Here is a 56,307-nt window from a genome sequence, read left to right on the forward strand (position 1 = left end):
GCGGAGCGCATCACGCTGCCGCAGCCCTTGGAGCCGGGGTTGAGCGGGCCCGGGGTGCCGTCCAGCGGGCCGTTCGGGTCCGGGACGTGGCCTTCGCGCAGGCCGGAGAGGCAGGCCAGCCCGGGAGCGCGGCGGTCGTAGAGCCAGAGCTCCTCGCGCAGGGTGCCGGTGCGGTGCGCGACGCCGTGGGCGGGTGGCGGGTCCTCGTGCTGCTGGGTGTCCAGCCAGCGCAGGTAGGCCTCCTGGACGTGGGCCGTCCCGCCGCCGACCGGGACGCCGCGACTGCGCGCGTCGGCGATGGCGCGCTGCCAGCCCTCGGCGGTGAACAGGGTCATCTGGGTGTCGTCGCTGATCCGGCCGACCTGGCCGACCTGGTCCCGCACCAGCTCCGTGATGCCGCTCGGTCCGTACCGGGCCCGGATGTCGGCCAGCGACAGCGCCTCGACCGGATAGCCGAGCGCGTCACCGATCGCCCCGCCGAGCAGGCAGCCGCGCACCCGCGCCCGGAAGACGGCCGACTCCGCCCACCCTGCGTCCCCCACCGCACATCCCCCTGAGCTGACGATCGGTCACCCGCCCGTTCGCGCGCCCGACCTTACCGTCCCCGGCGACGGGGGTGGCCGCCGACCGGCTCACACGGGTCGGCACCAACGGCTGACCGGGCGAGGTGACCGCATCACCGCATCACCGCAGCGGCACGGCGGCCTCCGTGGGCGAACCGGACAGTCCCGGCCACCCGCTCGTCCCCCGGTGACCGCCCCGCCTTCCGGGCCCGGTCGTCGGCCGGGGCCGCCGCCCACGGGCGAGCGCCGGACCGGAACTGACGGAGCGTAACAGCCCCCCTCGGCTGCACAGGTGAATCCCGACTCGGACGGGTCGTGGCGCGAGTGGAGTGATCCGTTACCCGGTTCCACTCGTACCATGCGCACTAGACATCGCACCGGGCGTACAGCCGCGGTGCTGGCCCTGCTGACGGGGTCACTCCTGGGGACCAGCATTCTGGCGCCCCCGGCCCAGGCTGCCATGTCCTTCTCGAAGAGTGTGGACAAGGCGACCGTCGCCCCCGGAGAGACCGTCACCTATACGCTGCGGTACACGTGTTCGGTCACCGAGTGCAACGGTGGCAAGATCACCGACACCCTGCCGTCCAACATGGAGTTCGTCGGCTGGACTCCCGACCCGTCCACCGTGGACGAGGCGAACTCCACCGTCCCCGCCGCCGGCTCCAAGGGCGGCACGATGGACATCGCCCTCAAGAGCCTGGCCCCGGGGACCACCGCCACCATCACGGTGTCGATGAAGTACCCGAACTTCTCCACCCCCAACGGGACCGCCTCGACCAACTCGGCCACCATGTCGGCCACCGGCGAGCCGTCCCGGACCGGCACCGCCGACACGACGGCGCAGGTCACCCCGGAGTACACCGTCACCAAGGGGGTGCAGACCTCCAGCAAGGACGGACGCACCGTCACCTTCCAGTTCAGCACCTGTGCCGAGGACCAGGTGCCGAACGTCGACCTGTCCACCAGCCGGCTGCTGGACACCCTGCCGGCCGGTGCGGTGGTCGACACCGGCCGCTCGCCGGGCTGGTCCCAGGTGGCCCCCGGCCCTAACACCTGGGGCTACGACATCGGCGAGTTCACCTCGGGTAACGGGCGGGGCGGCTGCCGCACGCCCGGCGTCCTGGTGGTGAACTTCCCGGAGTCCTCCTTCCCCGACGGCTCCACCGCGAACAACACGGTGGACCTGCTCGGTGCCCCGCTCGGCGAGAGCGAGCGCAAGCTCGACGACGCCGACGCCACCACCGGCCAGTTCCAGCCGCCGGTCACCGGTGTCGACGTCACCGCCAGCAAGGTCTGGCGCGACGAGGTCACCGCCGGCGACATCAACTCCTTCAGCCTCTCCGCCACCAACACCTCCGGTCCGGCGACCAGCCTGACCATCACCGACCCGGGGGCCGGCACCACCGAGGGGCTGTACAACTGGATCTTCCCGCAGTCGATCCAGCTCGAGGCGTGGAACCCCAACAGCGTCCAGCTCACCCTCAAGTACCGCTTGAACGGTGACCCGACCTGGCTGACCTTCACGCCCGGCAGCCCGTTCAACGGCGCCGCCAACCGCCGGATCACCTTCGCCGAGGGCGTGGGCGACCCGGCCAACGACATCCTCGGCATCCCGGCCGGGCGCTGGCTGGACGGCCTCCAGCTCACCTGGGACGGTCCGATCCCCACCGGCTGGAGCCCGGGCAACGCGGTCCAACTGGTCACCCAGGTCTCGGACATCGGCCACGACGGCCGGATGGCGACCAACCCGCTGACCAACTGCGTGGACACCACCGCGACCGACGGCACCACCAACGCCAGCGCGAACGCCTGCGCCTCCACCACGATCAAGGCCGGCACCAACCTCGGTGCCGCCAAGACCACGGTGGCCGGCGCGGTGACCTCGCCCGGCGGCAAGGTGACCTTCCAGGTGATCCCGTACAACCGCAGCGCCCACCCGCTGGACCGCCCGCTCGTCCTCTACGACGTGCTCCCGGCCGGTCTGGTCTACGTGGAGGGCTCGGCCCGGCCGGACCCGAACTACGCGGACGCCAAGGCTCCGAGCTCGGTCACCGTCACCCCCGGCCCGGACGGCCGCCAGGTCGTCCGGATGGAGTGGCCGGCCGGCGTGCCCGACATGATGTACCTGAAGGACGCGCTGGCCTACCGGATGCTGTTCGACGCCACCGTGGCGGGCAGCGTGCGGGGCGGCACCCTCACCAACGACCTGTACGTCGGGGTGGACGGGCCGACCCGGCCGGTGACCTGCATGTTCAGCGGTTCGGACAGCTCCACCCCCGACACGCTGGACCTGAACGGCAACGGTGACACCACCGAGAGGCTGTGCCGCGACCGCTCCGAGGTCCAGGTGCAGGTGCCGGCGGTGCTGCGCTCCTACAAGGAGGTCAAGGGCGACCTCGACCCGGACTACGCGGCGATCGGCTCCACCACCCCCGGCGGGCACAGCTCCTGGCGGATGACGGTGCGCAACGACTCGCCGGACCCGGTCACCGAGTTCATCGCCTACGACAAGCTGCCCACCCCGGGCGACAACTACGTGCTGACCCAGGGCGCCAAGCGCGACAGCGCCTGGACCCCGTCGCTCTCCGAGGCGATCAAGGCCAGCGACCCGACGGTGCTGATCGAGTACACCACCGACGCCAACCCCTGCATCGAGAGCAAGCTCGGCGACCGGGACGGCTGCAACGCCTCGGCCGCCTGGACCACCGACTTCCCCGGTCCGGGCGTCGCGACCTGGTTCCGGATCCACCGGCCCGGTGCGATGGCCCCGGGTGACTCGTTCACCCTGACCTGGCCGATGGTCGCCCCGTTCAACGCTCCTGACGGGGAGTACGCCTGGAACAGCTTCGCGTACACCGCCACCGACTCCAGCAGCCGTCAGCTGCTGCCGGCCGAGCCGGCCAAGGTCGGCGTGGCGCTCAAGCGGACCACCGAGCCGAACAACTCGATCGGCGACTTCGTCTGGGTCGACGCGGACGACAGCGGCATCCAGAAGGACGGCGTCACACCCGTGGCAGGTGTGAGGGTGAACCTCCTGGACGAGCAGGGCCAGCCGGTCCGCGACCTGAACGGCAAGCCCGTCACCGCCGTCACGGACGCGAACGGCAAGTACCTGTTCGACAAGCTCCCCGACGGCACCTACCAGGTGCAGTTCGACCTCTCCACCCTCCCGGCCGGGTCCACCGTCTCCAAGCAGAGCCAGGGCTCGGACGTCTCGAAGCAGTCCTCGGCCGACCCGGCCACCGGCCTCACCCGGAAGGTCACCGTCACCGGTGGCCAGAGCAACCTCGACCTGGACATGGGCATCGTCCAGGCCCCGAAGAACGACAACGCCATCGGTGACTTCGTCTGGATCGACGCGGACGACTCGGGCGTGCAGAAGGGTGGTGACACGCCGGTCCAGGGCGTGAAGGTGAACCTGCTGGACGGCAACGGTCAGCCGGTGCTGGACGCGGGTGGCCAGCCGGTCACCACCACGACGGGTGCGGACGGGAAGTACCTGTTCGACAACCTGCCGAACGGTACCTACCAGGTGGAGTTCGATCTGACGACGCTTCCGCCGGGGGCCAAGGTCTCCAAGCGGGCGCAGGGCTCGGACGTCACCAAGCAGTCGTCGGCGGACCCGGCCACGGGCCGGACCCAGAGCGTCACCCTGTCGGGCGGGCAGCGGGTGCTGGACCTGGACATGGGCATCGTCGAGGCCCCGAAGAACAACAACGCCATCGGTGACTTCGTCTGGCTCGACAAGGACAAGTCGGGCGTGCAGAAGGGTGGTGACACGCCGGTCCAGGGCGTGAAGGTGAACCTGCTGGACGGCAACGGCCGGCCGGTGCTGGACGCCGGCGGCCAGCCGGTCAGCGCCGTCACGGACGCCGACGGCAAGTACCTGTTCGACAACCTGCCCGACGGCAGCTACCAGGTGGAGTTCGACTTGACGACCCTTCCGGCGGGCACCGAGGTGACCACCCAGGGGCAGGGCTCGGACGTCGCCAAGCAGTCGTCGGCCGACCCGGCCACCGGTCGGACCCGGACCGTGACGGTTACGGGCGGGCAGCGCAACCTCGACCTGGACATGGGCCTGGTCGAGAAGCCGGAGCCCTCGCCGTCGCCGTCGCCGGAGCCCTCTCCGTCTCCCTCTCCCTCCGAGCCCCCTGGTCCGTCCTCCACCCCGTCGCCGTCGGAGTCTCCTGCCCCCTCGCCGTCGGAGAGCCCGACGCAGTCTCCCTCGGAGTCCCCGGTGGTCTCCCCGTCGCCCACCCCCTCGCACTCGCCGAGCACGGGCCAGTCGATGACCACGGAGCCCCTCCCGCCGCAGTCGCCGCCGGCCGGCAACGGGCACCTGCCCGACACCGGTAGCCCGGTGCCCGGCGTGCTCCTCGGCCTGCTGTCCGCCATCGCCGTCCTCGGCGGCCTGGTGATCTGCACGGTGGCCTACCGCCGTTCCGGGAGGCACAGCTGATCCTCTGACTGACGGACCGTAGGACCCGGTGGCGCCGCATCCGTACGGCGCCACCGGTGCGTTCGGGCCCACCCGGTCGGCCCAGGTCAGGGCAGGTGGAGTTGCACCAGGCCGCGCCGGTGCGAAGCATGGACAGGACCGGGCCGCGCGGCCCGGCAGTCGCACGTAGGAGGTGTCCGATGGCGGACTGGGACGATCAGGACCTCCCGGCCGAGGACGACGGCGTGCTCGAACCGGCGGACAGCCTGCTCACCGACCGCCTGGACGACGACCCGCTGGACACCGGCGTGATCCCCGCCGACGGCTACCGGGGCGCCACCGCCCACGGCACCACCGCCGCCGAGGCGAGCACCGGCGAGTCCCTCGACCAGCACCTCGCCGAGGAGGAGCCGGACCTCGTCCCGGACGTGGTGGACGACCGCTGGGCCGACGGTCCGTCACCCCGTGCGGGCCGCCTGCTCCGTGGTGAGGACGACGTCACCGGCTTCGACGTCGGGGCGGACGGCGGCGCGGCCGGCGCGGAGGAGGCGGCCGTCCACCTGGTCGACGCCGACCAGGACCGGGACGCCGAGTACGGCGACGCCAGCCGGGACGAGTCGCTCGACGAGGCGATCGCCTTCACCCTCGCGGACGACCTGGCCCAGGCCCGGGACGAGTACCGCTGAACCGGCCGGTGTCCGCAGCCCCGGAGGGGGAGAGCCGCCGGTGGAAGGCGCTCGGGGTCTGCCTGCTGGTCGGCTTCATGAGCCTGCTCGACGTCTCGATCGTGAACGTCGCGCTGCCCTCGATCGAGCAGGGTCTGGCGGCGGGCCCGGCCGAGCTCTCCTGGGTGCTCTCCGGCTACGCGCTCACCTTCGGCCTGACCCTGATCCCGGCGGGGGTGGTCGGTGACATGTGGGGGCGCCGGACCGCCTTCCTGGTCGGGCTGGCCTCGTTCACCCTCGCCTCGGCCGGCTGCGGGCTGGCCCCGACCGCGCTCGCCCTGGTGCTGTTCCGGCTGGTCCAGGGGGTGGCCTCGGGACTGATCGGCCCGCAGATCTCCGGCCTGATCCAGGAGATGTTCACCGGCCCCGAACGCGGCCGGGCCTTCGGCTGGTTCGGCACCACGGTCGGTCTGGCCACCGCAGTCGGCCCACTGGCGGGCGGTCTGCTGATCCACGCGGCGGGCCCGGCCGAGGGGTGGCGCTGGGTGTTCTTCGTCAACGTGCCGATCGGCGTGCTGGCCTTCCTGCTCGCCCTGCGCCTGATCCCCGGCCGGGCCGGCTGCGGCTCCACCCGGGGCGGGCTGGGGCGCCGGATCGACGGCGTCGGCGTGCTGCTGCTCGGCACCGGGCTGCTCGCGGTCCTGCTGCCGCTGATCCAGGAGCAGCAGTGGCCGGGCGCCGCCAAGTGGTGGCTGATCCCGCTCGGCCTGGCCCTGCTGACGGCCTTCGCCCGCTGGGAGCTGCGCACCGCGCGCAGCGGCGGCGTACCGCTGGTCGATCCGGAGCTGTTCCGGTCCGGCACCTACGTCCGGGGCGCGCTGTTGGGCCTGCTCTACTTCGCCGGGTTCTCCACCGTCTTCTTCATCTTCACGCTCTACCTGCAGAGCGGCCTCGGCTACAGCGCGCTGACGGCCGGACTGGCCGTCACCCCGTTCGCCGTGGGATCGGCGGTCTCGGCGGCGGTGGGCGGCCGGCTGGTGACCGGGCGCGGACGGGCCCTGATCGTGTTCGGCCTGCTGCTGGTGATCGGCGGCACGGCGCTGGCCGCCTTCGCCGTCCACCTGGTGCCGGGCCCCGACGCCGGCTGGGCCACGGCCGGCCCGCTGCTGCTGGCCGGCCTCGGCTCGGGCCTGGTGATCGCGCCGAACCAGGTGCTCGCGCTGGCGGAGGTGCCGCTGGCCCGGGCCGGTACGGCGGGCGGGGTGCTGCAGACCGCCCAGCGCCTCGGCACCGCGGTCGGGGTGGCCTGCGTGGGTGCGGCCTTCTTCGCCCACCTGGCGTCCACCCGCTCCTGGGCGGGCGCCTTCCAGGTCGGCACCCTGGTCGCCGTCGCCTTCGAGGTGGCGGCCCTGGCCGTCGCCCTGGCCGACCTGCGCCGCCGCCGGGCCGCCGGGGCGGCCTGACGACCGGTCAGGACCCGTCGCTGCTCCCGCGCCGCCGAACCGTCGACACGGCGAGGTCCGGGGAGCCGGGCGTGCGCTCCCCGGACCTCGCCGTGTCGGCCGAGGCGGGGTCAGACCAGCGGGACGACCGCCTCGGGGGAGTACAGGCTGAAGGTCAGCGCCTGCTGGAGGTAGAGCTCGACGGTGTCGGCGTCGTGCCGCAGGTACCCGATCGAGAGGTCCTGGCCGAGGTGCAGCTCGAAGTCGCCGCCCCGGGTGGAGAGCAGCACCCCGCCGCTGAGGGCCGGGGCCCAGATCAGCGGACAGTCCAGCGCACGCGCGATGTGCTGACGGATCGGGTAGCCGTGGTCGGAGGTCTCGTTGACGGCGGTGTAGGCGTCCGCGCCCAGCAGCAGCGCGTACGGCCCGCCCACCCCGGCCAGCCGCAGGGTGGTGAGCGCGTGGCTGACGGTGTCGGGGTAGGCGGTCACGTCCTCCGGCAGCGCGACCGGAGGGTTGTCCGCGCCCGCCCGCAGGCCGGTGATCCCGGCCTCCGGCCAGCCGTCGAAGACCGCCCGGTCCTCGGCCATCGCCATCGTCCGGGCGGCGTCCTTGACGGGCTGCCAGTCGCTGTCCTTCGAGCCCCGCTCCACGTCGTCCACCGCGTCCCGGCTCAGCGTGAAGCGGGTCCGCAACTCGACCACCGGCCGCACCTGGTGGGCCCGGGCCCGGAGCCCCTCGGCCGGCGGCGGCAGCGCGGTCAGGTGACCGGTGCCGACGGCCGCCAGGTCGGGGCCGCCGGGGCCGGAGAGGTCCACCACCCGGCGGCCGGCCAGGTGCAGGACGAAGGTACGGCGGGCCTCCTCCTCGATCTCGGCCCACGCGGCCCCGCTGATCGGGGCCAGTTCACGGTGCAGGTTGTCCACGGGCTCACGGTGCTTTCACTGGAGGGCGGTCATTCGGGTTCGACCGGTGCGGTCCGGAGGCTGCCGATCCCCAACGAGCCGTCGCGCCCGGGGAGTCGGAGCGAGGCGTCGACCGCCGCCGGGCCGGGCCCGTCTTCCAGGAAGTCGGCGGTCGGGATGTGGAAGAGGCTGCCGGTGACGGCGGTGGAGAAGTCCAGGATCCGGTCGTGGGTGGCCTCGCCGGTGCCGAGGAACATGTTCCGCAGCATCTGCTCGGTGACGTCCGGGGTGCGGCAGTACCCGGCGAAGTAGGTCCCGTACTCGCCCCGGCCGAGCGAGCCGAACGGCATGTTCGCCCGGTAGATCTGCTGCTCCTCGCCGTCCTCGTCCACCACCTGGTTGACCGCCACGTGGGAGTCCGGTGCCTGGACGCCGTCCGGGAGTTCGAGGTCGGACAGCTTGGTCCGGCCGATCACCCGCTCCTGCTCGTCCGAGCCGATCCGGTCCCAACTATCCAGGTCGTGCAGGTACTTCTGCACGATCAGGTAGCTGCCGCCGGCGAACTCCGGGTCCTCCTCGCCGATGTGCACCGCGTCCAGCGCGGGATTCCCCTCCGGGTTCTCGGTGCCGTCCACGAAACCCAGCAGGTCACGCTGGTCGAAGTAGGTGAAGCCCTGGCACTCGTCCACCACCGCGGCGGCGCCGGCCAGCCGGCGGGTGACCAGCGAGCCGAGCTCGAAGCAGAGGTCGGCCTGCTGCGCCCGGATGTGGAAGACCAGATCGCCCGGGGTGGACGGGGCGGTGTGCCGCGCCCCGCGCAGCTCCCGGAACGGATGCAGCCCGGCCGGCCTCGGCCCCTCGTACAGCCGGCCCCACACCTGGGCCCCGACCCCCGCCACGCAGGTCAGCCGGTCCTCCGGCCGCCGGAACCCCACCGACCGCACCAGACCCGCCAGATCGCCCAGCAACTCCCGCACCACCGGCTCCCCGCCGGCCCGCACCGTCAGCACCAGGAACAGCGCCGCCCGGCTCGGCATCGCCACCACCGGCTGCACGTTCACCCTCGTCCCGCCCACGCCCGTCTCCCCATCCTCGACCACCCCGACGGGCAGCGCGTCCAGCTTGCCCGCCCCCGCCCCGGTTCCCCGGGAGCCGGGCGCACAAGGTACCCCGAACGGCCCACCCGCCCGGACCCCCTGACGGGCCGTCGGCCGGTGCCGCAGGCCGCCGATCCGGCGGCGTCCGGGCAGTCGGCCGCCGGAGTACGTCAACTCCCGGTGCGGCTGTCGACCCGCCCGTCTCTGCGGCGACCCCGGTGCCGCTGGTGGCCCCGGCGTGTCCGGGCGGGGCGGCGGATCGCCGCGTGATGGAGTGGGCGCTCCCGGGCCGGCCGACGGCCCGCCAGTGAGGAGCACGTGATGACCACCGACGCCGCCGGGACCTCCTACGCCGACCTGCGGGCCGTGGTGCTCAACTGCACGCTCAAGCGCTCCCCGGAGCGCAGCCACACCCAGGGGCTGATCGACGTCAGCACCGGCATCCTGGAGCGCCAAGGCGTGGCCGTCGACGTACTGCGCCCGGTCGACCTGGACATCGCCACCGGCGTCTGGCCCGACATGACCGAGCACGGCTGGGAGACCGACGAGTGGCCGGTGGTCTACAGCCAGGTGATGTCCGCCGACATCCTGATCCTGGCCGGGCCGATCTGGCTGGGAGACAACTCCTCGGTGATGAAGAAGGTCATCGAGCGGCTGTACTCCTGCTCGTCGGTCCTCAACTCGCAGGGCCAGTACGCCTACTACGGCCGGGTCGGCGGCTGCCTGATCACCGGTAACGAGGACGGCGCCAAGCACTGTGCGATGAACGTCCTCTACAGTCTCCAGCACCTCGGCTACACCATCCCGCCGCAGGCCGACGCGGGCTGGGTCGGCCCGGCCGGCCCCGGCCCCTCCTACCTGGACGAGGGCTCCGGCGGCCCGGAGAACGACTTCACCAACCGCAACACCACCTTCATGACCTGGAACCTCCTCCACCTCGCCCGCCTGCTCAAGGACGCCGGCGGCATCCCGGCCCACGGCAACCAGCGCGCGGGCTGGGACGCCGGCTGCCGCTACGACTTCGAGAACCCCGAGCACCGGTAGGGATCTCTGCTGGATCCGGTGGTCTCGGCCGGTGTCGTACGGTCCGCGTCTCGAACGCCCCTGTGCTCCACGGTCCGGTTCGGTGCGGTGGCTGTTCGACTTCGGGGCGAGGCACCGTTCCTCGGATCGATGGCTGACGGGTTCGACCTCGCCGTCCACCACCTCCCACCACGCCTCGGTGTCCCGTCCGCCGACCTTGGGGAGGTGGTCGGAGACGTCCCGCAGCTGCGGCGTGTTCACAGTGGTGGGAAGGCTGAGCGTCCGACGGATGGCCGGGCCCGAGCAGCCGAGCGGGCAACTGCCCTCCGAGGGAGCCGATTCCGAAAGGGGATGCTCGAAGTGCGCCACGGGGCGGCCCAGTTCGGGTGCCCCGGGTGGGTGCGCCCGAAGGGTTCAGCGCAGGAGGCCGAAGACCAGGGCTGCGACACCGCCGAGGGCGGTGCCGGCCAGGATCTGCGCGAGGGTGTGGGCCTTGAGGACCGTGCGGGACCAGCCGATGGCTGTGGCGCCGAGTGCGGTCAGCAGTAGCCAGGGGCCGAAGGCGAGCGCGAGGATCATGACGGTGCCGCCGGCGACGCTGTTGTGCAGGGAGATCTGCCAGCCGATGGTGACGAGGAGGCTGGAGAGCAGCCCCACGAGCAGCGCGACGACCAGCGCGGACACCTCGGACGGGGCGCCGAGGGTGTACAGCAGGACGATGCCGATGGCGACCGACACCAGGCTCAGCACCATCGGCACGAGTCGCTGACGGCGGACGCGTATGTGCTTGTCGGTCAGGCCGCCGCGCTTCACACCGAGCGTGATGATGCCGATCGGGATGACGCCGCAGAAGAGCGCTGCCAGCAGCCCCCAGCCGAGGCCCGACCAGGAGCGGGTGCTGTGCCAGCCGATCAGCAGCAGGAGCACTATCACCAGGTTGGCAGGGGCAAGGACGTCCGTGACGACCCGCGCGGCCTTCTCGCGGGATGTGCTGTCGGCGAAGGCAGGCGGCGCGGGTGCTTCGAACGTCACGGGGCTGCTCCAGCAGGGCGGTCGGGTCGTGCGCGAGGGCGTACACGTGTGCTCTCCGGCCGCACATCGGTACGGCGTTCACGCACAGTATCCCAACGGTGAGCGGAGGATCGTGGGCAGGGGAACGCCAAGATCCGTCGTGACCGGTCCGGTGGCTGAACAGGGTGAATGAGTGCCCGGGGTCGGCCACGCGCGGGCGTACGGCTGCGGGCTCGCCCTGGTCGGGTAGCCGGCCGGCGCCGGAGGGCGGTGGGCGGTCCGTACCCTGACGGTGGATCAGGGGTCGGGGTTCGGGTGCGGTCAGGGTCGGACCCGGATGGCGGTGGGCGGGTGGGCGGCCAGACTGGGTCGGGTCAAGATCGACCGACCGGCAGTCTGGAGTACCGAAGAGTGAACAGCCTTGTGCGTCGCGGCCGTTGGACCCGTCTCGCGGTGGTGGGAGCGATGCTCGCCGCCGTGGCGGTGGGGACCGGAGGGCCGGCGGTGGCCGCGTCCGGAAGCGGCTCGGGCGGCGCCGCCGCGCTGCCGCCGCTCGACCGGGCGGCGGTCCGCCAGGCCATCGCCGGATTCCCGACGGCGGACGTGAACGGCGTGCTGGTGCGCATCACCGGGAGCGCCGGGCGGTTCGAGACCTCGGCGGGCATCGGCGACCGGAGCACCGGGGCGGCGCCCGACCCGCAGGGACGGTTCCGGATCGGGTCGATCTCCAAGGTCTTCACCGCCGCCGTGGTGCTCCAACTCGCCGCCGAGCACCGGCTGGAGCTCGACGGCACCGTCCAGCGGTACCTGCCGGGGGTGCTGCCGCCGGAGCTGCCGCCGGTGACGGTCGGTCAGCTGCTCGACCACACCTCCGGCCTGCCGCACGGCTCCGGCGACGCCTGGGGCGACGGGACGGCGGGCTGGTTCGTCGGGCACCGCTTCGAGAGCTGGACCCCGGAGCAGGTGGTCGCCACCCTGGCGGGTCAGCCGATGGTCTTCGCGCCCGGCACCGGCCAGCAGTACAACGGCCTCAACACCTTCGTGGCCGGGTTGCTGGTCGAGAAGGTCACCGGTCACTCCTACGCACGCGAGGTCCAGCGCCGGATCATCGAGCCGCTGCACCTGCGCGACACCGCCGTCCCGGACCGCCGCGACCCCCGGCTCGCCCGTCCGGCGGCGCACGCCTACCTGACCGTGCCGGGCCCGGACGGCGCCGACCGCCAGGTCGACGTCACCGAGCAGAGCCCCTGGCCGTGGGCGGAGGGCGGGCTGATCTCCAGTGCCCCGGACCTGGACCGGTTCCTCACCGCGCTGTTCCAGGGCCGCCTGCTGCCCCCGGCCCAGCAGGACCAACTGTTCGCGGTGCCCGCCGTGCCCAACGTCGACAACTCCCAGTGCTTCCCGGGCCAGCGGCAGGCCTGCATGAGCAAGGGCCTGGTGCGCACCGAGCTCAACGGGGTGACCCTCTGGGGCAAGACCGGCTCCCGCCCCGGCTGGACCAGCGGTGTGTTCGCCACCCGTGACCTCCAGCGCAAGCTGGTCTACTCGTTCAACCCGACCACCACCCGGGGCGCCGACATGAGCTACGTGCTCAGGCTCGCCGACGCGGTGGTCCCGGCAGCCGGGTAGGCCGCCACTCGGCCCGACGGGCTGGGTGCTGTCTCCCCGGTGGAGTCGGGCGGTCGCCGCCGAGGCACGCACCCTCCTTCTCCGCCGACGGCCAGGCGGAGCCCTTCGACGACGCCCGCCCACGCGGCGGAGCCGCACGGTGTCACGGCCGACCCCACCCAGGAGACCGCCGCTACGCGGAGGCCCGGCGGACCAGGGTCGGCTCGAACAGGACCGAGGTGGCGCGGGCGGTCGGCTCGGTGAGCTGGGCGAGCAGGATGCGGGTCATCTCGGCGGCCATCTCCTCGACCGGCTGGCGGATCGTGGTGAGCGCCGGGCGCCCGGCGGTGGCGGCGCTGCTGTCGTCGAAGCCGATCACCGCGACGTCCTCCGGGACGCGGCGGCCGTGGTCGGCCAGCACCGACAGGGCGCCCCGGGCCATCAGGTCGTTGGCGGCGAACACGCCGTCCAGATCCGGGTGTTCGGCCAGCAGACGGGTCATCGCGCGCTCCCCGCCGGTCTGGGTGAAGTCGCCCTCGGCGGACGGGACGTACGGGTGGCCCCGGCGGGCCATCTCCTCCCGGAAGCCGGCCAGTCGGTCCCGGCCGGCCGGGACCTCGGCGGGGCCGGCGATGGTGACGGGCCGTCGGCCGCCCCGGGTGGCGAGGTGCTCGGCGGCGAGCCGGCCGCCGTCCCGGTTGGCCACGTCCACGCAGCTGAGCGGGAGCGGCTCGTCCGGGCGGCCGAACAGCACGGCGGGCAGGCCGGCGGCCAGCAGCTGGGCGGGCAGCGGGTCCTCGGCGTGGGTGGAGACCACCAGGGCGCCGTCGGCGTTGCCCTGCCGGAGGTAGCCGAGCACCTGCTCGCGCGCGGCCGGGTCGTCGGCGAGCATCAGCACGGGGTGCACGCCGAGCGGGCGCAGCGCGCTGAAGACCCCGCTCACCACCCGGCCGAAGAAGGGGTCGGTGAAGACCTGGCTGCGGGTGGACTCCTCGTCGTCCACGGCGGCGCCCGTGCCGGAGACCACCAGGGCGACGGCGCCGGCGCGGCGGGTGACCAGTGAGCGGGCGGCGCCGTTCGGCACGTACCCGGTGCTGATGATGGCGTCGCGGACGGTCTGCTGGATCGCGGGGTCGACGTTGCGGACGCCGTTCACCACCCGGGAGACGGTGGCGCGGGAGACGCCGGCCACCCGGGCGACGTCCTCCAGGGTGGCCGTCCGGCGACCGGCCGAGGAGGGCTGGACTCTGCTCATGTGCTCGTTTATAGCACGCTGAGAGAGCGCTCTCCCATGATGACCGGTACTCAAGTGCGCACTCCGGTGGTCGGGTTCGGGCCCGGACGGGCGGGGGGGGGCCCCGGGGGGCCGGGGGGGGGGGCGGCCCCCCCCGGCACCGGTGGACGGGTCAGGGGTCAGAGGTCAGGGGTCAGGGTCGAGGGGGCAGGAGTCAGCGGTCAGGAGTAGACGGCGAACTCGTGGAGCGAGTTGCCGTACGCCGTCCCGCGCTGGGTGATGGTCACCCGCACGTAGCGCCCGGAGCCGTTGACGTCGAAGTCGTCCACCCCGCCGGTGCCGTCGGAGACGGACCGGAGCGTGGTCCAGGTGGAGCCGTCGTTCGAGCTCTGCACCTGGTAGACCTTGCCGTAGGCGGCCTCCCACCCCAACTGCACGTGCCGCAGCGGGGTCACCTTGCCCAGGTCGACCTGGAGCCACTGCCCGTCGGCCCACTCGCTGGCCCAGCGGGTGCCCCAGTTGCCGTCGGTGGCGTAGGACGGCAGGTAGGGGGCGCCGTTGCCGACCGCCTGGTAGGTGGAGGCGGTGGTGGGCTTGCCGAGCGCCACGTTGGTGCCGTTGACCGGCGGGGCGACCACTCGGAAGGACTTGGTCTCGATGCCGACGTTGCCGTGGCCGTCGTAGGCGTAGACGTAGACCTTCCAGACGCCCAGCTGCTTGGGCGCGGTGACGGTGAAGCGCCCCTCGCCGGTCTGGGTGAAGCCCACCTGCTGGAAGCCGGTGCCGCCGCCCAGGTACTTGGCGCAGTACAGGAGTTGGTAGCGGATCAGGTCGCCGTCCGGATCGGTGGCGTTGGCCGCGATGGTGAAGGTGCCGCCGGCCGGCACGGTCGCCGTGTCGCTCAGCGCCATGTCCGAGATCACCGGCGGCCGATTGGTGCCGGGGTTGCCGCCGTAGCTGCTGGCCACCGAGTAGTAGCTGAGCCGCTTCCAGCCGCTCGGCACGGTGTTGTACCAGACCCCGCCGAAGTCGTTCTCGGTGCCGTAGTGGAAGACCGTGGCGCCGAGCGAGACCCCGGTGTGGCCGCTGATGCAGGCCCAGTTGGCCAGGTAGGCGTCCCGCTTGGTGAGGTCGCTGGGCTCGGTGGGCACGCCGTTGGCGTCGTTCGGCACCTCCCACTCGCCGGCCTCGCCGGACTCGGTGATGATGTAGGGCTTGGTGTAACCCCCGGCGATCCAGTCGGACTTGACGTTGCAGACCGAGCCGTAGGAGTTCACCGCGAGCAGGTCCAGGCTGGGGGTGTGGTCCTTGTAGTACTTCCAGGCGCCCGTCCAGGCGTCGGTGGAGGTGACCGGGTGGTCGGCGTCGATCGCGTGGATCGCCTTGGTGATCTCCTCGACGTACTGGGCGTAGGCGACGCGCTGCTGCTCGACGGTGGTGCCGTTGTAGGTGTGGTCCTGGGTGGTCAGCAGCACCTCGTTGCCGACGTCCCACATCAGCACGCCCGGGTGGCCCTTGTAGGTGGTCACCCACTGCTTGATCTGGTCCAGGGTGGTGGCCTTGTAGGCGGCGTCGTTGACGTAGTCGGCGCCCTGGTTGAGCCAGAAGCCGTTCACCACCTTGAGGCCGTGCGCGGCGGCGGTGTCCAGCAGCGGCTTGCTGCCCGCGTCGGTGCCCCAGGTGCGCAGGGTGTTGACGCCCATCGACTTCAGGTCGCGGACGTAGGCGTCGGCCGCGGCGTTGGCCGGGCCCCAGGTGATGCCCTTGACCTGGTACGGCGCGCCGTTCACGGTCAGCTGCCAGTTCCCCTGACTTCCCGTCACCTTGACCTTGGAGGCCCCGGTGGGCACCGGCGGGTCGGTCATCGGGGCGGGGGCGGTGCCGGTGGTGCGCGAGACGGTGACCTTGTCGATGCTCAGCGCGCCGCCCGGGGTGGTGTCGGCGGTCGGCGAGGTGCAGCCGCAGACCGCGTTCGGGAAGCCGCCGCCGATGCCGAGGTTGAAGACCAGGTAGAAGCCGTGCTGGACGGCCTTCTGCCAGGTGGCGACGCCGACTTGGGACTCCCTGACCCGCCAGACCTGCCGGCCGTCGAGGTACCAGCGGATCTCCTCGTCGGTGACGCTGCGGTCGATGATCGCCGAGTAGGTGTGGTAGCCGCTCTGGCAGCCGGTGCAGCTCGCCAGGCCGCTGGTCATGCCGTTGTACTCGTTGCAGTTGCCGCCGGGGGCGGTGCCGCAGTGCAGGGTGGCGGAGAGCTGGCTGCGCCCGTTGACACCCTCCAGCACGTCGATCTCGCCCGCGCCGGGCCATGCGGTGAAGTCGTCCCGGTTGGCGGCGCCCATCAGGCGGAAGGAGGGCCAGTAGCCGAGGCCGTTGGCCACGTCGGGCTGCTTGACGGTGGCGGAGACCTGGAGCTGCCCGCCGGCCGGGGCGGTGAAGTCGGAGCGGCGGCTCTCGATCCGGCCGGAGGTCCAGGCGGTGCCGTTGCGCTGGGCGGTGAGGTTGAGCCGGCCGGTGCCGTCGAGGGCGACGTTGGCGGGGGAGTCGGTGTCGGTCTGCACCTCACCGGTGCCCCAGTTCGCCGGGCCGCCGGGGTAGTTGGTGCCGGTGCGGACCGTCCAGTCGGCGGCGGACGGACCGCTGCCGGTCGCGCCGTTGAAGTCCTCGTTCCACAGCGTGGTCCAGTCGCCGGGCGGCGGGCTGGTCGGCGGCTGCGAGGTGGGCGGCTGGCTGGTCGGGGGAGTGGTCGGGCCGGTGCCGGTACGGACCGCGAACTCCCAGAGGGAGTAGCCGTATCCGGTGGCGCGGGCGGTGCCGTTCATCCGGACGTAGCGGGCGGTGCCGGTGACGGCGAGGGTCTCGGTGCCGCCGGAGCCGGTGGTGGTGGAGTAGGCGGTGGTCCAGCTGGTGCCGTCGGTGGAGAGCTGGATCTGGTACGCCTTGCCGTAGGCCGACTCCCACTGCAGCACGACCTGGCAGACCGGCTGGGCCGAGCCCAGGTCGATCCGGATCCACTGCGGGTCGGTGTTCGCGCTCGACCAGCGGGTGGCGGCGTTGCCGTCCACCGCGTTCGCGGCGGTGGTGCCGTAGTTCTCCTCCGAGGAGGCCGTGACGGCCTTGCCCTGGGCAGCGTTCGCGGTCCCGCAGCTGCTGCCGCTGCCGCCCCCGGCGGTGCCGAAGACCTGGAACTCCCAGAGGGAGTAGCCGTATCCGGTGGCGCGGGCGGTGCCGTTCATCCGGACGTAGCGGGCGGTGCCGGTGACGGCGAGGGTCTCGGTGCCGCCCGTGCCGGTGGTGGTGGAGTAGGCGGCGGTCCAGGTGGTGCCGTCGGTGGAGAGCTGGATCTGGTAGGCCTTGCCGTAGGCCGACTCCCACTGCAGCACGACCTGGCTGACGGTGGCGGTGGCGCCCAGGTCGACCTGGATCCACTGCGGGTCGGTGTTCGCGCTCGACCAGCGGGTGCCGGCGTTGCCGTCCACCGCGTTCGCGGCGGTGGTGCCGTAGTTCTCCTCCGAGGAGGCCGTGACGGCCTTGCCCTGGGAGAGCAGGGTGGGGGCGGCCTGCGCGGCCGTGGTCGGGAGCAGCATCAGCGCGGCGGCGATCAGCGCGAGCACCAGTGGCACGGCCGCGGAGCGCCACCGCAGGGGCGGTGAAGTCGCTTGCCTCGATCGGGAGTCGGTCATGTCGGGACACTCCAAGGTGAGCAGTGCGGAAGGGGGGCACCCGGACCGCTCGCCCGCCGTCGGCCCGAGGGGTGGGTGGGCGACGGCGGGGGCGGGGTGGGCGTCCGCTCTGGGAGAGCGCTCTCCTGGCGTTGAGATGGTTGCGCGGGTGTTTCCGACCTGTCAAGCGCCGTGTCACACCCGGTGCCTGACGCCGAGTCCGGTCGCGGCCCTTGACTTCTCCGGCGGCGGGGGTCAGGCTCCAACCTCATGGGAGAGCGCTCTCCCATTCGGCCTCGCCCCACTGGGCCCCGCTCCGTCACGTCGAGCCCCACCCCGAGCGATCCACTCGCGTTCCACCGCGATCCGACCCGATCCGGTCCGCCCCGCACCGTGCCCCGGCCGTCGCATCCCTCTGCCGTCGCGCCCCGCCCGGCCGTCCCCTCCAGGAGATCCACCCATGCCCCGCAGCACCACCAGACCCCGGCGGCTGGCCGCCGCAGCCGTTGCGCTGACCCTGCCGCTGATCGCCACCGCCTGTTCCAGCGGCGGCAGTTCGGCCTCGGACGAGGACCCGAACGCCAAGGTCACCCTGACCGTCAACCTGTTCTCCGACTTCGGGTACGCGGACCTCTACAAGCGCTACCAGGAGCTGCACCCGAACGTCACCATCAAGGAGAACCGCGCCGACCTCGGCGCCCACCACCAGAGCCTGCGGGCCCACCTGCTGGCCGGTTCCGGCGCCGCCGACATCGAGGGCATCGAGATCGGCCAGGTGGCCGGCTTCAAGCCGCAGGCCGACAAGTTCGTCAACTTCCTCTCCCACGGCGTCAGTCGCGACCAGTGGGTGCCCTCCAAGACCGCCCCCGCCTCCAGCCAGGACGGCTCGGCCCTGTTCGGCCTCGGCACCGACATGGGCGGCATGGCGCTCTGCTACCGCACCGACCTGTTCCAGGCGGCGGGCCTGCCGACCGACCGCGAGCAGGTCGCCGCGCTGATGACCGACTGGCCCGCCTACACGGCCGCCGGGCAGCGCTTCCTCGCCAACAGCCCGAACAAGAAGGTCCGTTGGTTCGACTCGGCGGGCAACCTGTTCAGCGCGGTGATCGCGCAGGCCCCGGTCGGGTTCTACGACGAGGCGGGCAAGCCGGTGGTGGAGACCAACCCGGCTGTGAAGGCCGCCTTCGACTCGGTGGCCGCCGCCGTGCAGAGCGGCCAGTCGGCCGGCATCCAGGCGTTCACCCCGGCCTGGGACACCGGGTTCCAGCAGAGCCAGTTCGCCACCGTGGCCTGCCCGGCCTGGATGAGCTACCAGTTCAAGGCCAACCCGCCCGCCGACGGCGGGAAGTGGGACATCGCCCGGATCCCCGGCGGCGGCGGGAACTGGGGCGGCTCCTACCTGACCGTGCCCAAGCAGTCCAAGCACACCGCCGCCGCCGTCGAGCTGGCGAAGTGGCTGACCGCCCCCGAGCAGGAGTCCTGGCTGTTCACCGAGAAGGGGTACTTCCCCTCCGACCAGGCGCTGTGGAGCAAGCCGGAGATCGCCGGGCACACCGACCCGCTGTTCAACGGCGCGCCCACCGGCAAGATCTTCTCGCAGTCCGCCAAGGACCTGAAGCCGCAGCCGCTGGGCGCGCACGGCGCCGAGATCGGCACCGCCCTGGGCAACGCCCTGACCTCGGTCGAGCAGGGCAAGGCCGACGCCGCCGGAGCCTGGAAGAAGGCCCTGGCCGACATCGCCAACATCACGGGCTGACCACCCGTCAGCCGGGCACCCCGCCCCCCGAAACGCGGTACCGGCGCCGGACCTGACCCCGGTGCCGGTACCGCCCCACCCCCGAGGAGCTCGCACCCATGGCCGCACCGGCCACCGCCGCCCCGCGCGTCCGCAGCCGGGCCAGACCAGCCGGCCGGCTGGGCCGGCTCGACCGGACGGCCTCGCCCTACCTCTACATCGCCCCGTTCTTCCTGGTGTTCGCCGTCTTCGGTCTCTTCCCCCTGCTCTACACCGGCTACGTCTCGCTGACCGGCTGGCGGGCCGACGTGCCCGGCAGCGAGGGCCAGTGGGTGGGCCTGGAGAACTACCGCCGGCTGCTGGAGGACCCGTTCTTCCGCAACGCCCTGCGCAACACCCTGGGCATCGGGGTGCTCGCCACCGTCCCCCAGCTGCTCATCGCCCTGGGCCTGGCCCACCTGCTCAACCACCGGCTGCGCGGCCGTACCCTGCTCCGGCTCGGCGTGCTGCTGCCGAACGTCACCTCGGTCGCCGCCGTCACCCTGATCTTCGTCCAACTCTTCGGCCGGGACTTCGGGTTGGTGAACTGGGTGCTCGGCGCCTTCGGCGTGGACCGGATCGACTGGCAGGCCGGCACGCTCTCCTCCTGGACGGCCATCGCCACCATCGTGACCTGGCGCTGGACGGGCTACAACGCGCTGATCTACCTGGCCGCCATGCAGTCCGTCCCGTACGAGCTCTACGAGGCGGCGGCGCTGGACGGGGCGAGCCGCTGGCGCCAGTTCCGCTCGATCACCGTGCCGATGCTGCGGCCGACCATCCTGTTCACCGTGATCGTCTCGACCATCGGAGCGCTCCAACTCTTCGGCGAGCCGATGCTGTTCAGCCAGCAGCAGGACCCGACCAGCGGCGGCTCGCAGCACCAGTTCCAGACCCTGGCGCTGTACTCCTACAGCCAGTTCTGGGGCCGCTTCAAGTACGGCTACGGCGCCGCGGTCTCCTGGGCGATGTTCCTGCTGATCGTCGGGATGGTGGCCGTGAACCTGCTCGCCGCCCGCCGCCTGAAGGGGGCCGAGGCCGAATGAGACGCACCGCTCGCACCACCAGGAGCCGTCAACTCGGCGCCGGAGCCTGGACGTACGCGGTCCTGCTGGCCGCCGTGCTGCTCTCCGTCTTCCCGCTCTACTGGACCGTGGTCGGCGCCTCCCGCAGCAACACCGAGATCAACGCCGTGCCCCCGGTGCTGCTCCCCGGCGGCAACCTCCTCCGCAACATCGGCCGGGCCTTCGAGCAGACCGACATGGGCCTGGCCCTGGCCAACTCGCTGGTGGTCTCCGGCACCGTGACGGTCTGCGTGGTGCTCACCTCCACGCTGGCCGGCTTCGCCTTCGCCAAGCTCCGCTTCCCCGGCCGCAGCCCGCTGCTGGCCGCCGTGGTGGCCACCATGATGGTGCCGACCCAGCTCGGCATCATCCCGCTCTACATCATGATGGCCAACTGGTTCCACTGGGCCGACCACCTCCAGGCACTGATCGTGCCGGCCGTGGCCAACGCCTTCGGGCTGTTCTTCATGCGGCAGTACCTGATCGGCGCCGTCCCCGACGAACTGCTCGACGCCGCCCGGATCGACGGCTGCCGCACCTTCGGCCTCTACCGGCACGTGGTGCTGCCCGCCGCCCGGCCCGCGATGGCGGTGCTCGGCATGCTGACCTTCATGGCCACCTGGAACGACTTCTACTGGCCGACCGTCGTGATGACCCAGCAGAACCCGACCGTCCAGCTCACCCTCTCCGAACTCGCCAGCGGCTACCTGCGGGACTACTCCCTCGTCCTGACCGGTGCCCTGGTCGCCAGCCTCCCCGTCATCGCGGCCTTCCTGGTGATGGGCCGTCACATCGTCGACGGGATCATGCAGGGAGCCATGAAGGGATGACCACCATCGACCGCCTGGTAGCCGGACTCGACCTGAAGCAGAAGGCCCGGCTGATATCGGGCGGCTCCACCTTCCGGACCACCGCCGAACCCGACCTCGGCCTCGGCCCCGTCGTCACCTCGGACGGCCCGGTCGGCGTCCGGGGCGAGCGCTGGGACGAGAGCGACACCGCCCTGCTGCTGCCGTCCGCCAGCTGCCTGGCGGCGAGCTGGGACGAGGAGCTGGTCGCCGAACTCGGCGGGCTGCTGGCCGCCGAGGCCACCCGCAAGGGTGTCCACCTGCTGCTCGCGCCGACCCTCAACCTGCACCGCTCGCCGCTCGGCGGCCGGCACTTCGAGTGCTTCTCCGAGGACCCGCTGCTGACCGGCCGGATCGGCGCCGCGTACGTGCGCGGGGTGCAGGCCGGCGGGGTGGCCGCGACCGCCAAGCACTACGTGGCCAACGACTCGGAGACCGAACGCCTCACCCTGGACGCCCGGGTGGACGAACGCACCCTGCGCGAGGTCTACCTCGCCCCGTTCGAGGCGGCCGTCCGGGCCGGGGTGTGGGCGGTGATGTCGGCCTACAACCGGGTGAACGGCACCCCGATGAGCGAGAGCCCGCTGCTCACCGAGCCGCTCAAGGGGGAGTGGGGCTTCGACGGACTGGTGGTCTCCGACTGGGGAGCCGTGCGCTCCACGGAAGGCCCGGGCGGCGCCGGGCTCGACCTCGCCATGCCCGGACCGAACGAGCACTGGGGCGAGCGGCTGGTGGCCGCCGTGGAGGCCGGCCTGATCCCGGAGGCGGCCATCGACGACAAGGTCCGGCGTTACCTCCGACTGGCCCACCGGGTCGGTGCGTTCGACCCGCCGACCGGGACGCCCCCGGCGCCCACGCCGACCGATCCCGCCACCCTGGCACTGCTCCGGCGGGCGGCCTCGGCCGGTGCGGTGCTGCTGCGCAACGAGGGCGGGCTGCTCCCGCTCGACCCGGCCCGGCTGCGGCGGATCGCGGTGCTCGGGCCGAACGCGGCCACCGCCCGGGCCCAGGGCGGCGGCAGCGCGGCGGTCTTCCCGGTCGCCACCGTCTCGCCGCTGGACGGGCTGCGGGCCGCCCTGCCGCCGGGCGTGGAGCTGCTGCACCTGCCCGGCGCCCGGACCGGTACCCGCCCCACGCCGGTCGAGGCCGCCGACTGCCGCGACCCGCGCAGTGGCGAGCCCGGCCTGCTGGTCCGCTACCTGGACGCCGACGGGCGGGAGCTGCACAGCGAGCGGCGGCTGAGCGGCCGGGTGCTCGAACCCTCCGTCAGCACCGACCTGACGGCCGCCCGGACGGTGGAGATCGGCACCGTCTTCCGGGCGACGGTGACCGGGCGCTGGCTGCTCGGGGTGATCGGCCTCGGGCAGGTGCTGCTCCGGGCCGACGGCCGCACGCTGATCGAGGAGTACGTCACCCCCGAGTCGGACGACCCGACCTACCTGCACGTCTCGCCCTCCTACCGGCAGGCGGAGCTGGAGCTGACGGCCGGTCAGGAGGTCACCCTGCTGGCCCGGCGGACGGTCGAGGCCGCGCACGGCCGGGCGTTCAGCCTGGCCGCCGACCCGCCGGGCGGCTCCGCCGAGGCGGCGGTGGCGGCGGCGGTCGAGCTGGCCCGGTCGGCGGACGCGGTGGTGGTGGTGGTCGGCACCACGGAGGAGTACGAGTCCGAGGGCTTCGATCGGCCGAGCCTGCGACTGCCGGGCGACCAGGACGCGTTGGTCGCGGCGGTGGCCGCCGCCAACCCGGCGACCGCGGTGGTGGTCAACTCCGGCGGGCCCGTGCTGCTGCCCTGGCGCGAGCAGGTCCGGGCGGTGCTGCTCGGCTGGTTCCCGGGCCAGGAGGGCGGCCACGCGCTGGCCGACGTGCTGCTCGGCCGGGCCGAGCCGGGCGGCCGGCTGCCGACCACCTGGCCCGGCACCGAGGCCGACGTGCCGGTGCTGGACACCCGGCCGGTCGACGGCGTGCTGACGTACGGCGAGGGCCTGGACGTCGGCCACCGGGGCTGGCTGCGGGCCGGTGCCGAGCCCGCCTACTGGTTCGGCCACGGGCTCGGGTACGGCCGCTGGGCGTACGCGTCGCTGAGGCTCCCTCAGACGGTCGCTCCCGGCGAGGCGTTCACGGCCTGGGTGACGGTGCGCAACACCGGCACCCGGGTGTCCCGGGAGGTGGTGCAGCTCTACCTGAGCCGCGCCGACAGCGCCCTGCCACGTCCGGTCCGCTGGCTGGCGGGCTTCGCCGCGGTGACGGCCGCGCCGGGCGAGCAGGTCGAGGTGCCCGTCCGGGTGGAGGCGCGGGCGGTGCAGCACTGGTCGGTGAGCGCGTGCGCCTGGGCCACCGAACCGGGCACCTTCACCGCCCTGGCCGGGGCCTCGGCCGGAGCGCTGCCGCTGTCCGGCGACCTCACCGTCGGGTAGCGGGAGCGGGAGCGGGAGCGGGGTCAGGGTCGGGTGGGCGTGGGCTCGGCTTGCCTTCAGGGGGAGACGGAGCCTTCCCGGCCGCGTCGGCTCGCCTTGTCTAGAGGGGGAGTTCGACCACCAGGGGGAGGTGGTCCGAGACCGTCGGCCTCGGCACCCGCACCGGCGGGAGCGGCCCGTGCGGGCCGAGGCCGGAGGTCAGGACGTGGTCGAGCTGGAGCCGGGGCCGGTGGGCGGGGAAGGTCGGGGTCCGGGCGGTGCCGCACCAGTCGCGGCCCAGCACCGCCGCCGGGACCCGGCCGGGGAGGTTCAAGTCGCCCAGCAGGACGTGCGGTCGGGGCAGGTCCTCGATCCAGCTCCGGACCGCCAGGAGCTGCCGCACGTTCCAGCCGGGGACGAAGGAGAGGTGCAGCGCGACCGCCGTGAACGGCCCCCGCCGCCCCTCCAGTACGGCGGCCAGCGCCACCCGGGGATGGTCGCGGACCACCCGGAGGCCGGCCCGGCCGGTGGCCGGCAGCACGGCGGCGACCGGCGGTTCGGCGAGCCGCCGTGCCCGCCAGTGGCGGACCGGCAGCCGGGACAGCAGCGCGATCCCGTGGGAGGGCAGCTCCCCGCCGGGTCCGGTGCCGGGCGGGCCGTACACCCGCAGGCCCGGAGCGGTCCGGGCCCGGGCCCAGCTCCGACCGGGCCGCGCGCGGGCGTGGAAGGCGGAGGCGTACCGCCAGTCGGCCACCCCGAGCGCCTCGGCGACCACCCGCGCCTGGTCGGTCCGCCCTGACCGGGGCTGTCGGCGGTCCAGCTCCTGAAGCACCGTCACCTCGGCGTCCAGCGCCGCCACCGCCTCGACCAGCGGCTCCACCGCGACCGGTGAGCCGTCGTCCCCCGGCACCCGCCCGTGCAGGACGTTGAAGGTCGCCAGCCGTACCGGACTCCTGTCGATCACGGCCTGACGCTACCTCAGCCGGGTGGTGGCGCCCACAGGGTGGCCGGTTCGCCGGACAGACCTGTCGGTGGACAGGCAAGCTGGACGGCGACGGGGAGAGGGGCGCGAACGGTGATCGAGACGATCGTCGCGGTGGTGGGGGCGGTCAGCACCCTGGCGGGTGTCGCGATCGGCATCGCGGGCTACCGCAGCCAGGCCGCGCTGGTCCGGCTGCAGACGGCGCAGCTGCGGCAGCAGAGCGAGGACGCCGAACGGGCCCGCCGCCTGGCGGAGGCGGCCGAGCGCCGCGCGCAGGCGGCGGAGCACCGCGCGGTGGAAGCCGGGCGGCAGCGGGCCGCGCAGGAGGAGGGCGCCGACCGGGCCCGCGAGCGGCAGTTGCTCCTCGTCCACGCCCGGCACTTCACCGTCGAGGCGGACGGCGGCGCGGTGCGGGCCGGTCACCGGGGCCGGTTCCCCGTGACGGACGTGCGGGTGTACTGGCGGGGTACGGACATCACCCCCGGTGGTCTCGGCCTGGACCTGTCCGGGCCCACGGAATTCGGGCCGGAGGACCCCCGGGCCGCCACCGTGGTCGCTGCGGTGCCGGGCCTGTCGGACGGGGCGAGGCCGGCCTTCGCCGACATCCACGTGGACTTCACCGACGTGCAGGGCCGCCGCTGGCGGCGCCGGGGGAACGGCGCCCTGCTGCTGCGCGGTGCTGACGGGGCGTGGGACTCGGCACCCACGGCGTGGCTGGACGAGGAGGCGGCGCGGACCGTGGACCCCCGGCCGTCCGGTCCGGAGAGCGAGGGGTACCCGGTGCCGCACCGGCCGCAGCCGGGCCGGCCGGTGCCGCACCGGCCGCAGCCGGGCCGGCCGGCGCCGCGCCCTCCGCAGCAGACACCGTGGGTGCCCGCCCAGCCGGAGCCCGGCACGGCTCCGGTGGTTGGGCTGCCCGCCCCCGTGACCGCACCGCCGTACGGGCGGGTCCCGCTCCCCGACGAGCGGCCCCTCCGCAAGCGGATGCGGAATCCCCGGCAGGACCTCGAGCCGAGCCCGGCGGCTCGGGCCTCGGCTCCGCCGCCGGTCCGGCAGGAGTGGGCGCAGCCCGTCGCCCCGGAGCATCTACGGTCCCTGACGGTTCCTCTGCTCGCCCTCCTCGGGGTTGGCCTCGGCCTCGTCTGCCTGGTGATTCTCGCCTTCTAGGGCACGCGAGCGGTGAAAACACAACGTCGACAGGATCGTCGCAGGCGGTTAGCGTCGGCCGGGCGTTCGTGGGAGATCGCCCACGAAGGACCGGGAGTTCCCTGCGGGGAGCCGCACCTCAGGGGGTCGCATGCCGCAGCTCGCGCTGTACACGTTCGGAACGCTGACGGCGCCGCTCACCGATCCGGGGCCGCTCACCCGCGCGCTCTACGACGTCGGCGAGCAGGTCTACCGGACGATTACCGCGCATCCCGGCTACCTCGGGCACGCCGAGCCGGTGGCGGCCGACCGGGGCCGGCTGTTCGGAGCCGACTGGGGCGTCTGGGGGGAGTTCGTAGTGCCCACCTGGTACGAGAAGGGCCGGACAGTGGAGTCCACGGCACTCGCCGCGACGCTCTCCCTCTGGACGGACCCGCGCTCCGCCTTCGACGCCGTCCACACCGGCCCGCACCGGGAGGCGCTGAACCGTCGGCGCGACTGGTTCGAGCGGGCGGGCCATCCGAACCACGTGCTCTGGTGGACACCTGACGGTGCGACACCCCGCTGGCAGGACGGAGTGTCCCGGCTGGAGCACCTCTACGAGCACGGTCTGGCGCCGGACGCCTTCACCTTCCGCCGGGCGTTCACCCCGGAAGGGAGTCCGATCGGGTGGAATTGAGGGGCGGTCAGCAATGGGGGCGGTCTCCCTGTACTTGATGGCCATGTCGGCGTCGGCGCCGCCCCGAGGTATTGCCGGCCGTGTCTAAATCGTGCCAAGGCCCGCCCCGGCGACCGGGGCGGGCCTCGAACCCTCCTTCAGTGCTACCGCTTACGCGACTGCGTCGAGCTCGATCTGACCGACCGCCAGGTCAGCGACACCCCGACGAGGATGCCGAAGACAGTCAGGTAGAGCAGCAACCGCATAGCCAGGTGGCCGTCGAAACCGGTCACCACGCCGGACATCGACAACCCGTAGAGCCGGTCCTCCCGTAGCAGTCGGCCCGACATCGCCCGAGGCCCACGCCCGTCCGGTGAAGGACGGGGTGGGCCTCGGCGGTTGTCGGGGTGTCAGTGCCAGTGCGCGTAGTCGGCCGGGGCGTTCTCGTACGGGGCCGGAGTCGGGGCCGGGACGGCCGGTGCGCGGTGGCGGGACGGGCGGAGCGGCCACCAGAGGGTGCGGCCGAGGAGGGTGGCCAGGGCGGGGACCAGGGCGAGGGAGAGGACGAAGGCGGAGAGCAGGATGCCGAGGGTGAGGGCGAAGGCGACCTGGGCGCTGCCGGGGGTGGTGGCGAGCGAGGCGAAGGAGCCGGCCAGCACCAGGCCGGCGGTGGCGATGGTGGGGGTGGTGTGGCGGACGGCGCGGGCCACGGCGGAGCGGGCCGGGCCGGGACGCTCCATCTCCTCGCGGATCCGGTCGGTGATCAGGATGTTGTAGTCGGTGCCGAGAGCGACCACGAAGAGGAAGAGGACCAGCGGGAGGGTGAAGCTGACGCCGGGCTCGCCCAGGCCGTGTTGGAAGAGCAGGGTGGAGGCGCCCAGGGTGGCGGCGAAGCCGAGGCCGACCGCGAGCATCAGGACCAGCGGGGCGAGCAGGCTGCGCAGCAGCAGGAGCAGGATCAGGCCGATCAGCGCGGCGGCGACCGGGAAGACGATCCGCAGGTCGCGGTCGACGGCGTCGGAGACGTCGGCGAAGATCGCGGCGGTGCCGCCGACGTGCGCCTCGGCCCCGGTGGGGGTGTGCGCGGCGACGGTGGCGCGGACCGGGCCGGAGGCCAGTTCACGGGCCCGGGCGCTCTGCGCGTCCGCGCTCAGGTAGAGGTCGATCCGGGCGGCCCGGCCGCCCTCGGCGAGCACGGCGGGGGCGACCTGGCCGACACCCTCCGTACTGCTCAGGGCCTTTGACAGACCGTCGAGCCCGGCGGCGGACAGGCCGGAGCCGGTGAGGTAGACGCTGGTCGGGTCGGAGACGCCGGCCGGCAGGGTGCGGGCGATCTCGGCGGCGGTGGCGGCGGCCGGGGTCGAGGTGGCGGCGGGCTGGCCGTAGTTCATCCGGATGCCGAGCACACCCGCCGCCAGCGCGGTGAGCAGCGCGACCGAGCCGAGCAGCACGGCCAGCGGGCGGCGGGCCACCAGCAGCCCGAAGCGTTCGGCGCTGGAGCCGGGAGCGGGCTGCCGGCGGAGCGAGCGGGAGGGCCAGAACATCTTCCGGCCGCAGGCGGCGAGCAGGGCCGGCATCAGGGTGAGGCTGCCGAGCAGCATGACCAGCACCGCGACGGCGATCGCCGGGCCGAGCGAGCGGAACTGGCCGAAGCTCGCCACGCCGAGGGTCGCGAAGGCGGCCACGATGGTGAGCGCGGCGGAGGTGATCGCGGTGCCGACCCGGCCGGAGACCTCGGCGGCGGCCTCCCGGGCCGACTGCTCGGGCCGGGCCCGGAGCTGCTCGCGGAAGCGGAAGAGTAGGAAGAGCAGGTAGTCCACGCCGATGCCGAGCAGCACCACCGAGATCAGGCCGGGGGTGGAGGCGTCCAGCCGAAGGCCCGTCAGGGTGGCCATCCCGGCCACCGCGCCGCTGGCCAGGCCGCCGATGAAGGTGACCGCCAGCAGCGGGAGCACGGCGGCCAGCACCGAGCGGAAGACCAGCACGTTGAGCAGCACGATCAGGGCCACCACCAGGGCGCCGCCGACCACGGTGGCGGTCCGGTTCGCCTCGACGGTGTCGGACATCTCGGCCAGTGCACCGGTGTAGCCGGTGCGCAGCCCGTCGGCGGCGAAGCGCTCGCGGGCGTCGTCCCGGAAGGCGCGGAACACCTTCTGCACGCCCTCGTCGGTCTGGTTGCCCGTCAGCTCCACGGTCAGCAGGTCGAAGGAGCCGTCGGGGGCCCGGACGGCCGGGGCGAGCTTCGGGGTCTGCGAGCGGTCCGGCACCAGGAGGGCCGGCTCGCCCTCCTTGCGCGGCATCTCCACCCGGTGCGCGGCCAGCTCGGCCGAGCGGGCGGTGACCTTCTGCCGGTCGGCGGCGGTCAGCGGCTTGCCGTCGGCCCGGGCGACCAGCACCGTGACGGTGGTGGCGTCCGGCCGCAGCCCGAAGTGCTCCTCGGCGATCCGCAGCGCGGCGGCCGAGTCGTAGCTCGCTGGCAGGAAGTCGCCGGTGCGGGCCTGGGTGACGCGGGACAGCAGCATCGGGCTGAGCACGCCGAGGGCGAGGCCCAGCACCGTCCAGAGGGCGATCACCCGCCAGGGCTTCCTGGTCGAGTACCCGGTCAGTGCGCGGATCACGTGTGCCTCCGACGGACCGCTGCGGCGGCCCGTTTCGAGTGGTGGAGCCGGGGGTTCCCGGCCTGCTCACAGCACATCAGCGGGAATCGGGCCGGGCGTCGTGGCAGCGGACGATCCGTGACGGGGCCTCAGCTCCCCGGGCCGGCCCGCACCCGGGACCGTGGTCCCGGTCCGGCGGTCCGGTGATCCGCCGCGGGGACCATGCCGACCACTCCCGGGCGCTGACAGAATGGGCGCATCGACGCTGATCAGCGGCCCCGTCCCGGACCCGGGCGGGCCCGGTACGGCGGACACCGGGACGGCGAGCGCCGGGTCGGCGGGCACGGAGGGACGGACATGGACGGGCGAGCACACCCCGGGAGCGCGGCCGAGGCCGAGGGGGTGCCGTGGACGCACACCGACGCGATGGTGGCGGCGGGGGCGTGCGCGCTCAACGTGCTCAGCTACGTGTTCTTCGGCGATCCCGGTGGCGAGCACCAGGTGAGTGTGGCGGGCCTGCTGCTGGTCGCGGTGTCGGCGCTCCCGCTGCTCTTCCGCCGCAGCCACCCGGTCCCGGTGCTGGCCGTGGTGGTCCTGCTGGACGTGGCGGCCACCCTGCTGCTGCACCTGCCCACCCACTTCGGCGCCGCGCTGATCATCAGCGTGTACTCGGTGGCCCGGGCCTGCCCCGCGAGGGTGACGGCCGTCGCGACGGCGAGCGGGGCGGCCCTGCTGGCCTGGAGCCAGGCGTACGGCCGCACCGCCTCCTGGCAGGAGAACATCAGCCCGCTGCTCTCGGTGCTGTTCGTGGTCGGTGGCGCCCTGGCGGTGAACCGCTGGCAGCGCGAGGTGGCGGCCAACCGGCAGCTGCTCGCCGACCGGGCGGTGGCGGACGAACGCCGGCGGATCGCCCGGGAGTTGCACGACATCGTGGCCCACCACATCACCACCATGCAGCTGATGGCCGGTGGCGCCCGGGCCAACCTGGCCAACCCCGAGGTGGCCCGGGACGCCCTGGTCACCCTGGAGTCCTCCGGCCGGCTCGCGCTGCGCGAGATGCGGCAACTGCTCAACGTGCTGCGCACCGGCGACGAGCCGGAGGACGCCCCCGCCGCGCCGCAGCCCGGGGTGGACGACCTCGACCGGCTGCTCGCCGACTCCCGCGCGGCCGGCCTGCCGGCCACCCTCACCGTCGAGGGCACCGGTGCGGCGCTGCCGCCGACCGTCGGCCTGACGGTGTACCGGATCGTCCAGGAGGCGCTGACCAACGCCCGCAAGCACGCCGGCCCGGCCCGGGCCGAGGTGCGGTTGATCCACGGCCGGGACTCGGTGGTGGTGGAGGTCCGGGACGACGGGGCCGGGCCGGGGGCCGGGGGCCCGGGCGGCTACGGGCTGGTGGGCATGCGCGAACGGGTCGCCCTGCACGGCGGCGAACTGACGGCCGGTCCGGGACCGGAGGGCGGCTTCACGGTCCGGGCCGAGCTGCGGCTCAGCCCGGCGGAGGCGGCCGAGGCGGCCGTCCAGCGCGGGGAGGAGAACCGGTGAGCGGTGGAGAACCCATGAGCGGGGGAGAACCGGTGGACGCACGGACCGAGGGGGAGACCCGGGTGATCGAGGGGGAGACCCAGGTGATCAAGGTACTGATCGCGGACGACCAGCCGCTGGTGCGGCGCGGCCTCGCGCTGATCCTCTCGCCCGACCCGGCGTTCCGGGTGGTGGGCGAGGCCGAGAACGGCGAGCAGGCCGTGGCCAGGGCGGCCGAGCTGCGCCCCGACGTGGTGGTGATGGACATCCGGATGCCGGTGCTGGACGGCGTCGAGGCGACCGAGCGGCTGGCCCGCACGCTGCCCGGGGTGCGGGTGCTCGCGCTGAGCACCTTCGACATGGACGACTACGTGGTGGCCGCGCTGCGCGCCGGGGCGTACGGCTTCCTGCCGAAGGACGTCTCCCCGGAGGACCTGGCGGACGCCATCCGCACGGTGCACGCGGGTGATGCGGTGGTGGCACCCCGGCTGCTCACCCGGCTGATCTCCAGTCACGTCCGGGTCTCGCCCGCCGCCGCCCCGGCCGGGCCGGCGGTGGTGGAGGGTGGCGCGGCCGGGGACCTGACGCCGCGTGAGGTGGAGGTCTGGCGGCTGATCGCCACCGGGCTCGACAACGCCGCGATCGCCGAGGCGATGGAGCTCAGCCAGTCCACCGTGAAGAACTACATCACCAGCATCTTCGGCAAGCTCGACGTCCGGGACCGGGCCCAGGCGGTGATCGCGGCGTACGAGTCCGGCCTGGTCACGGCCCGGGGCGCGGGCGGTTCCTGACGCCGGTCCGGTACGGGCGGGCGCTCCGCGATCAGGCCACCGGGCAACCGGAACCGGACATTCTGCCGGTGGCCGATGCCGGCGCGCCCCGGGCCCTGCTTGTCTCGCGCTACCTGTCCGTCCGTCAACGGAGGAGCACGATGATCAGCAAGTGGTTCGCGGGGAGACCGGCCACCGTCCTGGGAAGCACCGCCGCCCTCGCCGCGCTGGCCCTGGGCACCGCCCCCACCGCCGACGCCGCCGGGATGAGCTTCGGCCCGTACGCGCTGCGCAACCTCGCCACCGGCAAGTGTGCCGACCTGCCGGGCTACGGCCCGGGCCGGGCCGACGGCCCGGTCAACCAGTACGACTGCAACCGCACCACGGCCGACAACCAGCTGTTCCGGCTGGACTACCTGAGCTCCGACTACGGGAGTTGGACCTTCACCGTCCGCAACACCAAGGACAACCTCTGCCTCGACGTCCCGGACTACGGCCCGGTGCCGGCCGGGACGCGGGTCAGCGAGTACGTGTGCGACGGGAGCGGGCTCGACAACCAGCAGTTCCGGCTGGTGGCACGGAGCACCGGCGGCTCCTGGATCGTCAACGTGGCGAGCGGACTGTGCCTGGACGTGGACGGTGTACGGACGGGCGGCAACGACGCCCGGCTGACGCTCTACCCCTGCAGTGACGCGGACGACCACGCCTGGGAGCTGGTCGACCCGCAGTAGACGGCCGGCCCGCCGCCGGGGCCGGGGCTCGGCGGCGGGCCCGTTCCACCGGCCCGCCCGGTCTCGCTCCTGACGTAGTGTCAGTGCCCACCGGGCCTGCGGGCCGCGGCAGTTCCGCAGGCCACGGTCGGGTGGAAGGGCATCGGGGGACCCGATTGGTCCAGACCTATTGACGTGCCCTTCGCCACGCCCCTACGCTCCGGCACGGCACATCCCCACATGTCCCCCACCTCACCCACGGCCGGGCGCCACGCCCCCACGCGTCGAGATCCCACGGCGCCCCGGCGGGAAGGGAGCACAGCATGTTCCGTCGGAGGCCCCGCACTCCGCGCCCGTCGGGCGGTCACCGTCCCGAGGTGGAGCGCGCCCCGCAGCCCGTCCGGACCACCCACGCCGCCCGGTCCACCGGCGCCGCCCGCCGCACCGTGGCCGGTCTGAGCGCCGCCGCCGTGGTCGGCGCCGGCCTGGTGGTGGCCGGCTCGGTCACCGCCGGGGCCGCCGCCCCGAACCTGGTGAACAACCCCGGCTTCGAGAGCGGACTCTCCGGCTGGACCTGTACGGCCGGCTCGGCCGGCGCGGTGGTCAGCAGCCCGGTGCACGGCGGCAGTTCGGCGCTCAAGGCGGCGCCCAGCGGCCAGGACACCGGCCAGTGCAGCCAGACCATCAGCGTGCAGCCCAACTCCCAGTACTCGCTGAGCGCGTGGGTCCAGGGCAGCTACGTCTACCTCGGTGCCACCGGCAACGGCCTGACCGGCACCACCTCCACCTGGACCCCGGGCACCGCCTCCTACGGCCAGCTCGCCGTCAACTTCGGCACAGGCGCGAGCACCACCTCGGTGACCATCTGGGTGCACGGCTGGTACGGCCAACCCGCCTACTACGCCGATGACTTCACCCTGACCGGCCCCGGCGGCAACAGCCCCTCGCCGTCCCCGAGCAACTCCACCAGCCCGTCCCCGTCGCCGTCCACCAGCACCAGCCCGAGCCCGTCCCCCTCGGTCTCCACCAGCCCCTCGCCCTCGCCCTCGCCGAGCAACACCGGCGGCGGTGGCGACACCTGCCCGACCAAGCCCAAGCCCACCGGCAAGGTGCTCCAGGGCTACTGGGAGAACTGGGACGGCGCCGCCAACGGCGTGCACCCGGGCATGGGTTGGGTGCCGATCACCGACTCCCGGATCGCCGCGCACGGCTACAACGTCATCAACGCCGCCTTCCCGGTGATCCTCTCCGACGGCACCGTGCTCTGGCAGGACGGCATGGACGCGGGCGTCAAGGTCTCCACCCCCGCCGAGATGTGCCAGGCCAAGGCGGCCGGTGCCACCCTGCTGATGTCGATCGGCGGCGCCGCCGCCGGCATCGACCTGAGCTCCAGCACGGTGGCCGACAAGTTCGTCGCCACGGTGGTGCCGATCCTGAAGAAGTACAACTTCGACGGCATCGACATCGACATCGAGACCGGCCTCTCCGGCAGCGGCAGCATCACCACGCTCTCCGCCTCGCAGTCCAACCTGATCCGGATCATCGACGGCGTGCTCGCCCAGATGCCGGCCGGCTTCGGCCTCACCATGGCCCCGGAGACCGCGTACGTCACCGGCGGCAGCGTCACCTACGGCTCGATCTGGGGCTCCTACCTGCCGATCATCAAGAAGTACGTGGACAACGGCCGCCTGTGGTGGCTCAACATGCAGTACTACAACGGCAGCATGTACGGCTGCTCCGCCGACTCCTACTCGGCCGGCACCGTCCAGGGCTTCACCAAGCAGACCGAGTGCCTGAACGCCGGCCTCAACATCCAGGGCACCGTCATCAAGGTCCCCTACGACAAGCAGGTCCCCGGCCTCCCGGCCCAGCCCGGCGCGGGCGGCGGCTACATGGCCCCCAGCCTGGTCAGCCAGGCGTACGGTGCCTTCGGCGGCCAGCTCAAGGGCCTGATGACCTGGTCGATCAACTGGGACGGCTCCAAGGGCTGGTCCTTCGGCGACAACGTCAAGGCCCTGCAGGGTCGGTGACCTGACCATCCGAAGCAAGTCCCCGCGCCCCGGCGACCGGTACCCCCACCCGGCCGCCGGGGCGCGGTGGTGTCCCGGCCCGGCCGAGGGGCCGTCCGGTGGTGCCGACGGAGGACAGCGGGCGTTCGTCGCACCGGAGACCCTCGCCGTGCTGCGGTACCACCTGCGGTGGATCCTCGGCGCTCCGTGAGCGGAGTGTCGGCGGTGGCCGCTAGCGTGTCGCCCATGATCGAGTTCACTGCGGAGACCTGGCCCGAACCCCCGCTCGCCGGCACCGAGGCGGCGGCGGTGCTGGGTGCGCTGGAGCGGCAGCGGGCCACCCTGGCCTGGAAGACCTCGGGGCTGGACGCGGCCGGGCTGCGCGCCACCCTCGGCACCTCGGCCGTCACCCTCGGCGGGCTGCTCAAGCACCTGGCCCACGTCGAGGACGGCCACTTCGCCCGGCTCTGGCTCGGCACTCCGGTCGGCGCCCCCTGGGACGCGGTGGACTGGGAGGCCACCCCGGACTGGGACTACCGCTCCGCAGCCGAGGACACCCCCGAGCAGCTGTACGCGCTCTGGCAGCAGGCGACCGACCGCTCCCGGGTGATCGTCGCGCAGGCCCTGGCGGAGGGCGGCCTCGACCAACCCGGCGCGTTCACCACCCGCACCGGAGAGCGGCCGAACCTCCGCCGGATCCTGCTCGACCTGGTCGAGGAGTACGCCCGTCACGTCGGCCACGCCGACCTGATCCGGGAGTCCGTCGACGGCCTCACGGGTGAGGACCCGCCCTTCTGACCGGCCTGCCCCCTGACCGTCCGCCCGGCGCCGACCTGACGGGTGGTCAGACGTTCACCTGGACCTCCACCCGGTGCCGGATGTAGTCGTCGGGGTGGGCCCGGGCGATCGCCGTCGCGGTCTCCACCAAGGCGTGCAGCTCCGGTCGGTAGGCAGCGGCCCGGAGCGGCAGGCCGGGGAGGATGCAGCTCCGGACGTCGAGGTCCTCGTTCGCGACGAACTCCCGCAGGGCGGCCTCGTTCCACTCGCGGACCAGGACGGCGCGGTCGGTGGCGCCGTCCTGCTCCAGCGCGCCCGGGTGCTCCGCCGACGGGCCGTCAGGGTCGAGGCGGAGCGCCGTCCAGTACCAGGCCCGGGCGGCCCCGGCCCGCTGGCGGTCGGTGCCGGACCGGAGACGCTCCAGCAGTCCGGCCCGGACCCGGCGGTAGCCGTAGGCGTTCATGGCGGGCTCGACGAAGGTGCGGTTGAAGCTCGGGTTGGGGTCCTGCACCGCTGCCTCCAACAGCACCTCGAAGGACTCCTCGGACAGCACCAACCCCCGCGCCCCGGCCTCCCGCACCGCCCGCCGCACCGAGTGCACCCAGGCCCGGGTGTCCCCGTCGGCGGGCGCGGGCCCGGCCTCGACCCCGGGGATGCGGGCCACCTCGGCCAGGCACCGCTCGAAGGTCACCCCGTCGTCCCCGGTACGTCCCGGCAGTGCCGCGAACGTCCGCGGCGTGCCCGTCGTCCTGCTCGGCTCGGTCGTCACGGCTTCCTCCCTGTGCACACGGTCCCGTGGAGGCTAGCCGACCAGGCGGCGGCGCCAGTCGATGGGGGTGACGGTGACGGCCCGCTCGGGAGTGCCGTCCCACACCGTGCGCAGGCCCACGGCGTGCAGGGCGGCGACCACCTCGTGGCCGACGGCGGTGGTGGTCGCGGCGGTGCCGTCGAAGCCACCGTAATGGAGCGTCAGGCCGTGCCCGGAGGCGGCGGCTTCGCCGCTCTGGGAGTGGAAGTAGACGAAGCCCCGGGAGCCCGGGGCCGCCTCGCCGCCGATCTCCGCCTGCCCGCAGCTGCGGCAGCAGGTGAAGTGCTCGCGGGCGGTGACGCCGCTGCGCTCCAGCGCGGCGAAGGCCCGGGTCAGCCGTTCGGGGCCGGTCTCGCCCTGCCAGCCGGCCTGCTCCGCGATGCGCTCCTGCCAGAGCTCCCGGGCCAGCGCCGCCGCCTGGGCGGGGGAGACGGGACGGCGGCCCGGGGTGACGAGGTACTCCTCGGCGAGCTCGGCCAGCCGGGCCGGGTCGGTGTATCCGACGGCCAGTTCGAGCCGCAGGCGGTCCTCCAGGGTGGCGCGGTCGGCCTCCGGCAGGTCGAGCGGGGGCACCTCCGGCGTGGGCGGGAGCGCGAGCCGTGCCCAGTCGACCCCGAGGTCCCAGCCGGCCGACTGCCGGGCCCAGCCGGTCAGCGCGCCGGTCACCGCCTTCGCCGTGGCCACCGTCGACTCGAAGTGCCGCTCGTTCGAGCCGTCGCGGTGCTCCAGGGTGTAGTCGCCGCCGGTCCGGTGCCAGACCTGGGCGAACACCTCCGGACGGTCCGGCAGCCGCTCCAGCACCAGGAAGTTGTCCCCGTCGGCGCCGATCCGCTCCACCAGCGCGGCCAACTCCCCGGCGGTGGGCCGGACGTGCCGGGCCCCGCTCTCCGTCTGCACCGTGATCTCCAGCATGCGGCCGACCCTGCCACACCGCACCGACGGCCGGTCAGGCGAGGTGCTGGCCGGTGGTGGCGGTGTGCAGGATCAGCAGCAGGGCCATCGAGGCGTTCAGGCAAGACATCGCCGAGACGGTGGTGCCGGCCACGCCGATCAGGGCTGCCAACCCGGCCGGGCTGGCCGCCGGGGGCCAGCGGCGGCCGACGGGGCCGGGGGCCAGCAGGGCGGCGACCCGGCGCGGGACGGGGCCGGGCGCGGCGAACTGGGCCAGTGCGGTGGGGCCGGTCGGGCGGGGGAGGGCGAGTGAGGCGCGGCCGACCGCCCGGGCGACCAGCCGGCGGTCCGCGACGGCCTCGGCGGCCTCCTCGTCGGCCCAGCGCTCGGCGGCGAAGACCACCGCGTCGCGGAGCGGGGCGAGGAACGGGTTCACCCCGGCGGCCAGCCGGACGGTCAGCAGGTGGCGGTGGTGACCGCCCGTCAGGTGGGCGCGCTCATGGGCGTACAGGGCGCGTCGCTCGTCCTCGTCCAGATGCGCCAGCATCGCGGTCGAGACCACGATCCGCCCGCCCCGGCCGGGCACCGCGTAGGCGTACGGGACCTCGTCGGCGAGCACCGCGACGTCGGAGCCTGCCCCGAGCGGGGCCACCGCCCAGCGGGCCCGGAGCCGGCTGCGCAGGTGGCGGCCGAGGATGACGGCGGCGGTCACCAGCACCACGGCCAGTGCGACGATCGCGCCGGTGCCGACGGCCTCGTCCCACGGCACCGCGGCCCGCACCTCCGGGTCGGCCCAGGCGTCGGGCAGCGGATTGCCCGGGATCTGTGCGGTGCCGACCACACCGAGCAGCCCGAGGCAGAGGGTGGAGCAGAGCGCCAGCACGCCGCTGATCCAGCTCAGCAGGCGGGTGGTGGTGCGTGGGTGGAGGTGCTGCTCGGCCAGCCGGGCGATCGGCAGCGCGGTCAGCGGCAGGATCAGCGGGAGGAACACGAAGACGCCCACGGCCCGCTCAACTCCCGCTCTCGGCAGCGGAGTCGGAGCCGAGCAGGGAGCGGATCAGCTGCTCGTCGTCGGCCGAGAGCGCGGTGACGAAGCTGGCCAGCACGGCCTGCCGGTCGCTCTCCGCGTCCAGCATCCGGCGCATCCGCAGGGCAGCCAGCCCGGCCCCGTCGGCGGCCGGGGTGAAGAGGTAGGCGCGGCCGTCCCGGACCCGGGTGACGGCCCGCTTCTCGTGCAGCCGGGTCAGGATGGTGATCACGGTGGAGTAGGCGAGCTCGCCGTCGAAGTGCTCCTGCACCCAGGCGGCCGAGGCCGGCCGCCCGGCCCGGTGCAGCACGTGCAGGATCTGGGACTCCAACTCGCCCTGCCCGCGCCGTCGCGGACGGTCGCCGTGGCCGCTCTCGGCTTCGCTGTCTCGCACCATTCGTCCTTTTCGGGCACGTCACGGGAGTGTCGGTCGTTCATCGTAGCGAGACCGTGCGGGGCGGGTCCCCACCGGGGAGTGGTGGGCGAACTTACGCTCTCTTTACTTCTACATTGCTGTAGATTTAAAACACCGTCAGAAGCCGAACCGAAGGAGACCGTTCATGGGCGTCAGCCTCAGCAAGGGTGGAAACGTCTCGCTCAGCAAGGAGGCCCCCGGTCTGACCGCCGTGGTCATCGGCCTCGGCTGGGACGTCCGCTCGACCACCGGCACCGAGTTCGACCTGGACGCCAGCGCGCTGCTGCTCGGTGCGGACGGCAAGGTCCGCTCGGCGGGCGACTTCGTCTTCTTCAACAACCTCAAGAGCGCCGACGGCTCGGTCGAGCACACCGGCGACAACCGCACCGGTGAGGGCGACGGCGACGACGAGCAGCTCAAGGTGGACCTGGCGGCCGTCCCCGCCGACGTGCAGCGGATCACCTTCCCGGTCTCGATCTACGACGGCGCCGGCCGCGGCCAGAACTTCGGCCAGGTCCGCAACGCCTTCATCCGGGTGGTGAACCAGGCCGGCGGCGCCGAGATCGCCCGCTACGACCTCTCCGAGGACGCCTCCACCGAGACCGCCATGGTCTTCGGTGAGCTGTACCGCAACGGGGCCGAATGGAAGTTCCGCGCCATCGGGCAGGGTTACGCCTCGGGCCTGGCGGGAATCGCTCAGGACTTCGGCGTCGCACTCTGACCGGGCACCACACCCGGCGAGAAGGGGGAGCAGCAGCATGAGCGTCAACCTCAACAAGGGCCAGGGCATCAGCCTGACCAAGGCCGACGGCGGCGCGCTGAGCGTGGTCCGGATGGGCCTGGGCTGGCGGGCCGCCGCCCCGAAGGGCTTCTTCGCGAAGCTCACCGCCCGGCCGATCGACCTGGACGCCTCCGCCGTCCTCTACAACAAGGGCGGCGGCCTGGTCGAGGTGGTCTTCTTCCAGCAGCTCACCAGCCGTGACGGCTCGGTCCGGCACAGCGGTGACAACCTGGTCGGCGGCAGCGGCGCGGGCGGCGACGACGAGACCATCCTGGTCGACCTGGCCCGGGTGCCGGCGACCGTCGAGCAGATCGTCTTCACGGTGAACTCCTTCACCGGCCAGACCTTCGAGCAGGTGCAGGACGCCTTCTGCCGCCTGGTCGACGAGTCGACCGGCGAGGAGCTGGCCCGCTACACCCTCACCGGTGGCGGGCCGCACACCGCCCAGATCATGGCCAAGGTCCGCCGCGAGGGCGGCGGTTGGAAGTTCTCCGCGATCGGCGAGCCGGCCAGGGGCCGGACCTTCCAGGACCTGATGCCGGCCATCGCTCCCCACCTGTGACACGTCTTCCGGCACCACCCGTATTGGAGAGAACCCCGATGGCCCTGTGGGACCGCCTCAAGCAGTCCGCCCAGACCATGCAGAACCAACTCGATGCCAAGAAGCACGAGTTGAAGAGCGGCGGCTTCCGCGACGCCTCGATGGCGATGTGCGCGCTGGTCGCGGCGGCGGACGGCTCGGTCGATCCGTCCGAGCGGCAGCGGGTGGCGGCGCTGATCGCCACCAACCCGGTGCTGCAGAACTTCGAGGCCGCCGACCTGCATCGCCGCTTCGACGACTACCTGACCACCGTCACCGCCGACTTCGAGCTCGGCAAGGTGACGCTGCTCCAGGTGATCGGCAAGGTCGCGAAGAAGCCGGTGGAGGCGCGCGCCGTGATCCAGATCGGCATCGTCATCGGCGGCGCCGACGGCGACTTCGACAAGACCGAGCAGGCGATCGTCCGCGAGGCCTGCTTCGCGCTGGCCATCTCCCCGGACGAGTTCGACCTCTGACGGACCGTCGGTCGGCGAGGGGCGGTACCGGGAAGCTCCGGTGCCGCCCCTCCGTGCTGCGGCGGAACGGGAGGTCCGGGCGCTCGGGCGGGCGACGGGCGGGCGTCAGGTGGTCGGGGCTGCGGGAGCCGGGACTGTGGGGGCGGCTGCGGCTGCGGCTGCGGTCGGGCCGGTGGCGGTGGCCGTGACCAGGGCGGGCAGGTCGGCCATCGAGGTGAAGACCGTGGCGCCCGGGCCTGTCAGCCGGTCGGCCGGTCGGCCCGGGTGAGGCCGCAGGCGAAGCCGAGGGAGCGCTGCCCGGACGGCCCTGCCCACGCCCGCTCGGGGCAGGCAGCAGCCGTCCGGGCAGTGCCGGGAAGGTCAGTTGAACCGGTCCGGGTGCGGGCCGGTGCGGAGGTCGCGGTCGGAGCCGGCGATGGCGGCCATCTCGTCGCCGGTCAGGGTGAAGTCGAAGACGTCCAGGTTCTGCCGGATGCGGGCCGGGGTGACGGACTTGGGGATCACCACGTTCCCGAGCTGGAGGTGCCAGCGCAGCACCACCTGGGCGGCGGACTTGCCGGTCCGGTCGGCGATGGCGGTGACGGCGGGGTCGGCGAGCACGGCGCCCTGGGCGAGCGGGCTCCACGCCTCGGTGACGATGCCGTGCTCGGCGTGGAAGGCGCGCAGCTCGGCCTGCTGGAGGCCGGGGTGCAGCTCGATCTGGTTGACGGCCGGGACGAGTTCGGCGGTGTCGAGCAGGCGGCGCAGGTGGGCCGGCTGGAAGTTGGAGACGCCGGCCGCGCGGATCCGGCCCTCGGCGGCGAGGCGTTCGACGGCCCGCCAGGAGTCCCGGTAGAGGTCGCGGGCCGGGGTGGGCCAGTGGATCAGGTAGAGGTCGAGGTGGTCGAGGCCGAGGGCGGCGAGGCTGGCGTCGAAGGCCCGGAGGGTGGCGTCGTAGCCCTGGTCGGCGTTCCACAGCTTGGTGGTGACGAAGAGTTCCCCGCGCGGCAGCCCGGAGGCGGCGAGCGCCCGGCCGACACCGGCCTCGTTGCCGTAGATCGCAGCGGTGTCGATGGAGCGGTACCCGGCGGCCAGGGCGGCGGTGACGGCGGCGGTGGTCTCCTGGTCGGGGACCTGGAAGACGCCGAAGCCGAGCTGGGGGATCTCGACGCCGTTGTTGAGCTTCACGGTGGGGACGGTCATGGCGGTGTCTCCTCGGGGGCGGAGGGGGGAGGGGGGTGACGGGTGAGGGGCGGCCGGGCGGGGTCAGCGGGCCGCGAGGGCGGTGAGCGCTGCGGTGGCGAAGGCGTGGTCCTGCTCGGGGGCACCGCCGCCGACGCCGAGGGCGCCGATCGGGCGCCCGGTCCGGTCGTGCACCGGGACGCCGCCCGCGATGAAGAGCAGCGGCCGGTCGAGGGCGGTGGTGAGCGAGTGGAACGGGCCGTCGGGCTTGACCAGGTCCACCAGGTCGGCGGTCGGGGCGTTCAGCTGGAGGGCGGTGTAGGCCTTGCGGGTGCTGGTCTCGCCGGAGATCAGCACCGCCCGGTCGTCCCGGCGGAAGGCCAGCAGGTGTCCGCCCGCGTCCAGCACGGTGATGCTGACGGTGGCGCCGGCGGACTCGGCGGCGACCCGGGCGGCGGAGACCAGGGCCTCGGCGTCGGCGGTGGTGAGGGGGGTGACGGCGGTGGTGTTCACGGTGGTGCTTCTCTCCGGGGGTCGGGGTGACGCTGCGTCAGTGGTGGGAGGGGGCGGGGACGCGGGCCGGGGCGGTCGGAGTGGTGGCCGCAGCAGGGGTGGTGGTCGGGGCGCCGGCCGGGGTGGTGGCCGGAGCGCGGCGCTCCAGGGCGGCCGACCAGAGGGCGAGGAGCAGCGCACTGGCGGCGAGCAGGGCGCCGACCCAGTTCGGGGCGGTGTAGCCGAGGCCGGCCGAGATGACCATCCCGCCGAGCCAGGCGGCCAGCGCGTTGCCGAGGTTGAAGGCGCCGATGTTGACGGCGGAGGCCAGGGTGGGCGCACCGTGGGCCTGGTCGAGTACGCGCTTCTGCAGCGGCGGGACGGTGGCGAAGCCGAGAGCGCCGACCAGCAGGAGGGTGACGGCGGCCAGTGCCTTGCTGTGTGCGGTGAGGGTGAAGAGGGCCAGCACCACGGCGAGGCCGCCGAGCGAGGCGTACAGCATCGGCATCAGGCGGCGGTCGGCGAACCGGCCGCCGATCAGGTTCCCGAGGAACATCCCGATGCCGAGCAGCACGAGCAGCCAGGTGACGGCGCCCTCGGAGTATCCGGCCACGTCGGTCATCATCGGGGCGATGTAGGTGACGGCGGCGAAGACCCCGCCGAAGCCGAGCACGGTCATCGCCATCGCCAGCAGCACCTGCGGGTTGCGGAAGGCACCCAGCTCGCGGCGCAGGTGCGCACCCTCGGGACGCGGCAGGGCGGGCACCAGGCGGGCGATGCCGAGCAGGCCGACCGCGCCGAGCACCGCGACGCCGGCGAAGGTGGCCCGCCAGCCGACCACCTGGCCGACGAAGGTGCCGAGCGGGACGCCGACGATGTTGGCCACCGTCAGGCCGGTGAACATGGTGGCGATCGCGCCGGCCTTCTTCTCGGGGGCGACCAACTCGGCGGCGACCACCGAGCCGATGCCGAAGAACGCGCCGTGGGCGAGCGAGGTGACGATCCGTCCGGCCAGCATCAGCGGGAAGCTCGGGGCGGCGGCGGAGAGCAGGTTGCCCACCACGAAGAGGCCCATCAGCAGCATCAGCATGGTCTTGCGGTTGATCCGGGTGCCGAGTGCGGTCATCAGCGGGGCGCCGAGCACGACGCCCAGCGCGTAGCCGGTGACCAGCAGGCCGGCGTGCGGGATGGTGACGCCGTAGTCGGCGGAGATCTGGGGCAGCAGGCCCATGATCACGAACTCGGTGGTCCCGATGCCGAAGGCCCCGATGGCCAGGGCGAGGAGTGCGAGAGGCATGAGAGGTGCCCTCCGTGCGATTGCTTGTGCGGCTTACGTGCTTCGACAATAGTTGCATGCGCTGGCTATCTGCAACTGCGGGCATTGCGCGACCAGGGATCGGCGGGGCTGGTGGCATTCATTGCATACGCGTGCTAGGTGCTTCAGCCGGTAGTAACCAGGAGGGCGTATCCTGGCGGTGTCAAATCTTCGGAAGGAGACCGGCCGATGACCGCCACGGACCCCGCGCTGACCGCCCTCGCCAACGGGTGGGCCGCCCTCTACGTGCTCTACGGCCGGATCGAGGCGCACGTCGAGCGCGCCCTCCAGGCCGAGCACGAGCTGAGCGTGCGCGAGTACTCGCTGCTGGACGTGCTCAGCCGCCAGCACGACGGGGAGGGCGGCCACCTCCAGATGAAGCAGGTCGCCGACGCGGTCGTGCTCAGCCAGAGCGCCACCACCCGGCTGGTCACCCGCCTGGAGGACCGGGGCCTGCTCTCGCGCTACCTCTGCCCCACCGACCGCCGGGGCATCTACACCAACGTCAGCGAAGCCGGCCTCGCCCTGCTGGCCGAGGCGCGGCCGACCAACGAGCGGGCGCTGCGCGAGGTCCTGGAGGAGGCGGCCCGCAATCCCGAGCTCGCCCCCTTGGTCGCCGCCGTCGAGGCCGTCAAGCCGGTGCTTCCGCTGCGCTCCTGACGCGGACCGGGGCGGTCGCGGCCTGACGCCGGGTCAGCTGACCGCGCCTCCGTCCCCGCTGGGGTGCTGGGCGTCGTCGAGTGCCGTGCGGAGCACCTCCTCGGCCTCCTCGTCGAACGCGACCAGGCGGATCAACTCCACCGATGTGCGGGTCGACCCGAGTGTGGCCACGGCGATCCGGGCAGCTGGTTCCGCCGGGAAGCCGTAGACCCCGGTGGCGATGGCCGGGAAGGCGACGCTGCGCACCCCGAGGCCGTCCGCCACGGCCAGGCAGCGGCGGTAGCAGGAGGCCAGCACCTCCGCCTCGCCTTCGTCCCCGCCCTCCCAGACCGGTCCCACCGTGTGGATCACGAACCGTACCGGCGGCGGCAGTTCGAACCCCGGCGTGGCCTTCGCGTCCCCCGGATCGCACGGCCCGACCGCCGCCCCGGCCGCCGCCAACCGGGGCCCGGCCGCCCGGTGGATCGCTCCGTCCACCCCGCCACCGCCGAGCAGCGACTCGTTCGCGGCCGTCACCAGGGCCTCGGTGTCCTGCGCCGTGATGTCCCCGAGCACGATCTCGATCCGCGTCATACCCGAACCGTGCCCGCCCCGGCGGCCCGGTGACCGCCACTTCGCCCCCGGCGAACCCCGGGTGTCCGTCAGTGGGAGCGGACAAGCAACCGACCTGCCTCGGCGACCAGGTCGTCGCAGACGACCTTCGACCGCATGCGCATGCGCTCCACCTCGGCGAGGCTCCGGGCTTCCCTGATCGCGTAGGTGGCTCCGATCGCACGCTCGGCCGCGCCGGCCAGCTCCGGGCAGATGATTCTGAGCGTGGTGCTCGGGCTGGTGACCGCGCTCCTGGTCCGGTGCACGGCGGTCGTGTGCTCCTCGGTGGCGGCCGGTGCCGAGGAACGGCCGGCGCCGTGCCCGGACCGTACGCGTGCGCGGACCGTCTGGGCACGGCGGTGGTCGGCCAGTGCCGAGGTCAGTTCGGCTACCGCGGCGAGCACTTCGGTGCGGTGGGCGTTCGAAGCTGCTGCGGTGTCGGCGCTGCGGGAGGCCCGGCCGTTCAGCCAGGCAGTCAGCAGGGCTCCGGAGAGTGCCCCGATGATCGCCGCCGCACTCGTACCGATCGTGACCCAGATGCTCGTGTCCATGGTCCTCCCCTAATCGCTTTCCCCGTCAGGCAGTTGTCGTCGTGTCACCTCGAATCCCTTCCCGGCGAGACGGCCGGCGCAACGCTCGGTTGCACCGGAAGCGCGTGGCTTCGAGGGGGCCGGAGGGGTCGGGCCGTCGGCACTTCGGCCACCGAGGAGTGCGTCTGGGCAGGTCGGGGACGGTCCGGCGGGGGATGGGTCGTCGTCAATGCGCTTTGTTGGTAAAGGCATTCGAGCGAAAGAGGAAACGGGAAACCATGCTGATCGAGGCATGACCAGCTGGGTAGCGTGCCAGGATTCAGGCGGAGGTGGGGGGAACCCCTTCCGGCACACGGCACGTCGGGCGTGCGTGCGACAGGCAGGAGGAAGGGGTCGGTATGGACGGTTCTACGGCACTGCCAGGAGCCTTCGGGCCGGAGCTTCGCAGGCGGCGGTTGGCTGCAGGGATGACGCTCACCCGGCTTGCCGAGCTGCTCAGTTACAGCAAGGGGCACCTCAGCAAGATCGAGCGGGGCCACAAGGTGCCGCCACCCGGGCTGGCCCGTCGGTGTGACGCCCATCTGGGTGCGGGCGGTGCGCTGGAGCGGCTCGTGGCCGCCGACTCCGGTAGGCCCTCGGGGAGCGTCGGAGGCGAGGGGAGATCGGCAGGCCGAGGTGGGGGTCCGAGTGGTCGCCCGGCTACGGCCCTCGGGCGGAGGCAGTTGTTGGTGGCCGGAGCCTCCTCCCTGCTGGGCACCGGGTTCTTCGAGGGATTACCGCCCGCTGACCATGGTGCTGCGAGCGGGAGGGTCCGTGACTACGGGACCGTTGAGATCCTTCAGGCCCAGTTCGAGCAGATGCGGCGACTCGGCCAAGTCGTGGCAGCCGACACCCTGCTCCCGGTGCTCACCGCGCACACCCGGGCGGTGGGCGAGATCGCGGGCCGGGCGGCCCCGGTGACGCGTGGTCGACTGCTGCTGCTCGCGGCCCGCTACGCGGAGTACGCGGGCTGGATCGCCCAGGAAGCCGGGGACGACAACTCGGCGCTGTGGTGGACGGCCCAGGCCGTCGACCTCGCGGAAGCCGGGGGCGATCGCCATCTTGCCTCCTATGCCCTGGTGCGCCGTGCTCTGGTGGCCTTCTACGCCGGCGACGCGACCCGGACCGTGCAACTGGTCGGGCCGGCACAGGCGAGTGGTCTGCCGCCTCGGATCCGAGGCCTTGCCGCCCAGCGCGAGGCACAGGGACACGCCCTCGCCGGGGACGAGGAGGCGTGTCTGCGCAGTCTGGACCGGGCCAGGGAGTTGCTGGCGAAAGCGGAGGCCGAAGCCGATGGCGGCGCGGCAGTCATCGGAACCGGCAGCCTGGCCGATCCGGCCGCAATGGTGACGGGCTGGTGCCTGTACGACCTCGGCCGGGCGGACCGGGCAGCCGATGTGCTCGACCGGGAGCTGCTGAGGATCCCGGCCCACGCCGTCCGCAGCCGCGCCCGGTACGGCCTGCGGTGCGCGCTCGCCCATGCGGCCCGGGGTGAGCCGGAGCGCGCCTGCCAAGTCGCCGAAGAACTCCTGCCGCATGTAGCCGAGTTGCGGTCGGCCACGATCCGGACCGATGTCGAGCGGCTTGCACGCGAGCTGTACCGGTTCCGTACGAGCGGTCCGGTGCGACACCTCCAGCCGCTACTGGCCAGCGCGCTGCATCCCTGAGTCGGCGCGGGGTTCTCCCCGCCCGGGTCCGTTGTTCCCCATGATTCCGTCAGACCGGAGAGGTGCTTTCTCATGCCCGAAATCTTCGTCAACTACCGCACCAGTGACCAGGGTTCCACGGCGACCCTGATCGAGCGCGAGCTCTCCCGGAGATTCGGCGACGATCAGGTCTTCCGGGCCAGTAAGTCCATCGGGATCGGGCAGCCGTTCCCGATGGAGCTGCTGACTGCCGTCCGTCGGAGTAGCGTGCTGCTGGCCGTCATCGGTCCGAGGTGGATGGACGCGCGAACCACGGACGGACGCCGTGCCCTCGACGATCCTGAGGACTGGATCCGCCGGGAGATCATTGAAGCGTTCGAGTGCGGGGTGCGGGTGGTGCCGATCCTGGTCGGGGGCACCAGTGTGCTCAAGCGGCAGGACCTGCCTGTGACGCTGGCCAGGCTGGCGGACTGCCAATACCGCCGATACGACGACCGCGACGCGGAGTACAACCTCCGGCGGATCGGCGACGACCTTGCCGAGGCGGTGCCACAGCTGGCAGATGCGGAGCGACGGATCGGGTCGACGGCCGGTTCGGTCACTGGCTCTGAGGGTGGCGGTTCGAGCGTTGTGCATGCCATCGACTACCGACACGAGCAGAGCGGGGGCATCGGGAACGTCGGCCACGACGTGGGGACGTACATCAACAACGCCAGCGGCCCGGTACACACCGGAGGCGGTCAGCAGTACAACACCATCCGCAGCGGAGCCGTCGAGTTCCACGGTGACGGCAGCAGCTACCTCGAACGCGGGGACGTGCGCAACGAGTTCGGCACCCGGCGGGGCGGCGACGGGCAGCAGCGGTGAGCGGTGTTCGAGCGGGGACGCGCATCGGGGAGGCGCACGGACCCACCCACACCGGAAGCGGTGATCAGCACATCTGGTACCTGGGCCCGGACGGCAAGATCCGTGGGAGTGCCGATCCGCTGCGGGTGGCCGCTGAGCGACGGGCCTGGCTGAGACAGCGCTTCGTGGAGCCACCCGGCTACGGGGAGGTGGCCGAGCGGCTGGAGAAGCCCGGCGGCGCCGTGGTGCTATCGGGTGTTCCGGGGGCCGGCCGCCGGAGTGCGGCGGTCATGCTGCTGCATCAGCTGGGTACGGGGGACACTCCGATCCGAGAGGTGGCGCTCGACGAGAAGGCAGAGGATCAGCCCGAAGAACTGGCAGACGGCGAAAGGGTGTTGATCGACCTGACGAACTCGGCCGATCAGGAGATCGTCGATGCCCAGCCCCTGGTGCGGTCGTACTGGACCAAGGTCGAGCGGGTCGGGGGGCGGCTCGCGGTGGCGCTCGCGGAGGGACGGGAGCACCTTCTGGGTCAGGACTGTCAGCAGCTCGTGATGAGGATCGGTCGTCCCGACGGTGCCGTGGTCCTGCTTCGGCACCTGCGGCCCGCCGGTGTCGAGGTCGCACTCTCCAGGCTGCGCGGTTCCGTGCTCGCGGAGTTCTTCGACCGCTCACCCCTGCGAGACCTGCACCGGCTGTCCGAGTTGGTGGCCGAGGCAGCTGCACTGGGCGGAACGTTCGACGGCTGGGCCGAAGCGGCGGGCAGAGCGCTGCGGGGCTGGTCGGCTGAGGTGGGCCGGGCGGTGGCCGGTACGACCGACGGACGGCAGAGGCTGCTGCTCCTGACGGCGGCGATGTTGGACGGTGCGCAGGTCGACGTGGTGTCCCGTCACTGGAACCGGCTGCTGGCGAAGGTGGAACACCCGGAGGATCCGGCCCCGCGCCTGGACCGGGCCGATCTTTCGAGGCGGCTTGGGCAGTTGCCCCTGACCGTGGACGGTGACGGCCGGATTCGGTTCCAGGGCCTGGCCTATGCGGCGGCCGTTCGGACGCATTTCTGGCTCTATTATCCTGACCTGCGACCGGTGTTCGGGGAGTGGGTCGGTGAGGCGGTCGAGAGGCCTCCCGGGCTGGAGCAGTCGGACTCGCGGAACCTGGTCTCCCGATTCGCTGACCAGGCACTGCGTGTCGGTGACGTGGACGCGATGGCCCGGCTGGTGGAGTCCTGGGCGACGGAGCGGCGTCTGCTGCCCACGGCAATGGCCGTCCTCGAACGCGGGCTGCGCGACGAGCGGGCGGGAGCGGAGTTCCGCGCGAAGATCTATGCCTGGGCGACGGGGCCGAGGGCGGCGGCAGTCCTGGTTCAGGGCCTCGCCAGGATGTGTCTCGACGTCCTGGCACAGGACCATCCGGACCAGGCGTTGGTACGGCTTCACCATCTTGCTCGTCGGGAGACCTCGGACGACGCCCGGCAGTGCCTGTTCGATTTGGTCCTGGGTGACCGGCGGCTCTACGGGCGATTGATCGACCGGTTGGACGAAGGGCTCGTTCGTTCGAGGTTCCGGCAGCGGGACGCCGAGATCCTCGTGGAACTGATGAGTCGGCCGTCGTGCCCAGCGGCCCGCCAGGATCTGATCCGTGGATGGCACCGGGTGCTCGGTGTCGCGCCCCCGCAGGCGTGGGGACCCGGCGTCAAGGCGTGGCTGTCCGCCGCGAGTTCCACGCCGGAGGTCGGCGCACGATTGACCGGGATCCTCGTTGCCGCCGCGTCCGGCCGGCCCGGGCCCCTCAGCCGCTACTACCTGCTCGCCCACGAATGGGCGGGTGAGCCGGGGCTCCAACCGAGCCCGGTGAGCCGGGGCGAGGTGGCGGCGAGGTTCTGTCGGGAGATCGACGAGGCGCAGGGAATCGGGACGACTGATCCGGCGCCCGCCGGAACGAGCGAAGGGAGAGTGCAATGACCGGCACCGAGAAGAAGTTGCTGGTGGGTCTGGCGCTGGTGGCAGGACTGATGGTGGTGATCGTCGGGCTTCAAGCCGGATGGCCGGTGTGGATGTGGGCAGTGCCGGCCGGAGTGGTGCTGCTACTGGTGATCCTGATCGGCTCCACCCGCCCGGAACCGAGGGGGATCACTCCGGTCTCCGACGGGCCACCGTGGGAGGAGACCAGGGTGGACGACGTGGCCCTGCCGAGCTGTGTGCCGGACTACGACTTCCGTTTCTCGGCACTGGTGTGGTGGCGTCCGATCCCGAACTCCAGCGGCCTGATCCATGCGGACCCGGCGGGACTCGCGATCGAGACGGTGCTCAACCGGGCGCGGGAGCTCACGGAGCGTGAACTGCCCGAGCGCGCGGACCTGGTGGCGCACCGGCTCAACGGACTCCTCGGTACCCAGGTGCACGACCCCAAGCAGTTGGTCGAGGCGATGGGCGGCCGGGTCGAGCTCAGGCTGCGGGACGACGACCGGAGCAGGCTCGGCAAGCTCTCCGCTGTTCGCAAGAGCGAGGAGGTCTGGGAGCACGAACGGCGATTCGAGCAGAGCAAGCGGGCCTACCTCGGAAACGACGTCCTGAAGACCCCCGGCAGTGCGCTGGTCTGGTGGATGGCCCAGCACGACGACCAGGTCAGGGAGGCAGTGGACCTGATCGGGCCGCTCGCGCAGCTATCGGCAGTGGCCAACGACGAGGCGGTTTCCGAGCTGTACCGGCACTTGGTGGAGCCGCCTGGTGGCCGCGGTCCCCGGGGTGACGGTGGGAGTGACGGCAGCGGGGCAGGAGAGCCCAGGGTGATCGGTCCGCTGAATCGGTTCCTGGACGACGTTGATGTGGAGCAGGACTCTCCGGAGCGGACGGTGTGGGCGCACCGGATGGCCCAGTTCACCGATGCGATGGACCGGCCGGAGGCGGCTGATCTGATCCGGGAGGAGATGCTCGGCGAGTACGGCGGGCCGGTGGAGGCGCGTGCGACGGACCGGGAGCCGGTGGGCGAAGGGTCATAGTGCTCGGTGAAGTCATCTTGTTCGACCAGGAATTCATCCTTGTCGGTGCTGGGTGCGGGCCGTTGGGGGTGGTGGACTACGGACATGACTCGTTCGAGCACGATGCGAAACGTCCTGGCCGGCACGGCCGCACTGCTGCTGGCGGGCGGGCTCGCCGCCGGGCCGGTGCAGGCGGCGCCGGTCCCGTCGGCGGGGATCACCCACGCCCCGGTCCAGGTGCGGGCCGGGACTCCGGCGGCGGAGCGGGTGCTGACCTTCTTCGAGGAGTACCGGGCGGCGGTGCTCGGGGAGAGCGGGGAGGATCCGAGGGCGGTGCGGGAGGCGTACCTCTCGGCGCACCTGAACTACCGGTTGGACGCCTGGGCCGCGCAGCACGACGCCGATCCGGTGTTCCGGGCGCAGAACGTGCCGGGGGAGTGGCGGGTGCACCAGGAGGACGAGCAGTACGGGTTCGCCTCGGTGCGGCTGACCGAGGCGTGGGGCGGGGCGGCGAGCCAGGACGTCTGGTACACCGTGCGCCTGACGGACCGGAAGATCGTGGAGCTGAACGACCGGCCCGCCTTCTGACGGATCCCTGGGCGGCCCGGCGGCCCGGTCACACCGCCGGGCCGCCCAGGTAGGTGGTCCTGACGTGGTCGAGGTAGGCGCCGGGGGAGGGGAAGCGGCGGTCCTGGGCGCCGGGGCGGTGCAGGTCGAGGCGGCCGTTCGGGTGCAGCCGGAGGGTGGTGGTGGCCGCGCGGGGTGTGGGGGAGGCGTCGGGGAGGGCGAGCACCGGGACCTCGGGCGGGAACATCGCGTGTGCCTCGGCGGTGGTGGCGGCCGGTGGGCTGCCGGTGCGGTTGGCGCTGCTGACGTAGAGCACGGGGTGCGGGTCGAGGAGCGGGAGGACCGGGGCCCAGCGGGCGCCGAAGAGCATGGTCCAGCCGTCCCGGGTGGCCGGGGCCAGCCAGGGCGGGGCGTCGGCCAGCAGGGGGAGGAGCAGGGTGACGCGCTCCTCGGTGAGCAGGCGGCGGACTCCGGGCCCGAGCGGGAGTGGGCCGGTCAGGGTGGTGAGGGTGGCGGGGTGGTGGGCCCAGAGGGCGACGGGCTGGTCGGCCGGGCGGCCCTTGGCGGAGTTGACCGCGAGTGGGTCGGTGCCGGCCACCACGTGGGTGAGCGGGGCGGGGTTGGGCAGCACGACCGCCGTGCCCCGGTGGAGGGCGGCGCCGACGGCGCCGAGGGTGCCGGAGGCCTGAGGGGTGGTCACTTCGTCGTCTCCCGGAGGCCGTCGAGGTAGGCGGCGAAGGCTTCGTCCTCCACCACGGCGCGGCCGGTACGGTACACCGTGGCCTTGGCCCAGGTGGTGGCGGTCCGGGCCTGGGCCTCGTCCAGTCGGTGGCCGAGCCGTTCGGCGACGGCGTGGACGACGCGGGTGTTGGCGAGGTGGGTGAGCAGCACCCGGGGAGCGGTGCCGAGCACCCGTTGCGGGTCGTAGGGCTGGAAGAGCTGCGGGTCCACGAACGGGGTGCCGGTGGAGATGGTGCCCACCCCGGTGCCGACCACCGGCATGGTGACGGTGAGCGGGTGCTCGGTGTGCTCGGCCACCGCGCCGGCCAGCCGGGGGAGCGCGGTGAGGTCGGGGGCGGTCCACCAGGCGGGCGCGTCGGTACCGAGCAGGACGGCGGCCCGGGCCGGGTCGTGGGCCAGCAGGAGCAGGAGCTGTTCGGTGGCGGGCAGGCCGCTGCGTTCGGCCAGGCCGAGCCAGGAGGCGGAGACCACCCGGGCGCCGGTGCGCAGCGCCTCGACGGTGTTGGCCAGGCCGAGGCCGAGGTCGTTGTGCTGGTGGGTGCCGAGGACCGTGTCCGGGCCTGCACCGGCCGCCACCCGGGTGTACATCTCGCGTGCTTCGGAAGGGAGTTGGGCGCCCACGGTGTCGGCGAGCAGAATCGTTCCGGCGCCTGCTGCCGTCAGCTCGCCCGCCCGGGCGGCCATCAGGTCGTGGTCGGCCCGGGAGGCGTCCGCGAAGCAGAGGTCGACCGCGACCGCGTCGTCCGCGTCACGGGCCACCTCGAGGAGGGAGAGCGCCGATCCCAGGGCCTCGGAAGCGGACTGACGGGTCATCACCCGGGCCATCGGCTCGGAGGCGGGCACCACCACCATGATCCGGGCGTGCGCGCTGCCCCGGACGGAGAGGACCGCCTGCCGGACGTCCGCCGACCGCCCCCGGCAGACCGCCGCGACGCTCACCGCCCCCTCGGCCTCGACCGCGACCCGCCGTACGGCCTCGAACTCCTCGGCGCAGACGGCCGGGAAGCCGGCCGCGAACACCACGTGCCGTGGTCCGTCCGCGCCGAACATCCGACCCTGCGCCAGCGCCAGCTGCACCCGGAAGTCCTCCGACATCACCGTCTTGGCCTGCGCGCCGTCACGCGCCGACTCCTCCCACAGCACGACCCGCCCCGCCTGCGCGGACTCCCGTATCAGATCTCGTTCCATGGGCACGCACCCTAGAGCGGGGCGGGAGGGTGCCGAGGCCGAGTGCGCACAAGTCGGCGTGTGAACGCCGGAATCGGCCGATCCCCTTGCGAAGATCGGCGCGAGTGGCTAATGGATCACGGGTGGACGGACCGCCAGGCGGCCATCGCGGCATCCCACTGGTCCCCGGTGAGCGCGGTCAGGGCGGCCGGGAAGAGGCCGTCCTCCTCCTTGGCGATGTGGTGGTGCAGCTCCTCGGCCGCCGCGACGAACTCGGCCCGTTGGCTCGCGGACCCGAGGTCGAGCCGCTCCAGGAAGGCGGCCAGCTCGCGGTGTTCGGCGACCAGGGCCTCGACGTATCCGGCGTACTCCGGATCGGTGGCCATCACCCGGAAGAGACCGCGTTCCTCGCCGTCCCAGTGCGCCCGCAACTCCTCCGCCATCCGGGCCGCCAGCCGCCCGGCCTCCGCGTGCTCGCCCTGCTCCAGCGAGCGGACGGCCTTGCCGGCGAGGTCGGTGACGGACTCGTGCTCGGCGATGAACTCCTTGATCAGCGGGATCTCGCGGCAGCCGCAGTAGTGGCACATGCCTCGATCCTGACGGCCGGAGGGACCGGGAGCGGCACGGCGCGCCGCGCCGCAACGGGATGGACGGTACGGAGTCGGGGGAGCCGGAGGTGGGCGGCAGGGCATGGTCGGGCATCGGCCGGTTCGGCTGCTTCCCGGACGTACCGCCCGGCCCGGTCGCCCGGCCGGAGCGAGGCCGGTCGGGAGAGCGGAGCCGGACCGCGACGCGGCCGGTGTCGTTCGCCGTGTCCTGGCAGGGGGCTGTGGTGGCGGGTCGCGTGGGCACCCGCCACCGTCATGGTCCCGTCCCCCCACGGCAGTTCGGCCCTCACCGACGGAGGCCGGGTCGGTTCCCGACGGTGTGGGAGCCCGGGGCGGGCGCCGTGGGTCAGTGCCGTTCGAACGCCAGGTCCCGGGACCGCAGGTGCTCACGAGGGCCGGCCGCCCGGAGGACCACGTCCAGCACGCGTGCCGGATCGGCGGCGTAGGCGTGCGAGAACCACGCCATGTTCGCCTCCACCACGGCCCAGCGGTGGCCCGGACGGTACGGGTCGAGCAGCTGCCCGACGTCCACGACGACCGCGCTCGGCAGCGTGGGCCCGACTGCGGTGACCAGCCGGTCGACGAACTCCGTGATCTCCGCTGCGATCGCCCGGGCGGCCCGGTCCGTGCCGAGTGGGCAGGGGTCCAGCCGGCCGAACACCGCGTACCGGCTCGCCGCGGCGATCCGGCCGTCGAGCAGGAACAGCCGGTACTCCGCCGCGAAGGTGACCACCTCGGACAGCAGCACCGGCGTGGCCGGGTCCAGATCGGCGGACAGTCGCGAGCCGTCGGTGTGGACCTCGGCGGGAAAGGACTTGTCGCGGGGCGGCTTCACGAACGTCGGCCGGTCGAGGGCCCAGGCGTCCGCCACGGTCCCGGCCCGGACCCGGCGGCCGGTGAACTCCTCCGGCAGCTCCGCGAGCCAGTCGTCCGTGGGCTCCAGCAGCGCGAACCCGAGCCGGTCCGCCAGCCCGGCCCCTGCGACCGGTCCGCCGTACCAGTACGCGGGGCCCACCAGGCCGGAGTCCTCCGCAGCCCTGACCGCCATCCCACGGCCCGCCGCCTCGGCGGCCAGCAGCTCCATCGTCGACGTCCGCCGCCCGGGCATGACGAGCACTGCGATCTCCTCCCACGTACCGGAGGCGCCACACTAGCCCCGCCAGGTCCACCACCGCAGCCGAGATCCTGCGGGTCGGGGGCCAGGACGTGCCGGGTGGGCTCGCGGTCGAGGATCAAGGGACGATCGCTCATGATCACCCGTCCGGGGCAGCCCGTCCGAGCGCGTCGGACGCGTCGCAGGGTGACCGGGACCAGAGCTGACGGTGCGTGGAGCACGCCACGCCGTACGGCTGCGCAAGGGGCGCCCCGGGCCCGTCGTCCGGCCAGAATGGCGCCCGTGAGAATCGACACCGCACGGGCTGCCGCCCGCCACTGGATCACCACCGAGGGCCGCGCCCACCCCGGCTACCTCGGGGCGTACCTGACCGGTTCGACCACCACGCTGCCCGACGGGGCGGAACTCCCGGTCGGCTCGGACCTGGACATCGTGCTGGTCACCCGGGAGGAGCCGGAGGGGTTCAAACTCGGGAAGTTCGAGCACCAGGGCGTGCTGCTGGAGGTCAGTCAGCTGGGGTGGGAGCAGCTCGGCCCCGCCGAACGGGTGCTGACCGACCATCACCTGGCGCCCGGCCTGCGGCACGGCATCGTGGTGGACGACCCGGGCGGGGCAGTGGGCGCCCTGCAGGGGGAGGTGGCCGCCCGGTTCGCCGAGCCGGAGTGGATCCGGGCCCGTTGCCGGAACGTCCACGAGAAGATCACCGCCGGACTGGCGCACCACGACCCCGAGCAGCCCTGGCACCGGCAGGTGAGCGGCTGGCTGTTCCCGACCGGCATCACCACCCACCTGGTGCTGGTCGCGGCGCTGCGCAACCCCACCGTGCGGCTGCGCTACCTGCGGGCCCGTGAGGTGCTCGCCGAGCTCGGGCTCTCCGCGCACTACCCCGGCCTGCTGCGGCTGCTCGGTGCCGACGAGCTGACGCCGGGCCAGGTGCGGCACCACCTCGACACCCTGGCGGTGACCTTCGACGAGACCGTGGTGGCGGCCCGGACGCCGTTCCCGTTCAGCACCGACATCTCGCCGCAGGCCCGGCCGATCGCGATCGACGCCGCCCACCACCTGGTGGCGCGTGGTGACCACCGGGAGGCGATGTTCTGGACGGTGGCCACCTTCGCCCGCTGCCACGCCGTGCTGGCCGTCGACGCCCCGGCCGCCCACGAACGGCTCACTCCGCACTTCACCGCCGCCGTCGCCGATCTCGGGATCAACACCACCAGCGACCTGCTGGCACGCCGTCAGGCCACCCTCGCGGCGCTCCCCGGTCTGCGGGACCTGACGGAGCGGATCATCACGACCGGGCCCGGCCCGGACCGGCCCGCCGCACGCCGCCGCTCCCGGTCCTGACCGGCGGGTGCTGCGACCCTGCCGGTGCCTGCGACGGCGGTCGGGGTGGTCGTCAGCCGACGGCACCGACTTGGCCGAGGGCGGTACCCAGGGCGGTGCGTCGGTGGAGGGCTGTGCGGCCGCTGCGCAGGGTGGTGACCAGGCCGGCCGCGCGCAGGGCGTTGAGGTGTTGGGAGACGGCGCTCGGGGTGACAGTGACCCGGGCGGCGAGGTCCGGGGTGGTGAGCGGATCGGCGAGGGCGGCGAGGATGGCGGCCCGGGTGCGGCCGAGCACGGCCGCCGTCCCGTGGTAGTCGGTGCGGGGGCGCTCCCAGAGCGGGGCGACGCCGGTGGCCGGATAGCGGATGGCGGCGGCGGTGCGCGGCGCGCAGTCGACCAGCACCTCGGGCCAGCCGAAGACGGTGGGCATCAGCACCACGCCGTGTCCGTCGACCTCGACCGTGCATCCGGCCCCGGACCGGGTCGCCCGGTCGCCGTGCAGTCTCAACTCGCCCTCCCGCCAGACCACATCGTGGTGCAGTTCGGTGAACAACCCCTCCACTCCGCGCTCCACCAGGACCAGGGCCCGCCGCCCCATGTCGGCCTCCAGCACGGCCAGCATCCGGGCCCACTGCGGAGCGATCAACCG

The 56,307-nt window shown here is 73.1% G+C and carries 48 protein-coding genes and 1 pseudogene (2 of these 49 running past the window's edge); 27 read left to right on the plus strand and 22 right to left on the minus strand.

What is annotated here, in order from left to right; genetic code table 11:
• A protein-coding gene (locus tag ACIRBX_RS23590; protein WP_402299119.1) for an ADP-ribosylglycohydrolase family protein crosses the window boundary here: on the minus strand, window positions 1-542 show its beginning. Its footprint begins 562 nt before the window's first position; 542 of the gene's 1,104 nt are visible here — the first part of the coding sequence; its start codon is at window positions 540-542; the stop codon falls past the left edge of the window.
• A gap of 481 nt (window positions 543-1,023) precedes the next feature.
• On the opposite strand from ACIRBX_RS23590, the gene ACIRBX_RS23595 reads away from it, so the two are divergent.
• The 3 genes from ACIRBX_RS23595 to ACIRBX_RS23605 all read left to right on the plus strand — a co-directional run bounded on the left by ACIRBX_RS23595 (window position 1,024) and on the right by ACIRBX_RS23605 (window position 7,129).
• Window positions 1,024-5,022, plus strand: coding sequence for an SdrD B-like domain-containing protein (locus tag ACIRBX_RS23595; RefSeq protein ID WP_402299121.1), 3,999 nt, complete (start codon window positions 1,024-1,026; stop codon window positions 5,020-5,022).
• A 179-nt stretch (window positions 5,023-5,201) separates the two neighbouring features.
• Window positions 5,202-5,687 carry a DUF5709 domain-containing protein gene (locus ACIRBX_RS23600; RefSeq protein ID WP_402299122.1) on the plus strand — a complete coding sequence of 162 codons (486 nt, stop codon included), beginning with the start codon at window positions 5,202-5,204 and terminating at the stop codon, window positions 5,685-5,687.
• Between the two features lie 8 nt (window positions 5,688-5,695).
• Window positions 5,696-7,129 carry an MFS transporter gene (locus ACIRBX_RS23605; protein ID WP_402299124.1) on the plus strand — a complete coding sequence of 478 codons (1,434 nt, stop codon included), beginning with the start codon at window positions 5,696-5,698 and terminating at the stop codon, window positions 7,127-7,129.
• Between the two features lie 110 nt (window positions 7,130-7,239).
• Here the strand turns inward: ACIRBX_RS23605 and ACIRBX_RS23610 are convergent, their stop codons facing one another.
• Together ACIRBX_RS23610 and ACIRBX_RS23615 are read right to left on the minus strand one after the other, a co-directional pair.
• Window positions 7,240-8,034, minus strand: a complete 795-nt coding sequence (locus tag ACIRBX_RS23610; protein ID WP_402299126.1) for a family 1 encapsulin nanocompartment shell protein — start codon at window positions 8,032-8,034, stop codon at window positions 7,240-7,242.
• A 29-nt stretch (window positions 8,035-8,063) separates the two neighbouring features.
• Window positions 8,064-9,050: a Dyp-type peroxidase gene (locus tag ACIRBX_RS23615; protein ID WP_402299236.1), complete on the minus strand. Its 987-nt coding sequence runs from the start codon at window positions 9,048-9,050 to the stop codon at window positions 8,064-8,066.
• Window positions 9,051-9,431: 381 nt separating this feature from the next.
• Here ACIRBX_RS23615 and ACIRBX_RS23620 point away from each other — a divergent pair, with 381 nt between their 5' ends.
• Window positions 9,432-10,154, plus strand: coding sequence for a flavodoxin family protein (locus ACIRBX_RS23620; protein ID WP_402299127.1), 723 nt, complete (start codon window positions 9,432-9,434; stop codon window positions 10,152-10,154).
• A 393-nt stretch (window positions 10,155-10,547) separates the two neighbouring features.
• On the opposite strand, the gene ACIRBX_RS23625 is transcribed toward ACIRBX_RS23620, so the two are convergent.
• Window positions 10,548-11,165, minus strand: coding sequence for a phosphatase PAP2 family protein (locus tag ACIRBX_RS23625; protein ID WP_402299129.1), 618 nt, complete (start codon window positions 11,163-11,165; stop codon window positions 10,548-10,550).
• A 483-nt stretch (window positions 11,166-11,648) separates the two neighbouring features.
• Here ACIRBX_RS23625 and ACIRBX_RS23630 point away from each other — a divergent pair, with 483 nt between their 5' ends.
• Window positions 11,649-12,773 (plus strand): serine hydrolase domain-containing protein, encoded by a 1,125-nt coding sequence (locus ACIRBX_RS23630; RefSeq protein ID WP_402299131.1) that lies wholly within the window; start codon window positions 11,649-11,651, stop codon window positions 12,771-12,773.
• Between the two features lie 172 nt (window positions 12,774-12,945).
• On the opposite strand, the gene ACIRBX_RS23635 is transcribed toward ACIRBX_RS23630, so the two are convergent.
• Both ACIRBX_RS23635 and ACIRBX_RS23640 read right to left on the minus strand, forming a co-directional pair.
• Window positions 12,946-14,007 carry a LacI family DNA-binding transcriptional regulator gene (locus tag ACIRBX_RS23635; protein ID WP_402299133.1) on the minus strand — a complete coding sequence of 354 codons (1,062 nt, stop codon included), beginning with the start codon at window positions 14,005-14,007 and terminating at the stop codon, window positions 12,946-12,948.
• Window positions 14,008-14,207: 200 nt separating this feature from the next.
• A complete protein-coding gene (locus tag ACIRBX_RS23640; protein ID WP_402299238.1) occupies window positions 14,208-17,573 on the minus strand; it encodes a discoidin domain-containing protein in 3,366 nt (1,121 codons plus the stop codon).
• 535 nt (window positions 17,574-18,108) lie between these two features.
• Between ACIRBX_RS23640 and ACIRBX_RS23645 the strand changes: the two genes are divergently transcribed.
• The 4 genes from ACIRBX_RS23645 (at window position 18,109) to ACIRBX_RS23660 (ending at window position 23,748) form a co-directional block, all read left to right on the plus strand.
• The gene (locus tag ACIRBX_RS23645; protein WP_402299135.1) at window positions 18,109-19,404 is read left to right on the plus strand and encodes an extracellular solute-binding protein; all 1,296 of its coding nucleotides are present in this window, start codon (window positions 18,109-18,111) and stop codon (window positions 19,402-19,404) included.
• A 98-nt stretch (window positions 19,405-19,502) separates the two neighbouring features.
• Window positions 19,503-20,468, plus strand: coding sequence for a carbohydrate ABC transporter permease (locus tag ACIRBX_RS23650; RefSeq protein WP_402299136.1), 966 nt, complete (start codon window positions 19,503-19,505; stop codon window positions 20,466-20,468).
• Entirely contained in the window at window positions 20,465-21,316 is an 852-nt protein-coding gene (locus ACIRBX_RS23655) for a carbohydrate ABC transporter permease (RefSeq protein WP_402299138.1), read from the plus strand. The genes ACIRBX_RS23650 and ACIRBX_RS23655 overlap by 4 nt, the downstream gene beginning before the upstream one ends.
• Window positions 21,313-23,748 carry a glycoside hydrolase family 3 C-terminal domain-containing protein gene (locus tag ACIRBX_RS23660; protein WP_402299140.1) on the plus strand — a complete coding sequence of 812 codons (2,436 nt, stop codon included), beginning with the start codon at window positions 21,313-21,315 and terminating at the stop codon, window positions 23,746-23,748. Before ACIRBX_RS23655 ends, ACIRBX_RS23660 begins: the two co-directional genes overlap by 4 nt.
• A 100-nt stretch (window positions 23,749-23,848) precedes the next feature.
• Here ACIRBX_RS23660 and ACIRBX_RS23665 read toward each other — a convergent pair whose 3' ends face one another.
• The gene (locus ACIRBX_RS23665) at window positions 23,849-24,691 is read right to left on the minus strand and encodes an endonuclease/exonuclease/phosphatase family protein (RefSeq protein WP_402299141.1); all 843 of its coding nucleotides are present in this window, start codon (window positions 24,689-24,691) and stop codon (window positions 23,849-23,851) included.
• A gap of 111 nt (window positions 24,692-24,802) precedes the next feature.
• On the opposite strand from ACIRBX_RS23665, the gene ACIRBX_RS23670 reads away from it, so the two are divergent.
• Together ACIRBX_RS23670 and ACIRBX_RS23675 are read left to right on the plus strand one after the other, a co-directional pair.
• Complete coding sequence (locus ACIRBX_RS23670) at window positions 24,803-25,876, plus strand: hypothetical protein (protein ID WP_402299143.1); 1,074 nt, start codon at window positions 24,803-24,805, stop codon at window positions 25,874-25,876.
• A 130-nt stretch (window positions 25,877-26,006) separates the two neighbouring features.
• Window positions 26,007-26,534: a DUF3291 domain-containing protein gene (locus tag ACIRBX_RS23675; protein WP_402299145.1), complete on the plus strand. Its 528-nt coding sequence runs from the start codon at window positions 26,007-26,009 to the stop codon at window positions 26,532-26,534.
• Between the two features lie 389 nt (window positions 26,535-26,923).
• Here ACIRBX_RS23675 and ACIRBX_RS23680 read toward each other — a convergent pair whose 3' ends face one another.
• On the minus strand, window positions 26,924-29,131 hold the full coding sequence (locus ACIRBX_RS23680) for an MMPL family transporter (RefSeq protein ID WP_402299147.1): 2,208 nt from the start codon (window positions 29,129-29,131) through the stop codon (window positions 26,924-26,926).
• A 336-nt stretch (window positions 29,132-29,467) separates the two neighbouring features.
• On the opposite strand from ACIRBX_RS23680, the gene ACIRBX_RS23685 reads away from it, so the two are divergent.
• From ACIRBX_RS23685 to ACIRBX_RS23705, 5 genes are all read left to right on the plus strand, one after another.
• Complete coding sequence (locus ACIRBX_RS23685) at window positions 29,468-30,655, plus strand: sensor histidine kinase (RefSeq protein WP_402299149.1); 1,188 nt, start codon at window positions 29,468-29,470, stop codon at window positions 30,653-30,655.
• A gap of 14 nt (window positions 30,656-30,669) precedes the next feature.
• A complete protein-coding gene (locus tag ACIRBX_RS23690) occupies window positions 30,670-31,425 on the plus strand; it encodes a response regulator (protein ID WP_402299151.1) in 756 nt (251 codons plus the stop codon).
• 140 nt (window positions 31,426-31,565) lie between these two features.
• Window positions 31,566-32,135, plus strand: a complete 570-nt coding sequence (locus ACIRBX_RS23695) for an RICIN domain-containing protein (protein WP_402299153.1) — start codon at window positions 31,566-31,568, stop codon at window positions 32,133-32,135.
• A 356-nt stretch (window positions 32,136-32,491) separates the two neighbouring features.
• Window positions 32,492-34,144 (plus strand): carbohydrate binding domain-containing protein, encoded by a 1,653-nt coding sequence (locus tag ACIRBX_RS23700; protein WP_402299155.1) that lies wholly within the window; start codon window positions 32,492-32,494, stop codon window positions 34,142-34,144.
• A gap of 225 nt (window positions 34,145-34,369) precedes the next feature.
• Window positions 34,370-34,921, plus strand: a complete 552-nt coding sequence (locus ACIRBX_RS23705; RefSeq protein ID WP_402299157.1) for a DinB family protein — start codon at window positions 34,370-34,372, stop codon at window positions 34,919-34,921.
• Between the two features lie 46 nt (window positions 34,922-34,967).
• Here the strand turns inward: ACIRBX_RS23705 and ACIRBX_RS23710 are convergent, their stop codons facing one another.
• The 4 genes from ACIRBX_RS23710 to ACIRBX_RS23725 form a co-directional block, all read right to left on the minus strand.
• On the minus strand, window positions 34,968-35,591 hold the full coding sequence (locus ACIRBX_RS23710) for a hypothetical protein (RefSeq protein WP_402299158.1): 624 nt from the start codon (window positions 35,589-35,591) through the stop codon (window positions 34,968-34,970).
• Window positions 35,592-35,702: 111 nt separating this feature from the next.
• Window positions 35,703-36,620 carry a DUF6891 domain-containing protein gene (locus ACIRBX_RS23715; protein ID WP_402299160.1) on the minus strand — a complete coding sequence of 306 codons (918 nt, stop codon included), beginning with the start codon at window positions 36,618-36,620 and terminating at the stop codon, window positions 35,703-35,705.
• Window positions 36,621-36,654: 34 nt separating this feature from the next.
• Complete coding sequence (locus tag ACIRBX_RS23720; RefSeq protein ID WP_402299162.1) at window positions 36,655-37,602, minus strand: M56 family metallopeptidase; 948 nt, start codon at window positions 37,600-37,602, stop codon at window positions 36,655-36,657.
• 7 nt (window positions 37,603-37,609) lie between these two features.
• Entirely contained in the window at window positions 37,610-38,020 is a 411-nt protein-coding gene (locus ACIRBX_RS23725) for a BlaI/MecI/CopY family transcriptional regulator (RefSeq protein WP_402299163.1), read from the minus strand.
• 166 nt (window positions 38,021-38,186) lie between these two features.
• Here ACIRBX_RS23725 and ACIRBX_RS23730 point away from each other — a divergent pair, with 166 nt between their 5' ends.
• From ACIRBX_RS23730 to ACIRBX_RS23740, 3 genes are read left to right on the plus strand one after another with little or no spacing between them, the layout of a single operon-like run.
• The gene (locus ACIRBX_RS23730; RefSeq protein WP_402299165.1) at window positions 38,187-38,762 is read left to right on the plus strand and encodes a TerD family protein; all 576 of its coding nucleotides are present in this window, start codon (window positions 38,187-38,189) and stop codon (window positions 38,760-38,762) included.
• A gap of 37 nt (window positions 38,763-38,799) precedes the next feature.
• On the plus strand, window positions 38,800-39,384 hold the full coding sequence (locus ACIRBX_RS23735; protein ID WP_402299167.1) for a TerD family protein: 585 nt from the start codon (window positions 38,800-38,802) through the stop codon (window positions 39,382-39,384).
• A gap of 38 nt (window positions 39,385-39,422) precedes the next feature.
• Entirely contained in the window at window positions 39,423-39,878 is a 456-nt protein-coding gene (locus ACIRBX_RS23740; protein ID WP_402299168.1) for a tellurite resistance TerB family protein, read from the plus strand.
• Between the two features lie 360 nt (window positions 39,879-40,238).
• On the opposite strand, the gene ACIRBX_RS23745 is transcribed toward ACIRBX_RS23740, so the two are convergent.
• The 3 genes from ACIRBX_RS23745 to ACIRBX_RS23755 form a co-directional block, all read right to left on the minus strand.
• Window positions 40,239-41,060, minus strand: coding sequence for an aldo/keto reductase (locus tag ACIRBX_RS23745; protein WP_402299170.1), 822 nt, complete (start codon window positions 41,058-41,060; stop codon window positions 40,239-40,241).
• Window positions 41,061-41,123: 63 nt separating this feature from the next.
• Entirely contained in the window at window positions 41,124-41,552 is a 429-nt protein-coding gene (locus ACIRBX_RS23750; RefSeq protein ID WP_402299172.1) for a heme-binding protein, read from the minus strand.
• A gap of 37 nt (window positions 41,553-41,589) precedes the next feature.
• Window positions 41,590-42,828: an MFS transporter gene (locus ACIRBX_RS23755; RefSeq protein ID WP_402299174.1), complete on the minus strand. Its 1,239-nt coding sequence runs from the start codon at window positions 42,826-42,828 to the stop codon at window positions 41,590-41,592.
• Between the two features lie 207 nt (window positions 42,829-43,035).
• On the opposite strand from ACIRBX_RS23755, the gene ACIRBX_RS23760 reads away from it, so the two are divergent.
• Window positions 43,036-43,506 carry a MarR family winged helix-turn-helix transcriptional regulator gene (locus tag ACIRBX_RS23760; RefSeq protein WP_402299175.1) on the plus strand — a complete coding sequence of 157 codons (471 nt, stop codon included), beginning with the start codon at window positions 43,036-43,038 and terminating at the stop codon, window positions 43,504-43,506.
• Between the two features lie 33 nt (window positions 43,507-43,539).
• On the opposite strand, the gene ACIRBX_RS23765 is transcribed toward ACIRBX_RS23760, so the two are convergent.
• Together ACIRBX_RS23765 and ACIRBX_RS23770 are read right to left on the minus strand one after the other, a co-directional pair.
• Window positions 43,540-44,079: an O-acetyl-ADP-ribose deacetylase gene (locus ACIRBX_RS23765; protein ID WP_402299176.1), complete on the minus strand. Its 540-nt coding sequence runs from the start codon at window positions 44,077-44,079 to the stop codon at window positions 43,540-43,542.
• 68 nt (window positions 44,080-44,147) lie between these two features.
• On the minus strand, window positions 44,148-44,648 hold the full coding sequence (locus ACIRBX_RS23770; protein WP_402299178.1) for a protein kilB: 501 nt from the start codon (window positions 44,646-44,648) through the stop codon (window positions 44,148-44,150).
• A 377-nt stretch (window positions 44,649-45,025) separates the two neighbouring features.
• On the opposite strand from ACIRBX_RS23770, the pseudogene ACIRBX_RS23775 reads away from it, so the two are divergent.
• The 6 genes and pseudogenes from ACIRBX_RS23775 to ACIRBX_RS23800 form a co-directional block, all read left to right on the plus strand.
• Window positions 45,026-45,220: pseudogene (locus tag ACIRBX_RS23775) on the plus strand (helix-turn-helix domain-containing protein); the annotation flags it as partial.
• 309 nt (window positions 45,221-45,529) lie between these two features.
• A complete protein-coding gene (locus tag ACIRBX_RS23780) occupies window positions 45,530-46,333 on the plus strand; it encodes a DNA-binding protein (protein WP_402299246.1) in 804 nt (267 codons plus the stop codon).
• A 72-nt stretch (window positions 46,334-46,405) separates the two neighbouring features.
• Complete coding sequence (locus ACIRBX_RS23785; RefSeq protein WP_402299180.1) at window positions 46,406-47,179, plus strand: TIR domain-containing protein; 774 nt, start codon at window positions 46,406-46,408, stop codon at window positions 47,177-47,179.
• Window positions 47,176-49,119, plus strand: a complete 1,944-nt coding sequence (locus ACIRBX_RS23790; RefSeq protein ID WP_402299182.1) for a hypothetical protein — start codon at window positions 47,176-47,178, stop codon at window positions 49,117-49,119. The genes ACIRBX_RS23785 and ACIRBX_RS23790 overlap by 4 nt, the downstream gene beginning before the upstream one ends.
• Entirely contained in the window at window positions 49,116-50,156 is a 1,041-nt protein-coding gene (locus tag ACIRBX_RS23795) for a hypothetical protein (protein ID WP_402299183.1), read from the plus strand. Before ACIRBX_RS23790 ends, ACIRBX_RS23795 begins: the two co-directional genes overlap by 4 nt.
• Window positions 50,157-50,240: 84 nt before the next feature.
• Window positions 50,241-50,723 (plus strand): hypothetical protein, encoded by a 483-nt coding sequence (locus ACIRBX_RS23800; protein WP_402299185.1) that lies wholly within the window; start codon window positions 50,241-50,243, stop codon window positions 50,721-50,723.
• Between the two features lie 28 nt (window positions 50,724-50,751).
• On the opposite strand, the gene ACIRBX_RS23805 is transcribed toward ACIRBX_RS23800, so the two are convergent.
• The 4 genes from ACIRBX_RS23805 to ACIRBX_RS23820 form a co-directional block, all read right to left on the minus strand.
• On the minus strand, window positions 50,752-51,402 hold the full coding sequence (locus tag ACIRBX_RS23805; protein WP_402299187.1) for a Sua5/YciO/YrdC/YwlC family protein: 651 nt from the start codon (window positions 51,400-51,402) through the stop codon (window positions 50,752-50,754).
• On the minus strand, window positions 51,399-52,631 hold the full coding sequence (locus ACIRBX_RS23810; RefSeq protein ID WP_402299189.1) for a 2-isopropylmalate synthase: 1,233 nt from the start codon (window positions 52,629-52,631) through the stop codon (window positions 51,399-51,401). The genes ACIRBX_RS23805 and ACIRBX_RS23810 overlap by 4 nt, the downstream gene beginning before the upstream one ends.
• A 116-nt stretch (window positions 52,632-52,747) precedes the next feature.
• Window positions 52,748-53,197 carry a hemerythrin domain-containing protein gene (locus tag ACIRBX_RS23815; protein ID WP_402299190.1) on the minus strand — a complete coding sequence of 150 codons (450 nt, stop codon included), beginning with the start codon at window positions 53,195-53,197 and terminating at the stop codon, window positions 52,748-52,750.
• A 367-nt stretch (window positions 53,198-53,564) separates the two neighbouring features.
• The gene (locus ACIRBX_RS23820) at window positions 53,565-54,302 is read right to left on the minus strand and encodes an ATP-grasp domain-containing protein (protein ID WP_402299240.1); all 738 of its coding nucleotides are present in this window, start codon (window positions 54,300-54,302) and stop codon (window positions 53,565-53,567) included.
• A 303-nt stretch (window positions 54,303-54,605) separates the two neighbouring features.
• Between ACIRBX_RS23820 and ACIRBX_RS23825 the strand changes: the two genes are divergently transcribed.
• The gene (locus tag ACIRBX_RS23825; protein WP_402299192.1) at window positions 54,606-55,679 is read left to right on the plus strand and encodes a hypothetical protein; all 1,074 of its coding nucleotides are present in this window, start codon (window positions 54,606-54,608) and stop codon (window positions 55,677-55,679) included.
• Window positions 55,680-55,731: 52 nt separating this feature from the next.
• Here the strand turns inward: ACIRBX_RS23825 and ACIRBX_RS23830 are convergent, their stop codons facing one another.
• Window positions 55,732-56,307, minus strand: partial view of a DUF5937 family protein gene (locus ACIRBX_RS23830; protein ID WP_402299194.1) — the 3' portion only. 486 nt of this gene lie beyond the right edge of the window; only the last 576 of its 1,062 coding nucleotides appear in the window; the start codon falls outside the window, past its right edge; its stop codon occupies window positions 55,732-55,734.

The sequence above is a fragment of the Kitasatospora sp. NPDC096147 genome (genome assembly GCF_044763225.1).
Classification (GTDB): domain Bacteria; phylum Actinomycetota; class Actinomycetes; order Streptomycetales; family Streptomycetaceae; genus Kitasatospora.

What these genes read in the sequence shown, in the direction of transcription:
- ACIRBX_RS23595 (WP_402299121.1), top strand. Translation starts at nt 1,024, where the DNA reads ATGTCCTTCTCGAAGAGTGTGGACAAGGCGACCGTCGCCCCCGGAGAG.
- ACIRBX_RS23600 (WP_402299122.1), top strand. Translation starts at nt 5,202, where the DNA reads ATGGCGGACTGGGACGATCAGGACCTCCCGGCCGAGGACGACGGCGTG.
- ACIRBX_RS23615 (WP_402299236.1), bottom strand. Translation starts at nt 9,050, where the DNA reads ATGCCGAGCCGGGCGGCGCTGTTCCTGGTGCTGACGGTGCGGGCCGGC.
- ACIRBX_RS23620 (WP_402299127.1), top strand. Translation starts at nt 9,432, where the DNA reads ATGACCACCGACGCCGCCGGGACCTCCTACGCCGACCTGCGGGCCGTG.
- ACIRBX_RS23635 (WP_402299133.1), bottom strand. Translation starts at nt 14,007, where the DNA reads ATGAGCAGAGTCCAGCCCTCCTCGGCCGGTCGCCGGACGGCCACCCTG.
- ACIRBX_RS23640 (WP_402299238.1), bottom strand. Translation starts at nt 17,573, where the DNA reads ATGCTGCTCCCGACCACGGCCGCGCAGGCCGCCCCCACCCTGCTCTCC.
- ACIRBX_RS23645 (WP_402299135.1), top strand. Translation starts at nt 18,109, where the DNA reads ATGCCCCGCAGCACCACCAGACCCCGGCGGCTGGCCGCCGCAGCCGTT.
- ACIRBX_RS23650 (WP_402299136.1), top strand. Translation starts at nt 19,503, where the DNA reads ATGGCCGCACCGGCCACCGCCGCCCCGCGCGTCCGCAGCCGGGCCAGA.
- ACIRBX_RS23655 (WP_402299138.1), top strand. Translation starts at nt 20,465, where the DNA reads ATGAGACGCACCGCTCGCACCACCAGGAGCCGTCAACTCGGCGCCGGA.
- ACIRBX_RS23660 (WP_402299140.1), top strand. Translation starts at nt 21,313, where the DNA reads ATGACCACCATCGACCGCCTGGTAGCCGGACTCGACCTGAAGCAGAAG.
- ACIRBX_RS23675 (WP_402299145.1), top strand. Translation starts at nt 26,007, where the DNA reads ATGCCGCAGCTCGCGCTGTACACGTTCGGAACGCTGACGGCGCCGCTC.
- ACIRBX_RS23685 (WP_402299149.1), top strand. Translation starts at nt 29,468, where the DNA reads ATGGACGGGCGAGCACACCCCGGGAGCGCGGCCGAGGCCGAGGGGGTG.
- ACIRBX_RS23690 (WP_402299151.1), top strand. Translation starts at nt 30,670, where the DNA reads ATGAGCGGGGGAGAACCGGTGGACGCACGGACCGAGGGGGAGACCCGG.
- ACIRBX_RS23695 (WP_402299153.1), top strand. Translation starts at nt 31,566, where the DNA reads ATGATCAGCAAGTGGTTCGCGGGGAGACCGGCCACCGTCCTGGGAAGC.
- ACIRBX_RS23705 (WP_402299157.1), top strand. Translation starts at nt 34,370, where the DNA reads ATGATCGAGTTCACTGCGGAGACCTGGCCCGAACCCCCGCTCGCCGGC.
- ACIRBX_RS23715 (WP_402299160.1), bottom strand. Translation starts at nt 36,620, where the DNA reads ATGCTGGAGATCACGGTGCAGACGGAGAGCGGGGCCCGGCACGTCCGG.
- ACIRBX_RS23730 (WP_402299165.1), top strand. Translation starts at nt 38,187, where the DNA reads ATGGGCGTCAGCCTCAGCAAGGGTGGAAACGTCTCGCTCAGCAAGGAG.
- ACIRBX_RS23735 (WP_402299167.1), top strand. Translation starts at nt 38,800, where the DNA reads ATGAGCGTCAACCTCAACAAGGGCCAGGGCATCAGCCTGACCAAGGCC.
- ACIRBX_RS23740 (WP_402299168.1), top strand. Translation starts at nt 39,423, where the DNA reads ATGGCCCTGTGGGACCGCCTCAAGCAGTCCGCCCAGACCATGCAGAAC.
- ACIRBX_RS23745 (WP_402299170.1), bottom strand. Translation starts at nt 41,060, where the DNA reads ATGACCGTCCCCACCGTGAAGCTCAACAACGGCGTCGAGATCCCCCAG.
- ACIRBX_RS23755 (WP_402299174.1), bottom strand. Translation starts at nt 42,828, where the DNA reads ATGCCTCTCGCACTCCTCGCCCTGGCCATCGGGGCCTTCGGCATCGGG.
- ACIRBX_RS23760 (WP_402299175.1), top strand. Translation starts at nt 43,036, where the DNA reads ATGACCGCCACGGACCCCGCGCTGACCGCCCTCGCCAACGGGTGGGCC.
- ACIRBX_RS23765 (WP_402299176.1), bottom strand. Translation starts at nt 44,079, where the DNA reads ATGACGCGGATCGAGATCGTGCTCGGGGACATCACGGCGCAGGACACC.
- ACIRBX_RS23770 (WP_402299178.1), bottom strand. Translation starts at nt 44,648, where the DNA reads ATGGACACGAGCATCTGGGTCACGATCGGTACGAGTGCGGCGGCGATC.
- ACIRBX_RS23785 (WP_402299180.1), top strand. Translation starts at nt 46,406, where the DNA reads ATGCCCGAAATCTTCGTCAACTACCGCACCAGTGACCAGGGTTCCACG.
- ACIRBX_RS23795 (WP_402299183.1), top strand. Translation starts at nt 49,116, where the DNA reads ATGACCGGCACCGAGAAGAAGTTGCTGGTGGGTCTGGCGCTGGTGGCA.
- ACIRBX_RS23800 (WP_402299185.1), top strand. Translation starts at nt 50,241, where the DNA reads ATGACTCGTTCGAGCACGATGCGAAACGTCCTGGCCGGCACGGCCGCA.
- ACIRBX_RS23810 (WP_402299189.1), bottom strand. Translation starts at nt 52,631, where the DNA reads ATGGAACGAGATCTGATACGGGAGTCCGCGCAGGCGGGGCGGGTCGTG.
- ACIRBX_RS23815 (WP_402299190.1), bottom strand. Translation starts at nt 53,197, where the DNA reads ATGTGCCACTACTGCGGCTGCCGCGAGATCCCGCTGATCAAGGAGTTC.
- ACIRBX_RS23820 (WP_402299240.1), bottom strand. Translation starts at nt 54,302, where the DNA reads ATGGAGCTGCTGGCCGCCGAGGCGGCGGGCCGTGGGATGGCGGTCAGG.
- ACIRBX_RS23825 (WP_402299192.1), top strand. Translation starts at nt 54,606, where the DNA reads ATGGCGCCCGTGAGAATCGACACCGCACGGGCTGCCGCCCGCCACTGG.